The sequence below is a fragment of the uncultured Sphingomonas sp. genome (assembly GCF_964243315.1).
Classification (GTDB): Bacteria; Pseudomonadota; Alphaproteobacteria; order Sphingomonadales; family Sphingomonadaceae; genus Sphingomonas.
In genome coordinates this window covers 1-52,316 of sequence record NZ_CAXTEM010000017.1, presented here as the reverse complement: position 1 = coordinate 52,316, position 52,316 = coordinate 1, and the positions used below count along the sequence as shown (strand labels likewise).

Below are 52,316 nucleotides of genomic sequence, written 5' to 3'. Positions count from 1 at the left end.
ATCCGCCAGAAAGGATGACCGGGACGATCTTGGTATTGCGCATGCTTCCTCCGCTTGGCCTTGCCTCTAGCGGCTCGAGCGGGTCGGCGAAACGCCCGAGTTCGCCCCGTAATGAAGCGTTCAATGTTTCTTCGGCTTTTGCTGCGAAATGGTCCGTCGGGTTCCTTTACAACCCGTTGATGGAGCGCACCCACGGCATGATCCGCCTGTTCAAGCATTACGTGCCGCACGCGGTGTTGCTGCTTGGCCTCGTCGACGGCATGCTGCTGATGGCCGCTGCCGAGATTGGCTGGGTATTCCGCGCCAGCCAGATCGGCATGGCGGTGCGGCCGATCTACACGCGCATCCCACAGTTGCTGTCGTTCGCGGCATCGCTCCAGATCGCGCTGGTCGCCGTCGGTGCCTATGGCGTCGGATCGTTCCTGTCGCTGCGGTTCGCCGCGGCGCGCCTTGTCGTGGCGATCTCGCTCGGCGTGGTCCTGTTGTCGCTGATCTTCTTCTTCGTGCCGTCGCTGACGTTCTGGCGATCAAACCTGTTCTATTCGATGCTCATCGCGACGGTTTTCCTTGTCGTGATCCGCGCGCTGCTCGGCCGCGTGCTCGGCGGCGAGATGTTCAAGCGCCGGGTGCTCGTGCTGGGTGCCGGCGTGCGCGCCGAACGCATCCGCGAATTGTCGCAGCAGCCCGGGATCAACTTCGTCGCTGCAGGTTTCGTCGCGATGTCGGCCGGCGTGCCCGTCGTGCCCGGCGCGGTGCCGCGCGACGCTATCTCCAATCTCGCCGCACACATCGTCGATCTCGGCGCCAGCGAAGTGGTGTTGGCGCTGGAGGAGAGGCGGAACGCGCTGCCGTTGACCGATCTGCTCCGGGTCAAGACCACCGGCGTGACCGTCAGCGAGATCTCGACGTTCCTGGAACGCCAGACCGGGCGGATTGACCTCAACAGCGTCAATCCATCCTGGCTGATCTTCTCCGACGGATTTTCATCGGGGCTGATGCTGTCGGCGATGTTCAAGCGCGCGTTCGACATCGTCGCCAGCCTGCTGCTGCTGCTGCTGACGCTGCCGTTGATCGTCGCCACCGCGATCGCCATCAAGATGGAATCGAAAGGGCCTGCCTTCTACCGCCAGCGTCGCGTCGGGCTCTATAATGAGAGCTTCGACATCTTGAAGCTGCGGTCGATGCGGCAGGATGCGGAAGTCGCCGGCAAGGCGGTGTGGGCGGAGCGTGACGATCCGCGGATCACGCGAATCGGTCGCTTCATCAGGAAGGTGCGGATCGATGAACTGCCGCAGACCTGGACCGTGCTGAAGGGTGAGATGAGCTTCGTTGGCCCGCGCCCCGAACGTCCGCAATTTGTCGACGAACTCGAACAGCATCTGCCCTATTATGCCGAGCGGCACATGGTGAAGCCCGGGATCACCGGCTGGGCGCAGATCAACTATCCCTATGGCGCGTCGATCGACGATGCTCGAAACAAGCTGGAATACGATCTCTACTACGCCAAGAACTACTCGCCTTTTCTCGACATGCTGATCCTGTTGCAGACGCTCAGGGTCGTGCTGTGGCCGGCGGGGGCCCGGTGATCGCGACGCTGACCGTCTGGGGCCACGCCCTGGCGGCGCTGCTGTTCGGGCTGCTTGCGGTCGGGCAGTTGCGCAATCCGCAACGTGGCTGGCCGCAGAAGACCTTCGTGATCGCTCTCACCGCCTCCGCCTTGTGGGCGCTGGCGGTCGCGGGGATCGATGCGCACGATGTGGCGACACGGGTGAGCGCCAGCATCCGCAACATCGCCTGGCTCGCCTTCATGCTCGCGCTGGTCCGCCGCGCCGATCGGCCTGCGCGTGCCGGGGAGGGGTCGGTGTTCGCGGTGTATGTGATGGCGATCCTGCTTGCGATCGGCGCGGCGGGCGTGGCCGTTATCGAGACCAGACCGCTCGACAACGCGACGGTGAGCGCGCTGACCGAAACCAGGCTCGGGCTAAGGATGATGGGCGCGGTGGCCGCACTGCTGCTGGTCCGTCACCTTCACGGCATCGCCGGCCCTGCCGCACGAGGCTGGATCCGGCCGACCGTCGTCGCACTCGCCGCGATGTGGACGCTCGATGCGGGGGTGTTCGCGTCGAGCTATGCGGGCGGAACGTGGCTCGCCCCGCTGATCGCCTGTCGTGGCTTCGGGATGGCGGGCGTCGCGCTGGTGTTCGCGCTCGCCGCGCATCGCGGCGGCGACTGGTCGCTCACCGTGTCGCGCACCGTCGCGCTGCGGTCACTCTCCGTCATCGGCGTGGCGCTCTACGCATTGCTGACGCTGCTGCTGATCAGCATCGCGGACCGGCTGGGCGGCTCCTATGGCCGTATTCTCCAGGCCGCCGCGGTGTTCGGCACGACCGCAATGCTCCTGACCTTGGTCTCGACGCCTTGGCTGCGGGCGTGGACCAAGGTGAAGGTCGCCAAGCATCTCTTCCGTCACCGCTATGATTACCGCGCCGAGTGGCAGCGCTTCACCGAAACACTCGGAACGCCTGGCGGGGACGCGGCGCCGCTGGCCGAGCGGATCGTGAAGGCGGTCGCCGACCTCACCGATTCGCCTGCCGGGCTGCTGCTCGTCGCTGCGGGTGGTGCGCTGGAGGCAGGCGCAGCGTGGCGATGGGAAGGACGCCCGCCGACGGATCGCGACGATCGGCTCGCCCGCCATCTCGCCGCTACCGCCCGGATCGTCGAACTCGATGCGGTCCGGATGGCCACCGATGGCCAGGAGGCCGCGATAGTGCCCGACTGGATCCGCGAGCGCGCGGACGCCTGGGCGATCGTGCCGCTGTTGCACGGCACCAGCCTGGTCGGTGCGATCCTGCTCGCCCGACCGCCGGTCGACCGGGCGCTCGACTGGGAGGATCTCGACTTGTTACGCGTCGCCGGGCGCCAGGCCGCGAGCTATCTCGCCGAGGACCGGGCGCACGCCAAGCTCGCCGATGCGGCACGGTTCGACGAGTTCAACCGCCGCTTTGCCTTCATCCTCCACGACATCAAGAACCTCGTCAGTGGCCTGACCCTCGTTGCGCGCAATGCCGAGAAGCATGCGGACAACCCCGAATTCCGTTCCGATATGGTCGCCACCTTGCAGGATTCGGCGACGCGCATGAATGCGCTGCTCGCGCGGCTGTCGCAGCATCACCAGCCGGTCGCCGAAACGGTCCAGCCCGTCGATGTCGCCGCGCTCGCAATGCGGGCGGCGGTGGGACGCCAGGTGCAACTGGCGGTCGAGATCCAAGGATCGGGTGTCGCGCTCGCCCAGCCGGGGCGGCTCGAGCAGGTGCTCGGCCATTTGATCCAGAACGCGGTGGAGGCGAGCGCGGGCGATGCGACGGTGATCGTCGAGATCGCGGCCGCGGGCGGGCAGATTTCGATCGAGATCGTCGACCGGGGCTGCGGCATGAGCCCCGCGTTCGTTCGCGACCAATTGTTTCGCCCCTTCGCGTCGTCGAAGCCCGGCGGCTTCGGGATCGGGGCGTACGAGGCGCGTCAACTGGTCGAGGCGATGGGCGCCACGATCGCGGTGGAAAGCCGCGAGGGCGAGGGCACCCGCTTCCGCCTGATGTTGCCCGCCGCCGCCGCCTTGGAGAGCGCCGCATGACTGCCAGACCCGTGTTGCTGATCGTCGAGGACGACGCCGCGCTGCAACGCCAGTTGCGCTGGGCCTATGAAGGCTATGAGATCGTCACCGCCGCAACTCGCGGGGAGGCGATCGAGGCGATCCGCGCGCACGAACCCGCGGTGGTCACCCTCGATCTAGGTTTGCCGCCCGATCCCGACGGTGTCAGTGAAGGCTTCGCGACGCTTGCCGAGATCCTCAGCCTCAAGTCCGACACCAAGGTGATCGTCGCGTCGGGCCATGGCGCGCGTGAGTCCGCACTGAAGGCGATCGCCGACGGCGCCTGGGATTTCTACGCCAAGCCGATCGACATCGACGCGCTCGGGCTGATCGTCGCGCGGGCGTTCCACGTCCATGCGCTCGAAAGCGAAAACCGGCGGCTGGCGTCCCGCGCCAGCGAGACCGGGCTCGCCGGGCTAATCTCCGCCTCCGCCGAGATGGCGAAAGTGGTGCGCACGATCGAACGCGTGGCGCCTGCCGACGTGTCGGTGATGCTGCTCGGCGCGAGCGGAACTGGCAAGGAAGTGCTCGCGCGCGGCCTGCACGACCTCTCGCGCCGATCGCGCGGTACGTTCGTCGCGATCAACTGCGCCGCGATCCCGGACACCCTGCTTGAAAGCGAGTTGTTCGGGCACGAGAAGGGCGCCTTCACCGGCGCGGTGAAGACCACGCCCGGCAAGATCGAGCAGGCGCAGGGCGGCACGCTGTTCCTAGACGAGATCGGCGATGTGCCGTTGCCCTTGCAGGTCAAGCTCCTGCGCTTCCTTCAGGAACGCGTGATCGAGCGGATCGGCGGGCGAGCGCCGATCGCGGTCGACACCCGGATCGTCTGCGCGACCCATCAGGACATCGACGCGATGGTCGCCGAGGCGCGATTCCGCGAAGACCTTTACTATCGCCTCGCAGAGATCGTGGTGCCGATCCCGTCGCTCGCCGAACGGCCCGGCGACGCCGGGCTGCTCGCGCGCCATTTCGTCACGCGTTACGCCAGGTCGATGAACGTCGCGGTGACCGGGCTCGCCCCCGATGCGCGCGCCGCGATCGATGCATGGCCGTGGCCGGGCAATGTCCGCGAGCTCGAAAATCGCATCAAGCGCGCGGTGATCATGGCGGACGGCAAGCTGATCACCGCCGCCGATCTCGACCTGGAAGGCAAGGCCGCCGAGCCGGTGCCGCTCAACCTGCGCCACGTCCGCGAACTGGCGGACCGGCGCGCGATCCGGCAGGCGCTGTCGCGCGCCGATGGCAACATATCCGGCGCGTCGCGGCTGCTCGGGATTAGCCGGCCGACGCTGTACGATCTGCTCAAGTCTTACGATCTCCATGCCTGATGACGGAGCCGCGCGCGCTCGCTAGGGCGGCGCGATGGATCCACTGGAGCGTATCGCCGCCGCGCTGGAGCGGTTGTCGCCACCCCCGCCCGCGCCGGCAGCCCCGGACGCACACCGGGGCTATCTCTGGCGCGACGACGCGCTGCGCGTCGCCGATCGATTCGCGCCGCTGCCGCTGGACCTGCTGATCGGCGTCGATCGCCAGAAGGCGACGCTGATGGACAACCTCGCCCGGTTCGCGCGCGGTGCGGCGGCGCAGGACGTGCTGCTCTGGGGTGCACGCGGCACCGGCAAGTCGGCATTGGTCAAGAGCGCGGTCGCGGCGGTACAGGCCGATACCCACGCGCTCGCGCTGATCGAGGTGGCGACGATCGAAAGCCTGCCGCGACTGTTCGCTCTGCTGGCGCCGGTGCCGCGATCGTTCGCGCTGTTCATCGACGATCTCGGCTTCGACATGCCCGCCGATGCACGCCGGTTGCGGTCGTTGCTGGAGGGCGGCGCGGAGGCGCGACCCGGCAACGTCCGGCTGCTGGTGACCGCCAATCGCCGGCATCTGGTGCCGCGCGACATCGCCGAACAGCAGAGCGCGATCAATCCGCGTGACTCAACTGACGATCATCTCGCGCTCGCGGATCGCTTCGGGATCAGCCTCGGATTCCATGCGCTCGATCAGGACGCCTATCTGGCGATCGTCGCGGGCTATGCCGCGCGGCACGGACTGAGCTTCGAGCCCGGGGCGGCGATCGAATGGGCGACGCGGCGGGGCAGCCGGTCGGGTCGGATCGCGTGGCATTACGTGGTCGATCTCGCGGGGCGCGCCGGACGGTCGCTGGAAGGGTAAACGAATACGGGTGTGCTCCTGCGAACGCAGGAGCCCAGGGCCAACAGCGTTCGCCCTTGTAACTCTGGGTTCCTGCGTTCGCAGGAACACGGTTGGTATGCAGTCCCGGCTCACACGCCCGATAGACCAGACCGATCCCGCACGTCTAAGAGGCACCGGATCAAGCCGAGGAACCACGCCATGACCGGAACCTTCATCGCGGGCGATTGGGGCACGACGCGGCTCCGCCTCGCGCTCTGCCGAGACGGCGAGGTTATCGATCGCGCCGAAGGCTTGGGCGTGGCGCAGACACAGGACCCCGCCGCCGCCTTCGCCGCCGCCACCGCCGGCTGGGGCGAACACGGCAAGGTCCCCGCCATCCTGTGCGGCATGGTCGGTTCGACGCTGGGCTGGGTCGAGACGCCGTACCTCGATTGCCCGGTCGACGTCGATCGCCTTGCCGCCGCGCTCGTCCGCTTCGACAGCGACGGCCGGCAGATCGCGATCGCGCCGGGGCTGGCATGCGAGAACATGCTGGGCGCGCCCGACGTGATGCGCGGGGAGGAGACCCAGATCCTCGGTGCGGTCGCGCTGTCGCCCGATCGCGATGTCGGGCGCCACCTGTTCTGCCTGCCGGGGACCCACAACAAATGGGCGCTTGTCGACGCGGGGCGGGTCGAGCGTTTCCACACCACGCTGACCGGGGAATTGTTCGCCTGCCTGCGCGATCACAGCGTGCTCGGCCGCGATACCGCGGGAACGACGCCCGGAGTCGACGACGCGTTCGCGCTCGGCCTCGATCGTGCCTTCGATCCGCGACGCCCGGCCTTGGGGCATCTGCTGTTCGAGGCGCGGAGCCGGCGCCTGCGCGACGGCATGGCGGCGGATCAGGCGCTGTCGTTCCTGTCGGGGCTCACGATCGGCGCCGATGTCGCCGGGATGCTCGATCTGCTGCCCGCGCCGGGGCCCGTGATCGTGGTCGGTGCGCCGGTGCTCTGCAAAGGCTATGCCGCAGCACTGGCGCATGCCGGCGTCGACGCCATATCGGTCGACGGCGATGCCGCCGCGCTCGCGGGGATCGGCGCGCTCGCTGCCGCTGCCGGCCTGTTGGGAGAATGACGTGACCGATCTCGAAACGCTGCTTGCCGATCTGCCGCTGGTCGCGATCCTGCGCGGGGTGAAGCCCGACGAGGTGGTCGCGATCGCCGATGCGCTGATCGATGCCGGGATTCGGCTGATCGAAGTGCCGCTCAATTCGCCCGACCCCTTCGACAGCATCGCACGCCTCGCCAAGGCCTGCGACGGGCGGGCGCTGATCGGCGCCGGCACGGTGCTGTCGCCCGCGGCGGTCGATCAGGTCGCCGAGGCGGGCGGCACGTTGATCGTGACGCCGAACACCGATCCTGCGGTGATCGCGCACGCTGTGGCGCGCGGCATGGTGGTGCTGCCGGGTTTCGCGACCGCGAGCGAGGCGTTCCAGGCGGTTGCGGCGGGTGCGCGCCATCTGAAACTCTTCCCCGCCGCCACCTATGGCCCCGATCACCTAAAGGCGCTGTCGGCGGTGCTGCCCGCGGGCACTAAGCTGCTCGCGGTCGGCGGGGTCGGCGCGTCCGATCTCGCGCTCTGGCGGGCGGCGGGAGCGGCCGGCTTCGGTATCGGCGGCGAGCTCTACAAGCCCGGTTTCTCCGCCGACGACGTCGCCACCCGGGCCCGCGAGATCGTCGCGGCCTATCGGGCGGCGTCATAGGCGTCGACCCGAGTCCCGTTGCGCGATCGGTCGGGCCGGTGCGGCACGTGCAAGCCAGACGGCTTCCGTGTGCGAGCAATGCCGCGACGTTCCCTTTTGTCGCGGCGAGGGTTATCGCGGCTGAAACCGGCACCTCAAGGCCGGACGATAATGTGCATGGAGAACAGGATGTCGCCCGATTTGGATTTCGCGCTCGGCGAAACCGCCGACATGATCCGCGAAACGACACATCGCTTCTCCCGCGATCGCATCGCGCCGCTCGCCACCCGGATCGACGCCGACGACTGGTTTCCGCGTGAGCTGTGGCCCGAAATGGGCGCGCTCGGCCTGCACGGCGTCACCGTGCCCGAGGAATATGGCGGCCTCGGCCTCGGCTATCTCGATCATGTCGTCGCAATCGAGGAGGTCAGCCGCGCGTCGGCGTCGGTCGGCCTCAGCTACGGCGCGCATTCCAATCTGTGCGTCAACCAGATCGCGCGCTGGGCCAGCCCGGAGCAGAAGGCGAAATACCTGCCCAAGCTGATCTCGGGCGAGCATGTCGGCAGCCTCGCCATGTCCGAAGCGGGCGCGGGCTCCGACGTGGTGTCGATGAAGCTGCGCGCCGATGCATCAGGTGACGGCTATGTGCTCAACGGCACCAAGTTCTGGATCACCAACGCCGCCTATGCCGACACGCTGGTGGTCTATGCGAAGACCGGCGAGGGCAGCCGCGGTATCACCGCCTTCCTGATCGAGAAGAACATGCCGGGGTTCTCGATCGGGCAGAAGATCGACAAGATGGGCATGCGCGGCAGCCCGACAGCGGAACTGGTGTTCGACGACTGCCATGTCTCCGACGCGCAGGTGATGGGGCCGGTCAATGGCGGCGTCGGGGTGCTGATGAGCGGGCTCGATTACGAGCGCGCGGTGCTCGCGGGCATCCAGCTCGGCATCATGCAGGCCTGCCTCGACGTGGTCCTGCCCTATATCCGCGAGCGCAAGCAGTTCGAGCAGCCGATCGGCGGGTTCCAGCTGATGCAGGCGAAGGTCGCGGACATGTACGTCGCGCTCAATTCCGCCCGCGCCTATGTCTATGCGGTCGCGCGGAGCTGCGATGCGGGCAAGACCACGCGGTTCGACGCCGCGGGCGCGATCCTGCTGGCGAGCGAGAGCGCGGTGAAGGTTTCGCTGGAGGCGATCCAGGCGCTGGGCGGCGCGGGTTATACGAAGGATTGGCCGGTCGAACGCTTCATGCGCGACGCCAAGCTGCTCGACATCGGCGCGGGGACGAACGAGATCCGCCGGATGCTAATTGGCCGCGAGTTGATCGGCGCCGCGCCGACGGTGGCACAGTGAGCGCCGCGCTATTCCTCCCCGGTACGGGGAGGGGAACCGTTCGCGGAGCGGATGGTGGAGGGGGTTCTCCGCGAACGCAGCGTGTGGGGAGAGCCCCCTCCGTCACGGCTTTGCCGTGCCACCTCCCCGTGTCGGGGAGGAATGGATGACCGTCCTCACCACCGCGCTCGCGATCGACGGCGACACGTTCCGTGCCAACGCCGCGCACAATCGCGCGCTCGCCGAGCGGCTCCGCGCCGACGTCGCGCGCTTCGCGCTCGGCGGTAACGAGAAGTCGCGCACGCGGCACACCGACCGTGGCAAGCTGCTGCCCCGCGACCGGGTGGAGCGGCTGCTCGATCCGGGGAGCGGATTCCTTGAGATCGGGCAACTCGCAGCCAACGGGCTGTACGACGACGAGGTGCCAGGCGCGGGCATGATCGCCGGGGTCGGCCGGGTATCCGGGCGCCAGGTGATGATCGTCTGCAACGATGCGACGGTGAAGGGCGGCACCTATTACCCGCTCACCGTCAAGAAGCACCTGCGCGCGCAGGAGATCGCGATGGAGAACCGGCTCCCGTGCATCTACCTGGTGGACAGCGGCGGCGCCAACCTGCCGCACCAGGCGGAGGTGTTCCCCGACCGCGATCATTTCGGCCGGATCTTCTTCAACCAGGCGCAGATGAGCAGCCTCGGCATCCCCCAGATCGCGTGCGTGATGGGCAGCTGCACCGCGGGCGGCGCCTATGTTCCCGCGATGTCCGACGAGACGATCATCGTCCGCGGTCAGGGCACGATCTTCCTCGCCGGCCCGCCGCTGGTGAAGGCGGCGACGGGGGAGGTGATATCGGCCGAGGAATTGGGCGGGGCGGACACGCATGGCCGGCGTTCGGGAGTGGTCGATCATGTCGCCGAGAATGACGATCACGCCCTGACGATCGTCCGCGACATCGTCGCGACGCTGCAGCCGCAGCACGCGCCCGACGTCAATCTCCAGCCGGTACGGGCGCCGAAATACGCGGCGGCGGAGCTGTACGGCATCGTCCCCGACGACGTGCGCGCACCGTACGACGTGCACGAGGTGATCGCGCGAATTGTCGACGGATCCGATCTCCACGAGTTCAAGGCGCTCTACGGCACCTCGCTGGTGTGCGGCTTCGCGCACATCCACGGCATGCCGGTCGCGATCCTCGCCAACAACGGCGTGCTATTCAGCGAAAGCGCGCAGAAGGGCGCGCATTTCATCGAACTCGCCTGCCAGCGGCGGATTCCGTTGCTGTTCCTTCAGAACATCTCGGGCTTCATGGTCGGTGGTCGTTACGAGGCGGAGGGGATCGCCAAGCACGGCGCCAAGCTCGTCACCGCGGTCGCGACCGCGAGCGTGCCGAAGCTGACGGTACTGATCGGCGGCAGCTTCGGCGCGGGCAATTACGGGATGTGCGGCCGCGCCTATTCGCCGCGCTTCCTGTTCAGCTGGCCCAACAGCCGGATCAGCGTGATGGGCGGCGAACAGGCCGCCAGCGTGCTCGCGACCGTACACCGCGATGCGGAATCGTGGAGCGCCGAGGAAGCCGAAGCCTTCAAGGCGCCGATCCGCGCCAAGTACGAGGACGAGGGCAATCCCTGGCATGCCACCGCGCGGCTGTGGGACGACGGCATCATCGACCCCGCGCAAACCCGCGACGTGCTCGGCCTCGCCCTTGCTGCTGCGCTGAATGCGCCTATTCCGGAGCGACCGAGCTTCGGCGTGTTCCGGATGTAAGCGTCAGAATCGGAAGGCCGACTCCACGCCGATATAGTTGGTGTTGCCGAAGCCCGCCCTTGTCAGGACCGGTCCCGCGCGCAGATGCTCCGCCCAGATCGCACCGGTCAGGTGCTTGCCGATCTCCCATCGCAGGTCGGCTCGCAGCAAGGTGCCGACGTCCTTGCCGCGGACCCGCTGGGTGCCGGCATAGGGGCTGCCAGCATTGTTATAGACCGCGTCGAATTCGTTGCTGCGCCGAAGCCATTCGACTTCGGTGGTCAACGACAACCCCTTGGCGGGCGTGATCCGGAAGTTCGGCGCGAAGGTCTTCAGATTGGTCGGGCCGAAGAACACGCCCCAGCTGAAATAGGGCGCCGGCGCGTAGAAATAGTTGAAGTTGCGCAGCGGTCCGGTGCCGTACGCACCGCCCCCGGAGGTGACGTCGACATGCAGCCCGACGCGCGGGTGCAGCGCGCCCTTGTCGAGCAGATAGCCGAGATTGGCGAACACCGCCTTCGCGTCGATATCGCGCCCGGCGAAGCTGCCGCCCTGGCCCAGCGCGGTGATGTCGATCGAGCCGTCGCCGATCGTGCCCCAGACCCGCGCGCCGTAGAAGGCACGCCGCTCGCGTCCCACGGTCGGGCCCCAGCGCTGGGCGGTCTTGTGATAGCGGAACACGAACGGATCGAAGAACAGCCTGGCCGCGCCGATCGGCGGGATGACGAAGCTGGTGGTGGCGCCGTCGATCCCTTCGTCGCGGTTGGTAGGATCGTCGAGCGCGCGCAGGCCGAGCGTCACGGTGTCGAAGCTGAACAATGTCGCACGCGCGGTGGCGCCGTTGATCGACAGGCGGACGCCGTCGAGCACGCTGTAGATGTTGGGGGCGGGGCGGAGGTTGATCAGGATCGGCGGCCCATCCATGAACTCCTGCCGGCCGACCCGCGCGCCGAGCAGCGTTTCGCCCACTGTCCCGTTCGCTTCCGCGAACAGCTGTTGCACGAACACGTCGTTGCGCTGGTTGGGGGTGATCGCGAGCGGGTTGGCGCCGAACACCTGGGCGCTGTTGACCTCGCCGAACACGCGCAGGTGGCGGCCGAGATGCACGTCGGCGCCGATTACGGTGCGGACCAGGAACTGGTCCTGATCGCGGCCACGGCGCAGGCCGGGGCCGGTGACATAGTTCAGTCGCACCCGGTTCTCGCCGCTGAGCGTCGCGTAGATCGCGCCATCGTCCGCGATCGGGATGTACTTCACCGGATCAAACAGGTCGCGCGGCGCTGCGTCGGGGCGATCGCGCAGCCCCGACCAGTCCTCGGCCCAACGCGACTGGAAATAGCGGCCGACGCGCGGGCCGAGCCCTGCCGCCGGCGCGGGATAGCGCGTCGCGATCGCGGGGACTGGTGGCACCGCGGGCGCGGCCGTCGGCGCGACGACGCGGTTCTGCGTCAGCATCGCCTGAGCATCGCCATCGCTAGGCAATGGCGCCGATACGGGCGCAGCGGGCGCAGGCGCGGTCTGGGCGGTTGCGGATTGGCCGCACGAAATCGACGCGGCCACCAGTGCTGCCGCTACGAGGTAGATCTGCATAGGTGCTGTCCGTAACTTGGGCGTCGCGTTTCAGCTAGCCGGCGTGCTCAGCTTGACCAAACCCGCGAACGGCATCTGCACGCCGTTGACGCCGAGCGTGACCCCGCTCGCGGCGCTGACCACCTCCGTCACCAATCCGCTGCTGGTGATCGACACCGGCACCTTCGCGCCGCTGAGATCGGTCGCGGCCAGCGCAAGCTGGTAGGCACCGCTGGGCGCCTGCTCGCCCGACGCCAGTTTGCCGTTCCAGGTTACGCTGCCGGTGCGGTCGAGCTTGTCGATCGGCAGTGTCGCGACGACCTTGCCCTTCCCGTCGGTGATCGTTCCGACCAGCGAGGTCACCGCGCGGTCCGCGGTGTAGCCCCAATTGGCGGGCACCTTGTCCGACAGGCCGGCGACGTCGCTCGCGAAATGCGCGGTGTTGCCGATCAGCCCGGTCGCCTGCGACAGGCCCTGGGTGGAAAGCTGGGCGAGGATGTTGTTGAGCGTCGTGGTCTGCTGGATCGTCTGTTCGACCTGCGAGAACTGCGCCAGTTGCGACGCATATTCGGTCGATTCGATCGGCTTCAGCGGATCCTGGTTCTGCATCTGCGTCGTCAGCAGCTTCAGGAACATGTTATAATCCTGGCTGCTCTTGGCCATCGCGGTGCTGCTGGCGGTGGGGGTTGGCGTCGGTGCGGTGACGGTGTTGGTGTCCATCGAAAATTCCTCAAGCCATCATGTCGATGCGGCCGCTGGCGGCGCGGGGGCGGTGATCGGGTTCGTCGGGTAGGTCGGCCGGGCTGGCATCGGGAAAGCCAGCGCGCGCCTCTCCGCGGCGCTGCCCGGATTGGCCGGAAGTGGCCTGTTCGTCACCGCCCGACCGCGTATCGAAGCGGAGGCTCTGCGGATCGGCTCGGACCCCGGCATCGACCAGCGCACGGTTGAGATCGGCGCTGTCGCGGCGCAGCAGGTCGAGTGCCGCAGGATTGTCCGCCGCCACGACCGCCCGCAACCGGCCGTCGTCGTCGAATGACAGTGTGACGTCGATTCGGCCCATGTCCTGGGGATCGAGGCGGACGGTGATCGTCTCGCCCCCGCCGGTCGCGGCATGACGCGCGATGATCACGCCCATTTCGCGCCCGATCCTGCCGGGTTCGGCAGCGACTGTGCCTGCCTCGCGAGGAGCGGGCGCCACCGCTGCTGCGAACTGTGGGGCGGGGGTGAGAAGGGCCGGTCCTGGAACCGGGGGAGGCGCTGGCACGCCGGGGGCCGGAGCTGGTGCCACCTCAGCCGCGGCGGTACGCGGCTCTGCGGTGGCCGGGAGGCGTGTAGCGACTTCGCCGGGTGCCGACTTGTCGGTGACGGGGGCGGGTTCGGGAGCGAGCGGCGGACCGGCAGCGGCAGTGATGGCCTGAGCGCGGGCTTTCGCGGCGGTCTCATGCTCGGCAGCGGGCGATTGCGTCACTGGCTCGAGCGGCAGCGGTGTCGGTTGTGACACCGTGGGGGCGATCGGGAGGTTCGGCGTCGGTTCGATGGCAACGGCCATAGCCTCCGGCTCGTCGATCTTCCGCCTGCTTTCGGCGGTCTCGTCCATCTGCGTCGTGGGCGCCGGCGTAGTGATCGGCAGCACTGGAGCGACTTGCGCTAACGCACCGCCGTGCTCCTGCGCAGGCAGGAGCCCAGGGTCATCAGCCTTGCCGTTCGTGGCTCTGGGTTCCTGCGTTCGCAGGAACACGGGATGGGGTTGGCGGGTCGAAGTCTTTTCCGGCTGCACCTGCACCTGCACCTGTACGTCGGTTGTCGCGGTCACCGGGTCCGGGGCAATCGGACCATCCGCGGGCGCTTCGTCCGCGGGGAGCTTGGCGGGCGCGGTAACGGTGAATGTCGCTGCGGAGACGACGATAGCGGCGGCGGCAGGTGCTGGCATGATCGGCGGCGCGGCATCCGGCACCGGGGCTTCCGGCTCGGGCGGCTCGGCGCGCGGGAGCTTTCGAGGCGTCTCCACCTCGTCCGCGATCCTTGCCGTGGGTGCCTGTGGTGTGGGCGCTTGCATCGTGTCGATCGCAGCAGCGGTCGTGGCGGGAACAGCGACGGTCGGCGCTCCTGTCGCGGCTGCGATAGGCGCGGTCGGCCTTTGCCGCGCCGGGGCTGCCTCACCTTCTGCCGCATTGGCCGGTGGAGCCGCCGCGAGCGGGGCCGCTATGAGGATAGCCGGTAGCGTCTTCACGAATTTTGGGCTCGCCGGGGTTGGGAGAACCTCGGTCGCGGTCGCGATGTTCTGCGTGGGGATGTTGGGCGTGCCGACCACGAGGATCGCCGACTGCGGATCAGGCGACAGCTCGGTCGCGATCGTCGGCTTGGACGGAGCAGGTGCGATCATCGGGGGCGGTGAGGCTTCGACCTGCGGCAGGGCCGGAGCTACCGGTGCGGGATGGGTCGGCGGCGTGGGCGCCGCAACACTTGGCATTGCGATGTCGTTCAACACCGTCAGGGTCGCCGGGGTCGCGAAGCCGGCCAGTGGCACTGTCGCGGCCGGCGGCGCAGCGTCGACCGCGACCGTTGGCACCGCATTGGCCAACGCCACTCCGAAAGCCGCGGCGGCAGTCGGCGTCGTGCGCGGCGCGACGCCCGGCAGGGCAGCGCCGGTCGGTGGCAGGAAGAAGCTGGTCGCGACCGAGGGCATCGATGTCCTTTCCGGCCGGGTGCGACCAATGCTGCATTATAGGACGATTGCGCATCGCCCCGGTCAGGCGTGGCCGATCGTCCCCAGCGAGCGGATTCGCGCGCGGGCGTGGACCTCGTTCTGCGACAGCACCACGGTCGCCGGGCGCACCCGTTCGATGATCGAGCGCACGAAGGGGCGGATCGCGGGGTTGGTGAGCAGGCACGGGATCTCGCCCTCGCCCGCGAGCCGATCGAGCGTCTCGCGCACCGCCGCCAGGAACGCGTGGAGCCGCGACGGCGCCATCGCCAGCTGGCGGTCGTCGCCGTGGCCGACGATGCTTTCGGCAAAGGCCTCGTCCCATTCGGCCGAGAGCGTGACGATCGGGATCGCGCCGTCGCGCGATTGCTGCGCCGAGATCTGCCGCGCCAGCCGGCCGCGGACATGTTCGGTCATCTGCGTCAGGTTCGACGTGATCGGTGCCGCCTCGGCGATGCCTTCCAGGATGGTCGGCACGTCGCGGATCGAGATCCCTTCGGCGAGCAGGTTCTGGAGGATGCGCTGAACGCCGGAGATCGAAATCTTGGCGGGGACGATGTCCGCGACCAGCTTATCCGCTTCCTTGTGGACCTCGTTCAGCAGCTTCTGGGTCTCGGTATAGCTCAGCAGGTCGGCGATATTGTCCTTCACCAATTCGGTCAGGTGGGTGGTGATGATCGTGCCGCAATCGACCACGGTCAGCCCGCGCAGGCCCGCCTCGTCGCGCAGCTCGCGGTCGATCCACACTGCGGGCAGATCGAACACCGGCTCGCGGGTCGGTTCGCCGGGCAGCGACAGCGCCCCGCCGCCGGGGTTGATCACCAGCAGCCGATCGAGCCGGATCTCGCCGCGCGCGGCCTCCGTCTCCTTGATGTGGACGACATATTCGTTGGGCTTCAGCGCCATGTTGTCGATGATCCGCACCGCGGGCAGCACGAAGCCGTAATCGACCGCCATCTGCCGCCGCAGCGCGCGGACCTGATCGTCGAGCCGCGGTTCGCGCTGCGCCTCGTTGATGATCGGCAGCAGCGCATAACCGATCTCGATCCGCACCGCGTCGATCGCGAGGGTGCGCGAGATCGGTTCTTCGGACGCGGTGGCGGCGGTCGCCGCGATGTTGCGGTCGGCGCGCGCCTGCGCCTCGCGCCGATTGGCGGTGCGGCCGAGATGCCAGGCTGCCCATCCGCTCAGCCCCGCAAAGATCGCGAACGGCAGGAACGGCAGGCCCGGCAGGATCGCGAGCAGCCCCATCATCACCGCGACCATCCCGAACGCCTTCGGGAAACGGCCGAGCTGGTCGCCGAGCGCGGCGCCGGTCTTGCCGACGACTCCGCCCTTCGACACCAGCAGGCCCGCCGCGATCGACACGATCAGCGCGGGGATCTGGCTGACCAGCCCGTCGCCGACCGTCAGCAGCGTATAGGTGTGGAACGCCTCGCCGAACGGCACGCCGTGCACCGCGACGCCCATGATCAGCCCGACGATGACGTTGATGGCGGTGATCAGCAGCGCGGCGACCGCGTCGCCCTTCACGAACTTCGACGCACCGTCCATCGCGCCGTAGAAGCCGCTCTCGGCCTCGACCTCCGCGCGGCGGTCGCGTGCCTGCGCCTCGTCGATCGTGCCCGCGTTCAGGTCCGCGTCGATCGCCATCTGCTTGCCGGGCATCGAATCGAGGCTGAAACGCGCCGCGACCTCGGCGATCCTCCCCGCGCCCTTGGTAATGACGACGAAGTTGATGACGACCAGGATCATGAAGATCGTCAGACCGATCACGGTCTGGCCGCCGATCAGGAACTCGCCGAACGCCGCAATCACGCCGCCCGCCGCATGCGCGCCCTCGTGGCCATGCGCCAGGATCAACCGGGTCGAGGCGAGGTTCAGCCCCAGCCGCAGCATCGTCGAGATCAGCAGGATGGTGGGGAAGGCGGACAGCTGGAGCGGCTTTTCGATGAACAGCGCGGTCATCAGGATCATCACCGAAATGGTGATCGACAACGCCAGGCCGAGATCGAGCATCCAGCCCGGCAACGGCAGGATCAGCATGCCGATGATCGCGATCACGCCGACCGCGAGCGCCATGTCGCGGTTGGCGCCGATCCGCTGGAGGAAACCCGCCACTGGCGACATCCCGGCGGCGGTCACAGCGCGGGCGCGACGGGGATACCCGCCTCGACGAAGGTCTTGAGCTTGTTGCGCATCGTCGGACCGAAATACCGAGGATCCCGGACGCCGAGGTGCGGTTGCCGTGGCAGCGCTCCAGCGTGCGCAGGATCAGCGCGCGCTCGACATCGTCGACCGTGCGCCCGACCAGCGCGGCGATCTGGCCGTCGGCATCGACCGGCAGCGCCGCGGTGGTCGCGAGCGCGGCCGCGATCAGCTCGCGGTCGGGGGGCAGCGGCAGATAGTCGCGCGCGCCCGCCCGGATCGCGGCGACCGCGCGTTCGGCGGGCGCGTCGATGCCGCACGCCAGCACCGGGGTCGTGATTCGTTCGTGGTGCATGTGCCGCATGAAGCTCGCGACATCGGCCAGGACGTCGATCATGATCAGCCCGGCATCGACCGTGCGCAGCCGCTCGATCGCGTCGTCGGGGGTGTCGACCATCGCCACCTCCGCGCCCGCATCGCGCGCCATCTCGGCCGCGCGCGCCAGTTCGGTCGCGGGCGCGCCGATCACCAACAGGCGCACCGCCACTCTCTCCATCATGCTCATCAGCGTTCCGACTGCACGATCTCGGTGAGGGTGATGCCGAGCGCGTCGTCGATCAGCACGACCTCGCCACGCGCGATCAGCCGGTCGTTGACGAAGATGTCGACGGGTTCGCCGACCCGGCGGTCGAGCTCGATGACCATCCCCGCGCTCAGCCGCAACAGCTCGCCGATCGGCATCCGCGCGCGGCCGAGCACCGCCTGCACCTTCACCGGCACGTCGAGCACCGCGTGGAGATCGACCAGGTCGCTCACCGGCTTGGGCGGTGCGGCGGCATCCTCGGCGAACTCCTCGAAATACGCCACCGGCTCCTGCGCCGCGATCGCGAAGGGGTCGCCGTCCGTCATCGGTTCCATCATGTCGGTTTCCATCATGCGTTCATCCATTGGCGGATCACGGAGGCGGCCTCGGGCGGGGACGCGACGATCGCGTCGCCGACCCGCTGGATCGCGCTCAGCTTGACGTTGCCGTCGACCTGCGCGAGCGCGATCTCGTCGTCGAGTTCGGTGCCCGACCGGCCGGGCAGCATCGCGGCGGGCGGCGTGGCGCCGACCGCGGCGACGGGGCCGGGCAGGGCGCCCGGCGCATCGCGCTGCGCCTTCAGCAGCGCGGCGGGTCCGAAGCCGTCGGGCTCGCCGGGGCGCGATCTGAGCATGCGTAGCGCGACCAGCCCGACCGCGGCGATCAGCAGCAGCTTGGCGAAATCGACGATGCGGTCGAGCGGCAGCCGCGACAGGATGCCGGGCTTGTCCTCGTCGAGCGAGGGATCGGTCGCGAAGCGCATGCTTTCGATCACGACGCTGTCGCCGCGCGCGGTGTCGATGCCGACCGCGTTCTCGACGAGGCGTTGCAGCCGCTGGATCTGCGCGCCGGGCAGCCCCTTGGTGCCGCCGTCGATCATCACCGCGACGGTCAGCCGCTTGATCTTGCCGGGTGCGCGCAGCACCACGCTGTGGGTCTTGCTGTTGTCGTAGGTGGTGTCTTCGGACGTCTCGTCGTGCGTCTCGTTGCGGGCGGCGCCGGGGGTCGTCGGCACGGCCTGCGCCTCGGGCAGCTGCTGCCCGACGCTCGCGGCCTGAGCGCCCGCCTGGGTGTCGGTGTTGAGATCCTTGGTGCCGACCGTCACCTGATGCGCGATCACCTGCTTGTCGGGATCGAACATGTCCGATTCCTCGCGGGTCTGGTCGCGATCGATGTCCGCGGAGACTTCGGCGCGCACCTTGCCCTCGCCGACGATCGGCTGGACCAGCGCCTCGATCTCTTCGCGCATCTTGGCTTCGACCGCGGCCTGGCGCTCGTCGGCCGCGCCGGAGCCCGCGGTGCCCGCTTCACCGGCACGGGCGAGCAGCGCCCCGGTCTGGTCGACCACCGACACCGATTCAGGTGCCAATTCGGGTACGGAGGAGGAGACGAGATAGCGGACCGACTGGACCGCCTCGGCGGACAGCCGGCCCTTGGTCTTCACCGTTACCGCGGCGCTCGCCTTGGCGGTGTCGGTCGCGAACATCGCGCGTTCGGGCATGACGATGTGGACGCGCGCGCGCGACACGCTTTGCAGCGTCTCGATCGATCGGGCGAGTTCGCCCTCGATCGCGCGGGTCTCGTTCATCTTGGCGCGCGTGGCGCTGACCCCGAACGGCTCTTCCTGGTCGAGCACGTCGTAGCCGATCTTGCCGCCCAGCTTCTCGCCGGCCATCGTCATCCGCAGCTCGGCGAGCTTCGCCTCGGGCGCCATGATCGCGGTGCCGTCGGGCGACAGCTGGAACGGGATGTTCTGCGCGGAGAGCTTGTCCGACATCGCCTCGGCGGCGGCGGGATCGAGATCGGTGTAGAGGAAGCCCAGCTTGCCGTCGTCGCCGCGCAGCGCGACCATGGCAAGTACCGCGAGCAAAGCCGCCGCGACCCCGCCCATCAGGATCAACCGTTGGCGGCCGATCTGTGCCACCACTGTTCTCACCTGCTCCAAGCGACACCCCGTTCGTCACGTTCTTCGACGGGTTCATTATAGGCGGGCGGCAAGGCGGCAGGTTCTGCCGGGCGGTAAAACTTGCCGGGATGAGTGCATCCAGATCGCACGAATTAGTGCCACAACGATCCTCCCCTGCAAGGGGAGGTGGCTGGCGTAAGCCAGACGGAGGGGTGATGCGCTCTCCGGATAAGGTGTCACCCCTCCGTCAGTCCTGCGTACTGCCACCTCCCCTTCCAGGGGAGGAGTCTAGGACGCCCTACGCCACCTTCACAGTAGCGCGAATACCGGCGCGAGCGCGGCTTCGACCGCGGTGGCGCGGGCGGCGGCGTCGAGCACCATGCCGCCCTGGTCCCAGTGGATATGGGCGTCGCCGAACGCGCAGGCGGCATCGCCGCGGACGGTGATCCCCAGCCGGCGGCGATCGCCCGACTGGCGCACCGCGACCAGTCGTTCGAGCTCCCCCGCCAGCGTCGGATTGACAACGACTTGGATCTCCTGCCCGCGCGCGACCTGGCGCAGAGCGCGGCCGATCGCCTCGTCGATCGCGGTCGCCGGTGCCTGGTCGATCAGCCGCGCCGCGATCATCCCCGCCGCGAGGCGAGCGACCTCGGCGGCGTTGAGCGCCGCGTCATCCTCGATCCGATCGAGCTGCGTGTAGACTTCCTCCACCGCGGCGTGGAGCGCGTCGGTGGCGGCGAGCAGTGCGGACTGCCGCTCGGCATTCGCCTGCGCCAGCCCCGCCTCGAACCCTGCGGCGCGTGCGGCGACGATCGCGCCGTCGCGGTCGTCGCCCGTGAGTTCGGTTTCGAGTTCGGCCACGCGCCGGCGCAGCGTCGCCAGATCGGCGTCGGCGAACGGCATGCTGCCGGCGTCAAACACCTGGTCGAAATCGAATGGGCAAATGCGGAAAGGTGCGTTCATTATCTGGTCCTCACACGATCATCGTGTCGTCGCTCTTGGGATCGACGAGCAGGATCTCGCCATTGTCGGCAAGCGTCTTGGCGAGGCGGACGAGCGCGTTCTGCGCTTCTTCGCAGTCGCGGGCGCGGACCGGGCCCATCGCCGACATGTCCTCGCGCATCAGCTTGGCCGAGCGTTCGGTCATGGTGCTCATGAACAGCTGGCGCATCGATTCCGGGGCGCCCTTCAGTGCCAGCGCCATCTGCCGCTTGTCGGCCTGGCGGACGATGGTCGCGACCGCGCTCGGCACCAGGCTGCCGAGGTCCTCGAAGGTGAACATCAGCGCGCGGATGCGTTCGGCGGATTCCGGAATGCTCTCGTCGAGCGCGCCGAGCATCGCCTCCTCGGTCTGGCGATCCATCGCGTTGAATACCTCGGCCATCGCCTCGTGCGGATCGCGGCGCTGCGATCGCGAAAGGTTGCTCATGAATTCGCTGCGCAGCGTCTGTTCGACCTGGGTGAGCACTTCCTTCTGCACCGTCTCCATCCGCAGCATGCGCTGGACGACGTCGACCGAAACTTCCTGGGGAAGTTGGCCGAGCACCCGCGCGGCGTGATCGGGCTTGAGCTTCGACAGCACCACCGCGACGGTCTGCGGATATTCGTTCTTGAGATAACCCGCGAGCAACGTCTCGTTGACGTTAGACAGCTTGTCCCACATCGTCCGGCCCGCAGGACCACGGATATCCTCCATGATCTCGCGGACGCGGTCGCCCGGCAGGATGCCGTCGAGCAGCCGTTCGGTCGATTCGAACGAGCCGTGGAGCGCGTTCATGCTCGCCATCTCGCCCGAAAAGCTCACCAGTAGATGTTCGGCGACCGCGGACGGCACCCGGCCGAGGTGCGACATCGCGGAGGAAAGGTCCTTCACCTCCTCGGTGGAAAGATGGTCCCACACCGCAGCGCCATGTTCGCGGCCCAGCACCAGCATCAGCGCGGCGGCGCGTTGTGCGCCCGAATAGCGCTTCAGCTCGGGCGGTTCGCCCATTGCGGACACCATGTTCATCGAAATCCATCGCTCCCGCAGGTTCCGGAAACGGGTGTCGCGCCCATCCCGACCGTCTCGATGCTATTATAGGAGTGAAGAAGGCATGCGGGCGTGCCGAGGAGCAACGATGGCCAATCTTTCCAACGCATCGATCGGGCTCAGCATCCTGAGCCGCAACAATTTCCTATCGCAGCAGGCCGGCTCCTCCCTGACCCTCGAATCGCAGGCGGTGCGCAAGGCGCGCGCTGCGTTCAAGACCGAACCCGTGACGCCGCCGTGGCGCGCAAAACTTAGCACCGCACCGTCCTCGACCGAACTGGCGACCGTGAAGGCGATGAGATCGATCATCGATCGCTCGACCGGCGGCATCGATCCCGACATCCAGACCACCTTCACCACCTACAAGGCGCTCGACCGGCTCCGCGTGCTGGCGGAGAGCGCGGCGAAGAGCACTACCGGCAGCGACGAGCGCGTATCGCTGCAAAAGGCGTTCGGCAGGGGCATGGCAGATCTCCAGGCCTTCCTCGCCGAGGCGCCGTCGTCGCTGATCGACCTGTCGTTCGCGCGTGCCGCCAGCCGCGCGCAGACGGTGGCGGTCGCATCGCCGTCCAGCCTCAACACCACCACGATCACCGGCGACGGCATCCTCGCCACGCGCTTCGAGCCGCTGCCCGGCGTCACCGGCACCGAGCGGTTCCGGATCGACCTGGCCGACGGCGCGGCCAAGGACAGCGTGGTCATCGATCTCGCCGCGGGGCCACAGCCGCCGACGCTCGACAGCCTGTCGACGCAGATCAACGACGCGATCAAGACGCTGGTGCGGCTCGACCAGGACGGCGTGCCGGTGGTCGACGGTGAGGGCAGGCAGGTGCCGCGCTATGCCGTCACCGCGGCCCCGGCCAAAAACGGCGACAAATGGGGCCTCAATATCGAACGGGGCGGCTACGAGACGATCGCGATCGACCAGATCGACGCTGGCGACGCGATCATGATCGCGAGCGGAACGACCGCGAGCGATGCGACGGGGACCAGCCTGCCGACCACCGCGCTGGTATCGCGCTTCGACGATCCCACCGGCGCGATGACCCGGCGGACGCTGTCGACCTTCGCCGCCACCGACGAGGGAGCGACCGAACGGCTGAAGATGGTCGCGGACGCCGATACCACCAAGAAGATCAAGGCGGTCGATGTCGGCGCCGCCACCTCGGTCAGCGCGGTCGCGACCGATGCGCTCGGCTTCAGCTATGTGGTCGGCACTACGTCGGGCGATCTCGGCGGCAACCTGTCGGACGGCGGTGACGACCTCTACCTCACCAAGCTCGACAGCGAGGGCCAGACGGTGTGGCGCCGTACCCTCGGCGTCGGCGGCACCGCGACCGGCGCCGCGGTCACGATCGCGCCCGATGGCGGCATCGTTGTCGCGGGCAGCGTCACCGGCGGCTTCGCGGGCGACATCGCCGACGGCGACATGCTGGTCGCGCGCTACGACAGCCAGGGAGAAGAGAGCTTCTCCACGCTGGTCCGCGCGATCGGCGTCGACACCGCCGGCGCGGTCGCGGTCGGCGCGGACGGCACGATCTATGTCGGCGGCCAGACCGACAGGAACGGCGGCGACGCGGTGCTCACCCGGTTCGGCGCGGACGGCAAGCTGGCCGAGCGCCGGGTGCTGGTCGCCGCCGGCAGCGGCAGCGTGAAGGCGCTGGCGGTCGGCAAGGATGGCGCGCTGCTCGCGGTCACCAGCGATGCCGGCAAGGCGGTCCTGCGCAAGATCGACGGCGCCGATCTCACCGCCGATCTGGCCACGCTCGATCTCGGCGCCGCCGATGCGCGTGCGATCGCGGTCGCGGCGGACGGCGGTATCGTCGTCGCCGGCGCGACCGACGCGACGCTGGAGGGCGCTCAGGTGAACGCGCGCAGCGGCGGTCGCGACGCCTTCGTCGCGCGCGTCGACGCCGCGCTGGCGGGCGCGGAGGTAACCTATCTCGGCAGCGGCGAGGACGACCAGGCCGACAGCGTCTCGATCCTCGGCGGCGACATCTATGTCGGCGGGCGCACCGCGGGTGCGCTGGCCGGCGCCAAGAACGGCACCGTCGACGCCTTCGTCGCGCGGATCGACGCGGCGACCGGCGCGGTCGGCCGCGTCAGCCAGTTCGGCAGCACCGGAGCCCTCACCGAACCCGTGCAGGTCGTGGCGATGAAGGGCGGCAACAGCGTGCTCGGCGCGATCGGATTGCACCGCGGCACGCTGACCCCGACCGATTCGGTCACGCTGCCCGCACAGACCAGCCTGCGCGCGGGCGACGAATTCGCGATTCGCGTCAACAATGGTGCGGTTCGCAAGATCACGATCGTGGCCGGCGAGACGCTGACGACGCTCGCCAATCGCGTCCGCACGTTGATCGGCACGCGTGCGGCGACGGTGACGACCCCCGCAACCGGCGACGGGCGCGCGCTGCGGATCGACATGAAGGCCGGCCAGGAGATCGAATTGATCGCGGGGGGAACCGGAAAGGATGCGCTGCGAAAGCTGGGGCTCGATGCACGGCGGATCGCGGGGATGCCGATCGTCGAGGCAGGCGCGCCGAAGGTGCGGCCGGGCGGCAGCTTCGGGCTCGATCTCAGCGATGCGATGCAGATCGGCACCAAGGCGGACGCCGCCGCATCGCTCGGGCGGATCACGCAGGCGATCTCGACCAGCCAGTCGGCCTATCGATCGCTCTACTGGGACGACGTGAAGGCGCTGCTGGTCGACACGCCCGCGGGGTCGAAGCGCAAGGCGGGGTCCACCGCGGTCGAGACCGCGCAGCTCGCCAACTACCGATCCGCGCTGGCCCGGCTGACCGGCAGCACCGGCAGTTCGTACGGGTTCTGATCGCCATGCCCACGATCATCGCCGACATCGCCCGCGAGATGAAGCATCTCGCCGCCCGCCAGCGCGTCGTGGCGCAGAACATCGCGAACAGCGAGACGCCGGGCTTCAAGGCACGCGAGGTGGTCGCGCCCGATTTCTCCGCGCTGCTCGCGCGACAGGGCGGCGGCGGCGGTCGCGCCGCAGTCGCCCGGCCGCAGGTCGCGATCACCGGCGCGATGGCCGCACTCGGCGCCCGCCGTCCGCGCGGCGCCGGCACGATGCTCGACCACGACGTCTTAGAGACCAAGCCCGACGGCAACAACGTCACGCTGGAGGATCAACTGCTCAAGATGGGCCAGATCCAGGCTGATTTCGCGGCGATGACCAACCTCTATCGCAAGCAGCAAGCGCTGCTGAAGACCGCGATCGGGAGGGGTGGGGGCTAGACCATCTGTGCCGCGACAATCGCCGCAACGTCGGCGGTGTCGAGCGTGTCGAGCGGCAATTCGTGCTCGGGAGTGGTGGAGTAGCCAAGCATGCGGCCGTCGCGGCCGACCGCCACCGCCAGGATGCGGTAGGCGTCGCCTTCGCGGACCAGCGCGAGGCCGCCTGCCTGAGGGAAGCGATCGGGGTCGACGATCACCGTCGCTTGGCCGGGCAGGCCGCCGCCCAGCGTCGGACGGCCGACCCGCATGCCGAAGGCGCGCGCGCCGGCGATCGCGGGCGCGTCGATGCGGAGGCCGGTCGGGGTCATCGCGATCAAACCGTCGGTCATCGGCGCGCCGAATACCGGCACGGTCCGCCGCGCGCCGTGGCGGGAGGCTTCGACCTCAGGAAGGGTCTGCTGGTCGTCGCCCGCCTGGCGCAGCTCAATCGCGAGCGCGGCGACGCGCTGGCGGGTGCGCGCGCGGCGTTGGTCGGCGCCGGTGATCGAGGCGAGGAAGCGGTTGAGCGTTCCGTCGCGATAGAGCCCGAGGATGTGCTCGCGCAGTGCGACCTCGTCGGCCACGTCGAACAGGCGGCAGAGGTTGGCGACGGTCTGGTCGTTCCATCGCGACAGTCCCTTCTGCGCATTCTCGACCCGCGACAGGATCACCGGGGGGATGCCGAAATCACGGTCCATCGTCGCCGCGGTCAGCCGGGAATCGGCGTCGCGCCGCGCCCGCACCGCAGCGGCGAGCAGCATCGCGAACTCGGCTTCCTCAGGGCTATCCGATGCTGTGCCGTCCGCGAACGGGATGAACCAGGTGGCGATGTCGAACGAGGGGGAGTCGACGTCGAGCAACAGCTCGGTCGGTGCGATCTCCAGCGCGCGGGCGATGCGGACCAGCTCGTCGGCGCGCGCGAAGACCTCGCCCCGCTCGATCTTCGACAGGCGGATATAGGGAATCTGCGGGATCGACGCGGCGAAGGCGAACAGCCGCGGGTGGCCGCGCCTGATCCGTTGCTCGCGGACGCGGTTCGGGAAAACGACCGATCGATACGGATCCACGATGATGCCGTTATCGGCCGCCGTGTCGTTCGACGCGGTGACTAGGGTCATGCCGCGACGGCCACGGTTACGCCGCCGGGGTGGGATGTCGGTCGGATCGGATGAGGATGGTTGCACGGACCTGTCCTGACGCTACGTCGCACACGTGTAAATACCTAGTGGACCGATACTGGATATTACAGGGAAGGAAAGAGCCCGACAGTACGCATAATTACGATTAATGGATCGAAGCGCCTTCCGCTTCGCAGCGCAGCAGCGCCCAAATGCCGTCGTCGGCCATCGGCAACATGGTGGCGGCGCGTCCGTGATGGCCAGCCAGGGCGAGTAGCCAGCCCGCGTCCGCCGTCTCCGCGACAGGCATATCCGCGATCAGTGCGACTCCGGTGCCGTCGGTGACGATGCTGATCCCGGTCGCCTCCGCGGGGCAGATCCGCGCTGCCTGCAACAGCATGAACAGCTCGTCGGCGGCGACGCAGAGCGCGTCGAGCGCGGGGCCGACGCTGACCGAGGCGCAGAGATCGCGGCTGCCCTGTTCGTGCGGGGCGAGCCATCGGTCCCACAGCAGGATCGGAAGATCCTGGCGCCAGCCGTCGCTCGGCACCGCCAGCGCCAGCATCGGTGCGTCGCTGACCGCCAGCAGTCCCCACGACAGCGTCGCGATATCCTGTACCACGCGGCGGAACCGCGGATCGAGACGGGTTCCCCGCCCCAAGGATCGTTCGCCGATATGTTGCGGTGCCACGCCGATACCTTTCCAGATCCTTACCTCATTGTAGGACGGGATCGGGAGCGGCGGTGGCGATGCCGCCATTCTTGCGTCGTTTCGGCGGGAGTGTCGCTCCCGCCCGGTCGTCAGGCAGAGACGGTGTTCCTCGTGGCGGTAGCGGCAACGGGGCGCTGCCAGCGCGGGGTGGCGAGGTGGGGCGTGCGCTGGGCGATCTCGGCGATCGCACCGGCGGCGCGCTTGGCGATCTGACGCGACCGCTCGCGGACCGCATCGTCGGCGGGGGTGGAGGCGGCGACGGCAGGCGCCTCGACCTCGTCGGACAGGCGGCGTTCGATCGCCTCGCGGTGCAACGCGATCTTTTCCTCGAGCGCGGCGAGTTCGGTCGGGTCCACCGGGTACATCGTGGCGCGCAGCCGCGGCTGGGTGAGGTCGGTCGGGCGATCGGCCTTGTCGCGGGCGCGGCGCTTTAGCTGGTCCATGCCGACGGCGCGAAGGTGGTCGACATATTGCTCGATCAGCATCGTGCGAGTGCGGCCCGCGAGATAGGCGGCGGCGCCGGCTTCGGTCCGCTCCAGCGCATCGTGATCGACGATCATCGATTCCAGCGAGTCGTCCTCGCCGATCCCGGCGCTCAGCGACACGGTGGTCGCGGCGACCTTCTTCGCGGACGGGCGCTGATCGGTCATCAGGCGGAAGCGCAGGCCCTGCAGCTCGCCGCGCAGCTGCCAGTTCACGAAGGTGGTGAACTGCGCCTTCGACGGGTCATAGGCCTGGATCGCGCGATGGACACCGATCGCGCAGCACTGCTCCGCATCGTCCCAATGCGCGATCAGCCCGTATTGGCGGATGAAGTGGCGGATCCGCGGCGCGACCAGCTTGAGGATTGCGGCAAATGCACGGTCGCCTTCGACGCGCTGGCGATTGGTCTGGCGCACATCGCCCACCGGGGTGTTCAGGATGACGGTGGCGACGGCGGCTTCCAGTGCCGCAGTGATCTTGGACATGGCAGTTTCCCCAAACTCGATCGCGAGAAGATCGCGTCCGAACGAGGACCCTTTTCGTCGCCAATGGTTAACATCCGGTATAATATCCGTGATGCATCCAAACTATCCTATGCCACCTGCATTGGCGCTGCGTAGCGGTCGGCGCGGACCTTGCGGTCGAGATAGCCGAGCAGCCAGCTGCGATGCGAGGCGGTGGCATCGCCGACCGCGGCGATACGCTGCTGGCTGACGGGCTGACCGACCTGCGCGTCGAGCAGGACCCGCGCCCGCGCCTGGCTGAGCCCGCCCTGCCGTAGGAAGCGGATCGCGTCGCCGAGGCCGAGATGATGCCCGAGATAGGCGAGTCGCGCGGTGGCGCCGATCTCGCCCGCGCTGTCGACCCCGGCGCGGCGCAGCCCGTCGAGGTTGCGGCGGGCGTAATCGGCGATGCCGTTGATCGACGCGACCGCATCGTAGCGCAGCGCCAGCAGCGCGGGCCGCGCGCTCGCCAGCAACTGGCCGTTGTCGCCGATCCACCCTTGGCCGCGGGCATGCGCGTTGAGCCAGGTGCCGCCGGTCTCGGCGAGCCCTTCCCAGGTGCGGCTGAGAAACTGGCCAAGGCCCGCGGCGCTCGATCGGGGATTGCGTGAATAGACCTGCCAGCTGCCGTCGCGCGCCTTGCCGGCTTCGGCATCGACGATCGCGGCCAGTGCGGGGGCGGGGATGCCGGTACGCGCGGCGGCGTCTTCCAGCGTCCGTTGATGGCGTTCGTTGACGCCGAGTCCAGTCAGCCCGCCGCGGCCGGCGCCGTCGGGGTCGACGGCGCTCTGGAACGGCTCAGGTCGCGGCATCAGCCGCAGCACCGCGGGGCGCGCGACCGGCGCCTGCGACGGCGCATCGGGCTGGCGCTGCAATTGTTCCAGCAACGCGTCGAGCGGGTTGCGGCGCTCGATCCGGTCGGCGCGCGTCTCGCGATCGGCGCCGCTGCCGAGCGCCGCCTGCCACAGGTCGCGCGACACGGCCGATTGCGCCTCGCTGTAGATCAGCGCGGCGCGGCGGGCGGGGGTCAGGGCGTGCAGCGCGGCGCGATCGATCATGGCGGCGAACCCATCGCCGCGGCGGCGGCGGCGCGCCAGGCGCGGCGACGGTCCTGACCGTCGCGGGCGAAGCGGGCGGCGGTCACCTCGTCGATCGCGCGCTGTTCGACTGCGGCAGCGGCCTGATCGGCCGCCGCACGGTAGCGCCCGAACGCGCCCTCCACCGCGCTGAGCGAGCCGTAGCATTCGACCGCGCGTCGCCGCAGCACCTCCAGCCGCGCATGGGTCTCCTCGCGCTCGATCATCAGCCGCTCGCGGTGATCGCGGGCGCGCAGGAAATAATGCTGCGTCGTCAGCGTCGGTTCGCTGATCGCGAGCAGGCTTTCCTGTTCGAGCGTCTGTTCCGCCGCGATATGTTGCGCGTCGATCCGCTGGAGTTCGAGCACCGCCTCGCCGATCGCGCGGCGGACCCGTTCGACCTTGCGCTCCGCCAGGCGCAGCGCGGTGTAGTATGGCGTGGTCATGCGGCGGCTTCTTCGGTCTGCCTCGTGAGCAGGCCGGCGAGCGCGGCGAAGGTTTCGGCGGGATAGGTCCGCTGGGTCTTGCCCTGCTTCAGCAGCGCCTCGATCTGCGGGGCGAGCCGGATCGCCTCGTCCACCTCGTCGTTCGATCCGGCCTTGTACGCGCCGAGGCGGACCATCTCCTCCATGTCGCCATAGGTCGACAGGATCCGCCGGGCGGCGAGGCGCACCTCGTTCTCGGCGTCGCCGTGGCACCCGGGCAAGGTCCGCGAAATCGATTTGAGCACGTCGATCGCTGGATAGCGGCCGCGCTCCGCGATCCGCCGGGTGATGACGACATGGCCGTCGAGGATCCCGCGCACCGCGTCCGCGACCGGCTCGTTGTGATCGTCGCCGTCGACGAGCACCGTGAACAATCCGGTGATCGATCCCTGGCCGGGCAGGCCGGGGCCGGCGCGCTCGAGCAGCCGGGGCAGTTCGGCGAAGACGGTCGGCGGATAGCCCTTGGTCGCGGGCGGCTCGCCCGAGGCGAGACCGATCTCGCGCTGCGCCATCGCGAAGCGGGTGACCGAGTCCATCAGGCAAAGGACTTTCAGTCCCTGGTCGCGGAAATGCTCGGCGATCGCGAGCGTGGTCCACGCCGCCTGGCGCCGCATTAGCGCGGGTTCGTCGGAGGTCGCGACGACCACCACGGACCGCGCCAGGCCCGCCTTGCCGAGATCGTCCTCGACGAATTCTTGAACCTCGCGCCCGCGCTCGCCGATCATCCCGATCACCGCGACGTCGCAATCCGCCCAGCGCGCGAGCATCGACAGCAGCACCGACTTGCCGACGCCCGATCCCGCGAACAGGCCGAGGCGCTGGCCGTCGCAAAGCGGCGCGAACACGTCGAGCGCGGCCACGCCGGTATCGATCTTGGCGCCGACCCGCGCGCGGCTCGCTGCCGGGGGCGGGGTGGCGCGGATCGGGCGCGCGACCATCCCGAACGGCAGCGCACCCCCGCCGTCGATCGGACGGCCGAGCCCGTCGACCATCCGGCCCAGCCAGGCATCGCTCGGCCGGATCGTCAGCTGACCGGCTGCAAGCACCGCGCGCGCGCCGCAGGACAGGCCCTGCGGCTCGGTGAACGGCAGGCAGTGCGCGACACCGTTGTCGAGGCCGGTCACCTCCGCATCGATCGTGGTGCGGGCGGCGGCGATCCGGATCCGCGACCCGATCTGAGCCGCGCCGGAAAGCCCGGCGACCTCGATCAGCGAGCCGCGTACCGAGATCACGGTGCCGTAGCGTTCCTCGACCGGCATCGCGCGCAGGGTGGCGGCAGCGGCGGCGAAGGCGTGCATCTTGTTCATTGGGCGGTCTCCTTCTCGCCGCAGGCCAGCGCGGCGGCTTCGTAATCGATGAGGGCGCGGCAATTGCCGAGCGCGCGGTAATAGTCGCCGACCGCGATGTGCTGCGCGAAGTCGAGGCAGACGGTGCGTGCCCGCGGCGATTCGAGTGCGCCGAGCAGGTCGCCGAGCAGCGCCACGACGGTATCGTGGTGGATCGTGCGGCCGGGCTCGTCGATGTAGCTGAGCATGCAGGCGAGATAGAGCCGGCGCGCGGGCGTGGTCGCGTCGCCGCCGTGCATGATCTCGCGCCCGCGCAGGATCGCGACGCAGTTCTCGACCTCCATCTCGACCCGCCCGCTGGCGCGGAGGACCGCCCCGTTGACGATCATCTGTTCGCCGTCCCTTAGCGATATGCGCAATGTCACGGGCATCTCCCATCCGATAAACAGGCTTATAGGATGTGAACGCCAAGCGCGGGCGAGGGCCGGCAATTTTTGCCGGGTTTGGCTAATTCCTCCCCGGCACGGGGAGGTGGCGCGGCGAAGCCGTGACGGAGGGGGCTCTCCACAAGCGCTACGCTCGTGGCTCGCCCCCTCCACCATTCGCTGCGCGAACGGTCCCCCTCCCCGTATCGGGGAGGAATGCGCGGCATCGATTTTCGACCCCTCGCGACCACGGGGAGGGCGCCCCTTCTATAAGGACCCAGACGGCGCGTGAGTGCCTTACGCCGGGGAGAGCCCAATGAGCCTTTATTCCGCCTTGTCCGCCGGCGTCGCCGGCCTGTCCGCGCAATCGAACGCGATGGCTACGGTCGCCGACAACATCACCAACATCAACACGGTCGGCTACAAGAACGTCGAGACCCAGTTCAGCACGCTGGTCGGCGATACCACCTCCGGCAGCAAGTATAGCGCGGGTGCAGTGGTCGCGAGCGCGAAGGCGTTGATTTCCAAGCAGGGCCTGCTGGCGGCGTCGGGCAGCTCGACCGATCTGGGTATCGCGGGCCAGGGCTTCTTCGTCACCACGGGCAGCCCGCGAGGCGGCGAGACGATGCAGCTCACCCGCGCGGGTTCGTTCACCCCGGACAATGAAGGCTATCTGCGCAACACCGCCGGCCTGTACCTGCAAGGCTGGCCGCTCGACGCCAAGGGCGAGTATGTCAACACCGGCAACACCGACGCGCTGACCGCGATCCGGGTCAGGGACCTGGGCGGCACCGCGACCCCGTCGACCAAGATCCAGGCGCGGATCAACCTGATGAACACGACCCCCGCCAGCGATCCGGCGAAGGTCGCGGCTTACCAGCCGGGCGACATCGCCAACGGAACGCTGCCGTCGCAGTTCGGCTTCCCGATCGACGTGTACGACCAGCAGGGCGGGGCGCATCAGCTCCAGCTCAGCTTCGCAAAGGCGGGCGACAATAGCTGGATTGGCGAGATCCACGCGGTGCCGGCGAGCGACGTAACCGCCGCCGACGGCGTGCTCGCATCGGGCGAGATCAAGTTCAACGCCGACGGTAGCCTCGATCTGACGGGCAGCGACCCCAGCTACTTCGGCGCGTTCACACCGACCTGGACCAACGATGCCGGTTCACTTCCGATCACGATCGAACTCGGCACCGACAAGGGCACCACCGGATTGACCCAGTTCGGCAGCCCGTCGACGCCCTATTCCAAGTTCGCCGACGGTGGTGTGCTCGGCAGCGTCGCCTCGATCGACGTGTCGCCGACCGGCGTCGTCAGCGCGGTGTTCGCGGACGGCACCAAGCGCGCTGCGTTCCAGCTGCCGATCGCGACCGTGGCCAACCCGGACGGCGTCCAGCGGATTTCGGGCAACGCGTTCCTGCCGACCGTCGAATCAGGCACCTTCTCGATCAACGCGCCGGGGTCGCTCGGTTCGGGCACGATCCAGTCGAAGAAGCTGGAGACGTCGACCGCCGATCTCGCGGAGGAGTTCACCAACATGATCCGCTTCCAGCGTGCCTACAGCGCATCGTCGAAGATCATCACCACGGTCGACGACATGTTGCAGGAAGTCAGCAACCTGAAGCGCTGACCGCCTGAACCTCTGAACGAAGGATCCCGACTTGTCCGTCAGCGACATTCTCACGACCGCGCTGACCGGGCTGACCGCCGCCCAGGCGGGCCAGCGGACGGTCGCGAACAACATCGCGAACGTCAACACGCCGGGCTATTCGCGCCAGCGCGTATCGTTGCAGCCCGGCGTCGGCGGCCGCGGGCAGGTCTCGGGGGTGTCTGTCGGCGAGACCGAACGGGTGGTCGATCGCTTCCTGGAAGGCGCGGTGATCGGCCGGGCGGGTGACGCCGGCCGCGCCGAGGTGACCGCGAGCTATCTCGATCGGCTGCAATCCTATTTCGGCGCGAACGGCGCGGAGTCGGGAATGTCGGCGCGGATCGACGCGATCGCCACATCGGCACAGGCGCTGACTGCGGTATCGGGCGGCACCCAGACCAATATCGCCTTCATCGGCACCGTAGCCGACGCGATCGGATCGCTCCAGCAGCTCGCCGGCGATGCCGACGGCCTGCGCGCGGATGTCGAGAGCGAGGTCGGCGCCAGCATCGCGCGAATCAATTCTCTGCTGACGAGCATGAGCGATCTCAACGACACCGTCGCCAGCCTGAGCGGGCTCAGCCGCAGCGCCGCCGCGACCGAAGACCAGCGCGGCGCGGTGCTCCAGGAACTCAGCGGGCTGATCGGCATCACCACCCGATCACAGCCCGACGGCCGGATCGAGATCGGCACCAGCAATGGCATTCCGCTGCTCGACCAACGGCTGCGCCAGCTCGATTATCCGGGCAGCATGGTCGGCGTGTCGCAGCCGATCTATGCCGCGATCGAGGTGCGCTTCGCCGACCGGCAGGGAAAGATGGGCGCGGTGACCGGCCAGGCGCTCGACAGCCCCGCGGTCGGCGGCAAACTCGGCGGGCTGCTCGACCTGCGCGACCGCCAGTTGCCCGCCTTCACCCAGCGGCTCGGCACGCTGTACGGCGGCCTCGCGCAGACGCTGAACGCGGCGTCGAACGCCAACACCGCGGTTCCCGCGCCTGCCACGCTCGACGGCCGCGCCACCGCGCTCGCGGCGACCGACCGGCTCGGCTTCTCGGGCGCGGCGACCTTCGCGGTGACCCGCAAGGACGGCACACTGGTCGCCTCCACCCGCATCGACTTCGCCGCGCTCGGCGCGTCGGCGACGGTCGCCGACGCGGTCGCCGCGATCAACGCCGGACTGGGCAGCGCGGGCAGCGCAAGCTTCGTCGCGGGCAAGCTGACGATCGCTGCCGCCGGAATCGGCAGCGGCGTCGTCGTCGCGCACGACGATGCCAGCCCCAGCGCCCGCGCCGGGGTCGGCTTCTCGCAGTTCTTCGGGCTCAACGATCTCGTGCGCAGCGATCAGAGCACGCTGGTGCCGTCGGGCTTCGTCGCGGCGGACGCGCACGGCTTCGCGGCCGGGCAGGGCGTCGAGATCGCGCTGCGCGATCCGCTCGGCAACCTCGTCACCCGCTACACCCTGACCGGGTCCGCGGGGTCGACCTATGGCGACCTGGTCGCCGAGCTGAATGCCAGCCCCTTGTCGCGCGGCGGCAGCTTCGCGCTGGACGCAGAAGGCCGGCTCGATTTCACGCCCAGCGGCGGCAACACCGGCGCCAGCCTGTCGGTGCTGTCCGACACCACCAACCGCGCCGGCACCGGACGCCGCTTCGCCTCGATCGTCGGGCTGACCGGCAGCGCGAGCGACCTGGCGACCGCAGGCGTGCGACCGGATCTCGCGGCTGATCCGAGCAAGCTGCCGCTCGCCCGGCTACAGACCGTCGCGGTCGGGCAGAAGGCGCTCGGCTCGGGCGACCGGCGCGGATCGGCGGGCTTCGTCGACGCGCTCGCCGGCACCGCCGACTTCGGCAGCGAAGGGGCGAGCACGATCGCGCGCTTCACCGCGACCGTGCTGGGTGAGAGCGGCGCGGCGGCGGCGCGCGCCAACGACAAGATGATCGAATTCACCACCCGCCGCGATGACGCGATCGCGCGCCGCGACAGCGTGTCGGGCGTGAACATCGAAGAAGAGCTGGCGCAGATGGTCGTGCTCCAGAACAGCTATGCCGCCGCCGCGCGCGTCGTGACCACCGCGACCGACATGTACGACACCCTGCTCGCGATGATCAGATAAGGAACCAGACGATGCGCGTGGCCACCATTCCCTTCCAGCAGACGATGCGCAGCGCGTTGCAGAAGTCGCAACAGGCGCTCGTCACCACGCAGCAGCGGCTCGCGACCGGCAAACAGGTCGCCGATCTCGCCGGGCTAGGCACCGATGCGGTGCGGACGCTGTCGACGCGCAGCCTGCTGGCGGCGCAGGAGGGGCAGGCCAAGACCGCGCGGCAGATCGGCAACACGCTCGCGCTCTACGATGCCAATATCGGCCAGGTCGATACGGCGGCGAGCGACCTGCGCACCAGCCTGATCACCGCGATCGGCAACGGCAAGGCGGCCGGATTGCAACAGAATGCCGAAGCCGCCTTCGCGCAAGTTCGCTCCGCCCTGAACAGCAATTCCGAGGGCAAGGCGCTGTTCGGCGGCTCGCAGGTCGACAGCCCGCCCTTCCTGCCCGCCACGCTTGCCGCCACCGCCGGGATGACCCCGGCAAGCGCGTTCGCCAACGACGACGTGCGCGGCTCCGCGCGGGTCGGCGACGACATCGACGTAACGTACGGGGTCACCGCGAGCGAACTCGGCGGCGGGATGCTCGCGGTATTCCGCACCCTCGCGGAAGCCGGCCCGATCGGCGAGATCCCGACCCCGGCGCAGCTCGCCGCGATGCAGGCCGCGGTCGACCAGCTCGACATCGCGGTGCCGCAGATCCGCACCGTCAACAGCATCAACGGCGCCCGCCAGGCGCAGGTCGAGACGCTGGCCGGACGCGCCGACGACCGCAAGATGCTGCTGGAAGGCATCATCGCCAAGAACGAAGGGGTCGATTACGGGCAATTGTCGATCGACCTGGAGACCCAGAAGCAGCTGCTCGACGTGAGTTCGTCGGTATTCGTGCAAATCACGCGGATGAGCCTCGCCAACTACCTCAACTGAGGTTTCGCAGGAACACCCGGCCCGCCCCGCCCGTTGACCGCGCTCGTTCCAGTAACCAGCGAAAGAGAGTCACGATGGCTGCCAAGGGCAATCCGAAATCCAGTTCCGCCAAACGCGGCGCCAGCGCCGGTTCGTCGGCTAAGCCGCGCAACTTCGGCGTGGCGACGATCACCGCTGGGATCGCGGCACTCGGCATCGGCGCGGCGTTCCTCGGCCTGTTCGTGCGGCGGTCGCGCACGAATCCGGCGGAACACGCCGCGCCCGATCTGGCGCTCGACAAGCCGCATCCTGGCCCGCACGACCGGGCGCCGGACGCGTTCCGTCCCGATCCCACTGCGCCGGTCCCCGAAGGCATGCGCGACTCGCTCCGCCCCGCTACCGGTCCGGCCCCGGGATTCGCCGCCGATCGCGGTTCGACCATTGGCGTGTAGGTAGCAGGTGCTGGTAACCTGCTTGGTTTACCGAGTATTTTCCGTCACCCCGGACTTGATCCGGGGTCCCGCTTCGCGGCGTAGCGGACGGATTTGCCCCGTGCAGATTAGCGGGACCCCGGGTCAAGCCCGGGGTGACGACGTGTGGGTCGGACAGGCTTAACGCCAGGGTGCCGACTGAGGTCACGCCGCCACGGCTACCTCGTCGGCGTCGGCCTCCGATTTGCTATTTCGCCCCCTGGCGCCCATATGAGTGGTGCTACAGTCGCATATCGACGGTCTTCGGCGCTTTGCGGCTCCCTCTTCCTTCCTTCCCTGCTGCCGAGGCACCGGGCCGCCCGACTCGCGGGAGGCCCCCTGAGAGAAGGAAGCTATTATGGTCACCGGCACCGTCAAATTCTTCAATGCCGACAAGGGCTATGGCTTCATCGCGCCGGACGGCGGCGGCAACGACGCGTTCGTCCATGTGACGGCCGTTGAGCGCGCCGGCATGGTCACGCTGCGTGAAAAGCAGCGTGTGTCGTACGACCTCGAGCCCGACAAGCGCGGCAAGCAGTCGGCGGTCAACCTGCAGCCGCAGGACGACTGATCGAAATGACTGGCCCGGCGGCACTCTGTCGCCGGGCCGTTTCGTTCAAACCTTCTTTTGCAGGAGATCGTCGATGCGAGAGAGCGACACCTACACCGCCCGCGCCACTGCAGCCGCGGCGGACGCCGATGCCGCCACGCTGGACAATGTCCGCGAGCGCTGCCTGCGCGCCGAACAGGCCTGGTCGAAGATGGCCGAGCGCAGCCTGCGCGTCGAGACCGCCCGGGCGACCCGCGAGGGTGCGACCCAGGCTTCCGTCGCTGCCGCGGCGATGAGCAACAATTGACCTGAAGCGACTTTCCCTCCTGTCGGCGCATCGGTCGTCGGCAAGGATGGAAAGTTGCATGCCTTCATTATGCGCGCTGCCCTCGGCCGCGCTTGCCGCCGGCACGCTCCGTGGCGGCGATTGGACGGTGGGCCCGTCTATCTACAGCAAACAATTCCCCGCGGCGGAGCTCACGGGATGGTCCGGGTGATCGGCCGATCCAGCGGCGTGCCCGACTCCTTCCACTTGTCCAGCACCGCCGAGGCAGGCGGCAGACGGTCGACCGCGACGGGCGTGGCGGGCGCGATCTCCTTGCTCGGACGCGGCAACGTTACTGACGGAAGTTGCGCGTCGGGTTGCGAAGTTGGTGCGACCGGCGCGATGATCGGTTCGGCGCCGCGATAGTGTTGTGTGACCGCTGCGGCAGTGCCCCAATAGCCCTTCCACCGATGGAAGAAATGCGCGCCTACGGCGGCGGTCATCACCAGGCTGCGGTTCCACGCCGGCGTGACCGCATAGGTGTGATAATGCGTCGCCAACCCGACGGGGGTGAACACCCTTCCGCCAAGCGCCAGGGCCGCAGCCCGCGCCGCGCGCGCCCAGCCGGCAGCGGTCGGCACGTGCGTCGATGCGCCGTCGCAGGCAAAGCTGAATTGGCAACCGCGATGCGCGGCGCCCTGATAGACCACGCCACAGACGCTCGCCGGAAAGGCGGGATGACGCACCCGGTTCAGCACCACCTGCGCCACCGCCGCCTGGCCCGCATCACCCTCGGTCGCAGCCTCGTAATAGATCGCGGCGGTGAGGCATTGCAGCGCGCGGGCGCGGTCGACGCTGGCGATCCCGCGCAAGGTGAACGGCGCTGCACCGGCGGTCGGGTCCGTGACGATCGCGGGCGCGGTGGGTGCGGCGGGTAGGTCGGTGGTGCCGGTCACCCCGCGCGCGGGCGCAGCGTCGGCATCGGAGATGCGCGGCGTGGCGGGGGTGATTTCCTGTACGACGAGAGTCGAGCCGGCAGGTCGAAGCAGGACAGCACGCCACCCGGACTGCGCTGACCAAGCCGCTACGAGCACCGCCGTGGCGCACAGCACTGCGATCGCCAGCGCGTGCGCCGTGTGGATGCTGGAAGAACGAAGCGACACGGGAACCTCCGCGCCGGGAATGACGCGGAGCTACCCTTAGCCCCGCATGCGTTGACGCAGCGTCACCGTGACCTGTGCGATCTTCTCACCTCGCCCTTCTACCACCCCGGCGAAGGCCGGGGCCCAGTCGCGAAGGTCGAGGCAACGGAGCGATGCGCGTTGCCACGATCGTCTCGTACCTGGGCCCCGGCCTTCGCCGGGGTAGTAGAAGGCGAGAAGGCTGCGGTGATCTCGCTCATCGCCCCCCTATCTCAGCGTCACCGTATCCAGCTTCACCCCCGCGTCCGGAATCACCTCCACCGCAGGATAGCTCTTCCTCAACGGGTCGATGAACTGTTTGGCATCCCCCACCACCGCGATGCTCGCTGCCGCCGGATCGAGCAGTGTCTTCGCCGCCGCTTGGACCGCCGCCGGGTCGACCGCCTGTACCGAAGCGACGTAGCGGCCGAGTTCCGCCAGCGGCACCGACTGGACGACATAGTCGCCGACGACGTCCGCGACGCCCTCCGTGGTGCCGAGCGCGTTGCCGAAATTGCCGATCAGCACCGCCTTGCGCGTGTCGAGCTCGTCCGCGGGCACCAGTGCCGCGCCCATTCGCGACATCTCGCCGACGATCAGCGTCACGACGTCGGGAGCGGTCCCGTTCTTGGTCTGGGTGCGTGCCGCCAGAATGCCGGGCAGCCGCCGCGCCTGGACGCTGCTGCCGGCGCCATAGGCGAGCCCCCGCTTGATCCGGATCTCCTGATTGAGCCGCGACGAAAAGCCGCCGCCGAGCACGGTGTTGGCGAGGCTCAGCGGATAATAGCGCTGATCCGCCCGGGTGATCGCCGGCCGTGCGACCACCACGCCGGCCTGCCCGGCGCCGGGCATGTCGACGACCACGACTCGCGGCGCCGGCACCGCGGGTGCGCGTGTCGCCGCTGCCGCGGTCGATGCCGCGCGCCAGCCGCCGAACTGCTGCTCCGCGAGCGCGGCCGCCGCCGCCGGGGTGACGTCGCCGACCATGATCAGCGCGGCCTGCGACGGCCCCCAGGTGCCGCGATACGATGCCGCGACATCTTCTTTCGTGATCGCCTTCAGCGATGCGGGTGTTCCCTCCAGCGGCGCGGCATAGGGGCCGTCGCCGAATACCAGGCGGGTCGCGAGAAGCCCGGCGAGCTGCGCGGGGTTCTTCATCGCGACCTGAACGCCGTCGATCGCCTGCGCCCGCGCGCGCTCGATCTCCTCGGGCGCGAAGGCGGGGCGGATCGCGACGTCGGCGACGATCGGCAACGCCTTGCCCAACTGGTCGGATTTCACCGTCACCGTCACGGAGGCGCCGTCGCGATCGGCGCTGCTGCCGATCGAGCCGCCAAGCGATTCGATCTGGCGCGCGATATCGGTCGCGGACCGGGTCGCGGTGCCCTTGGTCATGACCTCGGCGGCGAGGGTCGCGACCCCCGAACGAGCGCGCGGATCGGTCGCGCCGCCCCCGGTCGCGACCAGCGCGGCAGTGACGAGCGGCAGATCGTGACGCTCGACCGTGATGACGCGCAGCCCGTTGGCGAGCCGCGTTTCCACCGGTTGCGGCACCGCGGCGACGACCGGGGCGCCGGGCGGTGGCGGCAGCAGGCGGACCCCTTCGGGCGCGGGCGTGACGATTTCGATCTTGGCGGGCGGGGTCAACGGCTCGGTGGCAACGGTGCCGGCGACCGCGATCGCGTCACCCGTCGTACCCGCGGGCTTCGCCGTGTCGGGCAGGTAACGAACCGTCGCGGATTGCTGCGCGCCGAGATACTTGCGCGCGACGCGCTGGACATCGGCGATCGACACCGATGCGATCGCGGCAAGCTGGCGATCGGTCGCGCGCGGATCGCCGTCGATGAGCACCGACGACGCCAGCACGCGCGCCTTGCCCTCGGGGGTTTCGCGGCTCTTGATCGCGGCGGTGAGGATCTCGTTCTTGGCCTCGGCGAGCTCGGTGGCGGTCACCGGCGCGTCGCGCAACCGGGCGATCTCGCGCGAGAGGGCGGCCTCGCCCTGGTCGACGGTCTTGCCGCCAGCGAGGATCGCATAGGCGATGAGGTTGCCGACGCCCTGCTTGCTGTCGAGGAACGCCGCGGCGTCCTGCGCCAGCTGATCGCGGTAGACGAGACTCTGGTAGAGCCGCGAGCTCTCGCCGGTCGCGAGGATCGTCTGCAGCACCGTTAGTGCGGGAATGTCGGGATCGCGGTCGGCGGGTACGTGCCACGTCATCATGATCGCGGGCAGCGGGGTGTTGGCTTCGTAGACCGTGTAGCGGACCGGTGCGGTGCGCGGCGGTTCGGTGACCGTGACCCGCGGGATCCTGCCCGCCGGCTTGGCGATCCCCGCGAAATACCGGTCGACCCAGGCGTTCAGCTGCGCGGGGTCGAAATTGCCCGACACGACGAGGACCGCATTGTCGGGCCGATAATAGGTCGCATGGAACGCGCGGACATCGTCGATCGAGGCGGCCTCAAGCTCGTCGATGCTGCCGATCGTCGATCGCGCATAGGGATGCCGGGTGTAGGACGCCGCCGACAGATAGGTCGAGAACAGCTTGCCATAGGGGCGGGCAAGGGTCGACTGGCGTAGCTCCTCCTTCACCACGTCGCGTTCGGACCCGAAGGTCTTGGGCTCCACCACCAGGCTCGCCATGCGATCGGCCTCGGCGAACAACAGCCGCTGGAGGTGGTTGGCCGGGACCACCTCGTAATAATTGGTGTAGTCGTCGCCGGTCGACGCGTTGTTGTTGCCGCCGACATCCTCGGTCAGGCGATCCATCTGTTCCGCGACGAGGTTGCGGCTCGCCTTGAACATCAGGTGTTCGAACATGTGTGCAAAGCCCGACCGGCCCTTGGGATCGTCCTTCGACCCGACATCGTACCAGACCTGCACCGCGACGTTCGACGTCTTGGTATCGCGCAGCGCATAGATCCGCAGGCCGTTGGCGAGCGTGCGCTCGGTGAAGGCGATCGGCTTGACCGTGGCGGCAGGCGCGGCGGTCTGCGCGACGGTGACCGCAGGGGAGAGCGCTGCGCCGAGCAGCAGGGCAACACGGAACAGGCGCATCGAGAGTCTCCGGAAGGAGGGGGAGTTCGTTTTGATTTTTCGTCGCCCCGGATCAAGTCCGGGGTGACGGGGGCCGCCTCAGTCCTTCTTGCCCGAATTCGCGAACAGCACCGCGGCGGCGACGGCGGCGGAGCCGATGCCGACGCCGATGATCCGCATCGGCCAGCGGCTCTTGGTCGCGGGATCGGCGGTGGTGGCGGCGGCGTCCTTGCGCGCCTTGGCGGCGGCGACCGCCTCCAGGATCTCGTTGGGTTCGTCGGCCATCTCTACTCTCCTCGTACCGGGCGATAGCGCGCGCGGAAATCGTCGGCGAACGCGCCAAGCGTCCCTGCGGCAATGGCGTGCCGCAGGTCCGCCATCAAGCTCTCGTAGAACCAGACATTATGTTCGGTCATCAACATGGCGCCGAGAATTTCACCCGCACGCACGAGATGATGGACATAGGCGCGGCTCCACGTCGTGCAGACCGGACAGGCGCAGGCCGGATCGAGCGCCCCCTGGTCCTCGCCGAACCGCGCATTGCGCAGGTTGATCGGCCCGGTGCGGGTGAACGCCTGCCCGGTGCGGCCGGAGCGGGTCGGCATCACGCAGTCGAACATGTCGATCCCGCGTTCGACCGCGCCGACGATGTCGTCGGGCTTGCCGACCCCCATCAGATAGCGTGGCTTGTCCGCCGGCAGCTGGCCGGGCGCGAAGTCGAGGCACGCGAACATCGCCTCTTGGCCCTCGCCGACCGCGAGCCCGCCGACCGCATAGCCGTCGAACCCGATGTCGATCAGCGCATCGGCCGAACTCTTGCGCAGGCGCTCGTCGAGCGCGCCTTGCTGGATGCCGAAGATCGCGGCGCGTTCAGCATGCTCGCCGCCGCCGTCGAACGCGTCGCGGCTGCGCTTGGCCCAGCGCATCGATCGTTCCATCGCGGCGGCCTGGACCTCCGCGGTCGAGGTGGTCGGCACCAGCTCGTCGAATGACATGACGATGTCGGACCCGAGCAGCCGCTGGATCTCGATCGATCGTTCGGGGCTGATCAGGTGCCGCGATCCGTCGAGGTGCGAACGGAACGACACGCCCTCCTCGGATCGCTTGGTGAGATCGGCGAGGCTCATCACCTGATAGCCGCCCGAATCGGTCAGGATCGGCTTCGACCAGCCCATGAACTTGTGCAGCCCGCCCAGTCGCGCGACGCGTTCGCCACCGGGACGGAGCATCAGGTGATAGGTGTTGCCGAGGATGATGTCGGCGCCCGCCGCCTCGACATCCGCGGGCTTCATCGCCTTCACCGTCGCGGCGGTGCCGACCGGCATGAAGGCGGGCGTGCGGATCGTCCCGCGCTGCATAGCGATCGCACCGGTGCGCGCCGCGCCGTCGGTGGCGTCGATGGTGAACGCGAACCGCGACATTAGCGGCCCTTGCGCTTCGGCTTTTCCGGCGGGCGTTCGCGCGGGACGGTGGCGCGGATCGTCAGCAGTTCGGCGCGCGAGACCGCACCGTCCTTGTTGCGATCGAGCCGCGCGACGACGCGCGCGAACTGCGCCTGAAGCTCTGCGAGGGTAATTCGGTTGTCGCCATCGGTGTCGATCTCGAACGGGCTCGGCAGCGCATTGCGATCGCCGAGCCAGCGCTCCGCCCAGTCGGCAAAGCCGATATAGCCGATGCTGCCCGCGCGCGCGGTATCGATGGCTTCGAAAGACCGGCGCACGCCGGCCGCGAGTTCGGCCGCGCTGGTGATGCCGTTGATGTCGGCGTCGAACCCCGCGATCGCCATCCCGACCGGCTCGACCACCATCGTCGCCGGCGGCTGCGCGGGAAGCGAAGGGATCGCCGGCACCGCAGGCACCGGTGCTGCCTGAAGCAGGATCGCGAAGGGGATCATCGACGGCACCTCAGGGCAGGAGCAGCGACGCATCGCCATAGCTGTAGAAGCGATAGCCGCTTTCGATCGCGTGGCGATAGGCGTCCTGCATGCGCTCCCGCCCCATCATCGCCGATACCAGCATGAACAGGGTCGATCGCGGCAGATGGAAGTTGGTCATCAGCCCGTCGACGCCGCGGAAGCGATAGCCCGGCGTGATGAAGATCGCGGTGTCGCCCTCGAACGCGCGCACGACCCCGTCATCGCCGGCCGCGCTCTCGATCAGCCGCAGCGAGGTGGTGCCGACCGCAATCACCCGGTTGCCGCGCGCGCGCACCGCATTGAGCCGGTCCGCGGTGGCGGCGTCGATCCGGCCCCATTCGGCGTGCATGCGGTGCGCATCGGTGTCGTCCGCCTTCACCGGCAGGAAGGTCCCCGCGCCGACATGGAGCGTCAACGTCGCATGCTCGATCCCGGCGACGCCCAGCGCCTTGATCAACGCGGGGGTGAAGTGCAGCGCCGCGGTCGGCGCTGCCACTGCGCCGGGTTCGGCCGCGAACATCGTCTGGTAATCGTCGGCATCGTGCGCATCGGTCGGACGGCGTGCGGCGATATAGGGCGGCAGCGGCATCCGGCCCGCGCGTTCCAGCAACGTCTCGACCGGCTCGTCGCCCGCGAAATCGAGCGCGAAGCTGCCGTCCTCGCCGCGGTCGCCCGCGATCGCGGTCACGCCCTCGCCGAAGTCGATCGAATCGCCGTCACGCACCCGGCGCGCGTTGCGAACGAAGGCGCGCCACCGCCGCGGGCCCTCGCGCTTGTGAAGCGTCGCGCCGATCCGCGCCTTGCCGATCCGCCCGTCGAGCTGCGCGGGGATCACCCGGGTGTCATTGAACACCAGCAGGTCGCCGGCCCGCAGCAGGGCCGGCAGGTCGCTCACCACGCGGTCGCTCTTCGTCGCGCCGTCCAGCAGCAGCAGCCGCGCCGAGTCGCGCGGTGCGGCGGGACGGAGCGCGATGCTGTCTGGCGGCAGCGCGAAGTCGAACAGATCGACTTTCACTGGTCGGTCGAAGCGGCCTTTTCGGGTGCGGCGACCGCCGCGGGCCTGGGCGCCGCTACGCTCGACGGCTTCGGGCGCGCCGCGGCCTTGGCGGGAGCTGCGGCGGCGGCGGGCGCCGTGCCCGGCAGCGTCACCGGTGCGCCCAGCGACGGCGGTGGGGGAGGCGCTGCGGCGAAATAGGTGGGCGGATTATCCGCGGCGATATAGGCGCGCAGGATCCGGGTCGGGTTCGCCGGCGGCTCGCCCCGCTCGATCGCGTCGACATAGGCCATGCCGTCGAGCACGCGGCCGAACACCGTGTATTTCTTGTCGAGCGCGAGCCGCGGCTGCAGGACGATGAAGAACTGGCTGTTGGCGCTGTTCTCGTCATCCGCACGCGCCGCCGACACCACGCCCCGGACGTGCGGGAAGTAGTTGAACTCCGCAGGCAGGTTCGGCAGCGACGAGCCACCGGTGCCGTCGCCCTTGGGATCGCCGCCCTGCGCCATGAAGCCTTCGATCACGCGGTGGAACAACAAGCCGTCATAAAAACGCTGGCGGGTCAGGAGCTTGATCCGCTCGACCATCTTGGGCGCGAGATCGGGACGCAGCCAGATCGTGACGCGGCCGCCGTCCGACAGATCGAGCAGCCAGAGGTTTTCCTTGTCGGTGGTCTGCGGCGCGGTCGCACGCGCGGTCGTATCGGGGGTGGTCGGCGCAGCTTGCTGGGCGCCCGCCGGCACCGCGGCGAGACAGGCGACAAACGCGAACAGACGGGCAAAGAAGCGCATGGGTCCCCACCGAGATCGGAAAGAGCGGCGCTTAGAGCAAATCCCGGCTTGCGCCAATCTGAACGTGACGGCGTGCTGAGACGGTAGAGCGTGATGGCAAGCTCGACCTCCTGCCGCTCCGTTCGTTTCGAGCGAAGTCGAGAAACCGTGGCCGGACACAACGTGGCGGTTTCTCGACTTCGCTCGAAACGAACGGTGGAGTGGAGGTTCTGGGTAACCCAGGGCGATTATAGCATCACGTGGAGGCAACGGTAGCAAGCCGCCGCCGGATGGAACCGGCGGCGGCAGATGGGAGGTACGAAGTGGGATCAGGCGATCGCGGCCTTGCGCTCGCGCTTGGTACGCAGTGCCATGCCCATGCCGAAGAAGCCGAGGACCATCATGCCCCAGGTCGCGGGCTCGGGCACCGCGGCGACGTTGAGCGTCAGGCCGCCGGTATTGTCGCCGAACGACCAGGGTGCATCCTCGATCGCGAAGGTCACCCCGGTGCGGGTCGCGAAGTCGAGCTTCAGCGGGCCCGGCGCGGAGGCGGCGGCGAACGCTGCGTCCGCGGACCCGTAGCGCGTCCGATCGATATAGGTGCTCTTCTGCACGTTACCGATCGTGTACTTGTAGTAAGCGACCCACTCCGGACCACCGACGTTAAAGGCTGGTGCCCACGCGGTATGGAGTCCCTTGGTAAGAGACACGGTGTAGCTGCCGGGATCGAAGAAGTAGGTGCTCGCGGATGCGTTGAAATCGGTCGCGCTCAGATCGATCGTCGCCGCGGCGGCCGGCAATGGTGCTGCCAACATCGCGGCAGCCAGCAGCATCTTGATCTTCGACATGGTAGTTAACCCTTTCCAGTGATGAGTGCCGCAGAGTGATCTTCACCTGCTCGCTGCGATCCTATATCTTCCTATACACTGGATGATCAACGCCGCTGTTGGTCACACCTGTCTCTTTATTGGAATGTTAAGGTTAATGCTTGGGCGGGGTGCTTCAGCACCGCCGCATTACTTGTGACATCGATCCGATATGCGGAGGTTTACCGAAAGTTTGCCATCGCTGTCGTAGCGGTGGTTCATGGGTTTGACGGTTCAGTTGCGCATCATCGTCGCCCTGTTCGTGGCAATGGTGGGCGCCTTCATGCCGATGCCGGCCACTGCCGCGGCGCGGGTGCCGCTGTCGGTGTGCCTTGCCCGTGCGACGCCGGGCATGAGCGCGCGCACAGCGTTCGCCGCACCCGATCTGTTCGATTGTGCCCGCCCGCAGCGGGATTGGGGCGCAGGGGATTTCTGGGCGCTGTCCGCGCCGCTGCCATCGCTTGGCGAGCGCCGCGGGCTCAACATCCGCTTCGCGAGCCTGTGGCAGCAGCGGATCGGGGTGTACGTCCTCTATGCCGATGGCGCGATCATACGATCCGGCTTCACCAGCAAGACCGCGGGCGGGCATCTGCAACTCGGCGCCATCCTGTCGCTGCCGATCCCCTACCGCGCCGCCGCGCCGCCGGTGCGGATCCTGTGGCATGTCGAGGGTGCCGCCAATCTGCGCGGGGTCGTGCTTGGCGCGGAGATCGCCACCGACGCGCAGAATGCCGCGAGGGAAACCATGCTCGCCGCGCTATACGGCGCATTCGGGGGCATGGCGCTGGCACTGATCGTCTATAATCTCGCGCTCTGGGGGGCGCTGCGCCAGCGATTCCAGCTGGTCTATTGCTGCCTGGTCCTCGCGCTGCTCGGCTATGCGGCGAGTTCTTCGGGCGCGCTTGCCCGGTTGCTGCCGATGCTCGACAACAATGATCGGCTGCGGCTGAACTCCTATCTGCTCGCGACCTCGTCTGTCCTCGCGATCGGGTTCGCGCGCAGTTTCTTCGGGAAGCGGGTGTTCACGCCGCAGCTGGCGCGTGCGAGCGACATCGCGATGGCCGCGGTCGGGATCGCCACCGTTGCGTGCGGGTTGTTGCCGTCGCACTATATCCTGTGGACCGATCACGCGCTGACGCTCGGCTATGTTGCGCTGATCGCGCTCGTGCCCGCGATCCTGTGGCAGGCCTATCGTACGCGGAGCGATTACCTGTGGCTGTTCGCGCTCGCCTGGGGCGCGCCGATCATCTTTGCGGGCATGCGAATCGCGAGCAACGTCGGCCTGCTGCCGTGGAGCTTCTGGCTCGACAATTCGACGATCGTGTCGATGATGCTCGAAGCGCTGCTGTCGAGTCTCGCGATCGCATACCGCATCCGCGTGCTCAGCCGCGAGCGCGACATGGCGCGCGAGCAGGAGATCGAGGCGCGGCTGCTCGCCGCCACCGATCCGCTGACCGGGCTGCTCAATCGGCGTGCGTTCCTCGAACGCTCGATCGGGCGGGCGGGAGAGCAGCGGTTGCTGCTGGTCGACATCGATCATTTCAAGCAGGTCAACGAGACGATCGGGCATGACGGCGGCGACGAGGTCCTCCGCGTCGTTGCCCGCGCACTCCGCGGTGCGGTCCCCACGGAGGCACTGGTCGCGCGGCTCGGTGGGGAGGAGTTCGCGATCATGGTCGCCGCCGATTCGCCGCTGTCGGCGGCGGCGGTGCTCGACTGCCTCCGTGCGGAGCGGATGCCGTTCGACCTGTCGGTGACCGCGAGTATCGGCATCTGCACCGGGCCGCTCGCGCGCGAGGGGGACTGGAAGGCGATGTATCGCAGTGCGGATCGTGCCTTGTTCGAGGCCAAGGCCGCTGGCCGCGACCGGGCGCGCAGCGCGCCGACCTTTTCCGTCGCGGCCTGACCCGCCGATCATCCTTTATATTCCGCGATCAAAGCGTTTGAGTTGATCCTGTCCGATGCGCTGCTTACAACGATGTAAATGAGCGATCCCGACTGGCTGAACCATTATCGTCATCCCACCGCGTGGACGACGACCTATCCGCCGGAATCCCTCGTCGATCTTTTCGAAGACAGTGCGTTACGCCGCGGCGACGCTCCCCTGATCGACTTTCTCGGCCGGCGTTATTCCTATGCGCAGACGCGGGCGGCGGCGGATCGGGTCGCGTGCGGGCTGGCCGCGCTCGGCTATGGCTCCGGCGACCGCATCGGGCTCTTCCTGCCCAACGTGCCGCATTATCTCGCCGCCTATTACGGGATATTGAAGCTCGGCGCTACGGTGGTGAACTTCTCCCCGCTCTACACCGCGGGCGAACTCGCGCATCAGGTCGAGGATTCGGGCACGCGGCTGCTGTTCACCCTCAACGCCAAGGCGCTGCTGCCGACCGCGCTGAAGGTGCTCGACACCAGCGCCATCGAGCGGCTGGTGGTGGGATCCGTCGCAGGCGGATTGCCCGCCGCGAAGTCGCTGCTCTACCGACTGCTGAAACGGGCGGAGACGGTGGAACGTCCTGCCGATCCGCGGGTGACCGCCTTCTCCACACTGATTGCCAACCGTGGCACCTGTACCCCGGCCGCGATCGATGCGGCGAAGGACCTCGCGGTCATCCAGTACACCGGGGGCACCACCGGCACGCCCAAGGGCGCGATGCTCACCCACGCCAACATGGCCGCCAATGCACGGCAGGTCGCCGCGATCGATCCCGGCACCGACGAACCCGACCGCATCGTCGGCGTGCTGCCGCTGTTCCACGTCTTCGCCAACACCTGCGTGCTCAACCGCACCGTCGCCGCCGGCGGGATGATCGTGATGTTGCCGCGGTTCGACGCCGGGCAGACGCTCGCCGCGATCACTCGCACGAAGGCGACGTCGCTACCGGGCGTACCGACGATGTACCGCGCGCTGCTCGATCACCCCAAGATCGGCGAGACCGACTTCACGTCGTTGCGGGTGTGCATCTCGGGTGGCGCGCCGCTGCCCGCAGAGGTCAAGACCGCGTTCAAGACCCGCACCGGGGCGCGGCTGATCGAAGGCTATGGCCTGTCCGAAAGCTCGGGCGTGGTCGCGTGCAATCCTTATGAGGGTGAGGGTGAGCCCGGCACCATCGGACAGCCGCTGCCCGGCACGCTGATCCGGCTGGTCGACAAGGAGGATCCTCACCGCGAAGCGCCCGCGGGCGAGCCCGGCGAGATCCTCGTGAAGGGCCCGCAGATCATGGCCGGATACTGGCAGCGCCCCGATGCGGATGCCGAGGTGTTCGTCGACGGCTGGCTGCGTACGGGCGACGTCGGCACGATCGACGAAAACGGATTCATCAGCATCGTCGACCGGCTGAAGGACATGATCGCGGTGTCGGGCTTCAAGGTCTTTCCGAGCCAGATCGAGGCGGTGCTCTACCATCATCCCGCGGTGAAGGAGGCACTGGTGATCGGCGTGCCCGATACGTATCGCGGCGAACGCCCGCGCGCCTATGTGACCGTGCAGGAAGAGGCGGAGGTCGACGGCGAGGCGCTGCGGGTGTGGCTCAATGCGCAGATCGGGCGGCACGAGCAGGTCGACCGCGTCGTCGTCCGCGACGCGCTGCCCAAAACGATGATCGGCAAATTGAGCCGCAAGGAATTGGTGGCTGAGGTGCGCGCGGGCGAGTGACCCAACCTTGCCTCCTCCGCGACCATATCGCATAGCGCGGGCATGGATAACCCGATCGAGAGCCTGTCCTTCGAAGACGCGCTGAAGGAATTGGAGCGGATCGTTTCGCGGCTGGAGAGCGGCGACGCCTCGCTCGACGAATCGATTCAGCTGTACGAACGCGGCGACAAGCTGCGCCAGCGTTGTGCGGAGCGGCTCGATGCGGCGCAGGCGCGGATCGAGGCGATCCGGCTCGATGCCGAGGGCAAGCCGGTCGGCACCCGTCCGTTCGCCGCCGGCTGATCCGTGCCCACGATCACGCTCGACGCTGCCCTTGCCGAAGTATCGGCCGAGATCGACGACCGCTTTGACCGGCTGCTGCGCATACCCGATGATTCACGCGCCGATCTCTACCGGGCGATGCGCCACGCCGCGATCGGCGGCGGCAAGCGGTTGCGGCCGCTGCTGGTGTTCGCGACCGCCGATCTGTTTGCGGTGGATCGCGACTGCGCCGCGCGGGCGGCAACCGCGATCGAGGCGATCCACGTCTATTCGTTGATCCACGACGATCTGCCGGCGATGGACGACGACGACATGCGCCGCGGCAAGCCGACGGTGCACAAGGCCTATGGCGAGGCGATCGCGGTGCTCGCGGGGGACTGCCTCCATGCGCTGGCGTTCGAGATCCTCGCCGATCCCGCGACCCATGCCGATCCTTTCGTCCGCGCCGAACTGGTGATGGATCTCGCACGCGCGGCAGGCCCGGCAGGGATGGCCGGCGGTCAGATGATGGACCTGGAGGCGGAGAAGACCCGCTTCGATCTCGCCACCGTCACCCGGCTCCAGCAGATGAAGACCGGCGCGCTGATCTCCGCGTCGGTGGAGGCGGGCGCGATCCTCGGGCGCTTGCCGGTCGAGGGGCGCACGGGATTGCACGGCTATGCGCGCGATCTCGGGCTCGCCTTCCAGATCGCCGACGATCTGCTCGATGCCGAGGGCGACGAGGCGGTCGCGGGCAAGAAGCTGCGCAAGGACGAGGTCGCGGGCAAGGAGACGTTCCTGTCGCTGCTCGGCATCGATCGCGCGCGCGAACAATGCCGGATGCTCGTCGACCAGGCGGTCGCGCACCTCCACGCATTCGGCGCGGAAGCCGATCTGCTACGCCAGGTGGCGCGCTACGTCGTCGAGCGCGATCGATAGGGGGACACGGCCATGACGACGCGCATCGGGGTCTATCCCGGCACCTTCGACCCTCTGACGCTGGGGCACATGGACATCATCCGTCGCGGCGCCAAGCTGGTCGACAAGCTGGTGATCGGGGTCACGACGAACCCGTCCAAGTCGCCGATGTTCACGATCGAGGAACGCATGGCGACGGTTCGTCGCGAGGTCGCGGAGATCGGTGGCGACATCGAGATCGTCGCGTTCGATTCGCTGCTGATGGACTTCGCCGAGCGGCAGGGCGCCCGCATCATCGTTCGCGGCCTGCGCGCGGTCGCCGATTTCGAGTATGAGTACCAGATGGCGGGGATGAACCAGCAGATCAATCCGCGGGTCGAGACCGTGTTCCTGATGGCCGACGTCGCACTCCAACCGATCGCGAGCCGGCTGGTGAAGGAAATCGCGCTGTATGGCGGCGAGATCGCGAAGTTCGTGTCGCCGAGCGTTCGCGCAGAGATGATCGCGCGGGTGGAAAAGGTGGGGCGCAAGGGGAGCTAGGCTTCCCTTCGAACGCCAAGCTTGTGCTCCCGCGAAGGCGGGAGCCCAGTACTGGGTCCCCGCGTTCGCGGGGACACACGGTGTTCGGGTGAGCGAAATCGTCGAGGGTCTGCGCCCGGATCGACCCGATCGAGCACCACCCCGGCGGAGGCCGGGGCCCAGTCGGGAGACGATCGTGACTGAGCGTTGCGCCTAGTTACCTCTACCTTCGCGACTGGCCCCCGGCCTTCGCCGGGGTGGTAGTGGGGGACGAGGGACGCTAGCCCCATCCGACCCCCACCCCATCACGCCACGTCGGTAACCACCTTGCGTCCGCCCTTCTTGGGCTTCTTCGGTGCAGCCGGCTCGATCGCGAAGGACAGTGCGCCGTCCTTCATCTTCACCGTTACCTCGCCGCCATGGACCAGCTTGCCGAACAGCAGTTCCTCCGCGAGCGGCTGCTTGATCTTCTCCTGGATCAGGCGGCCCATCGGGCGTGCGCCGTACAGCTTGTCGTAGCCCTTTTCGGTCAGCCAGCTCTTCGATGCGTCGTCGAGCTGGATGTGGACGCTGCGGTCCGCCAGCTGCAGTTCGAGCTGGAGGATGAACTTGTCCACCACCCGCGCGACCACTTCGGTCGGCAGGTAGCCGAACGGCACGATCGCATCGAGCCGGTTGCGGAATTCCGGCGTGAACATCTTCTGCACCGCCTGCTCGTCCTCGCCCTCGCGGGTGAGATTGCCGAAGCCGACCGTCTCGCGCGCCATGTCCGACGCGCCGGCATTGGTGGTCATGATCAGGATGACGTTGCGGAAATCGACCGACTTGCCGTGCTGATCGGTCAGACGGCCGTTATCCATCACCTGCAACAGGATGTTGAACAGGTCGGGATGCGCCTTCTCGATCTCGTCGAGCAGCAGCACGCAATGCGGCTGCTGGTCGACCGCGTCGGTCAACAGGCCGCCCTGGTCGAATCCGACATAGCCCGGGGGCGCACCGATCAGCCGGCTGACCGAATGCCGTTCCATATATTCGGACATGTCGAAGCGCTGGAGCGGAATGCCCATGATCTGCGCGAGCTGCTTGGCGACCTCGGTCTTGCCGACGCCGGTCGGGCCGGTGAACAAATAGTTGCCGATCGGCTTTTCGGGATCGCGAAGCCCCGCCCGCGACAGCTTGATCGCCGACGACAGCAGCTCGATCGCCTTGTCCTGCCCGAACACCACCCGCTTCAGATCCGTCTCGAGCGACGCCAGCGACTTCTTGTCGTCCGAGGACACCGACTTCGGCGGGATCCGCGCCATCGTCGCGATGACCTGTTCGATCTCCTTGGTGGTGATCGTCTTCTTGCGCTTGTTCGGCGGCACCAGCATCTGCATCGCGCCGACCTCGTCGATCACGTCGATCGCCTTGTCGGGCA

Annotated in this window: 47 protein-coding genes; 23 read left to right on the top strand and 24 right to left on the bottom strand. The window is 68.4% G+C overall.

Translation table 11 applies throughout. The annotated features are described in order from the left end of the window. Window positions 1–197 precede the first annotated feature (197 nt). The 8 genes from ACFE77_RS07615 to ACFE77_RS07580 all read left to right on the top strand — a co-directional run bounded on the left by ACFE77_RS07615 (window position 198) and on the right by ACFE77_RS07580 (window position 10,623). A complete protein-coding gene (locus tag ACFE77_RS07615; RefSeq protein ID WP_375421030.1) occupies window positions 198–1,586 on the top strand; it encodes a TIGR03013 family XrtA/PEP-CTERM system glycosyltransferase in 1,389 nt (462 codons plus the stop codon). Then, the gene (prsK, locus tag ACFE77_RS07610; RefSeq protein WP_375421029.1) at window positions 1,565–3,631 is read left to right on the top strand and encodes an XrtA/PEP-CTERM system histidine kinase PrsK; all 2,067 of its coding nucleotides are present in this window, start codon (window positions 1,565–1,567) and stop codon (window positions 3,629–3,631) included. Before ACFE77_RS07615 ends, prsK begins: the two co-directional genes overlap by 22 nt. Further along, complete coding sequence (gene prsR, locus ACFE77_RS07605; RefSeq protein WP_375421028.1) at window positions 3,628–4,980, top strand: PEP-CTERM-box response regulator transcription factor; 1,353 nt, start codon at window positions 3,628–3,630, stop codon at window positions 4,978–4,980. The genes prsK and prsR overlap by 4 nt, the downstream gene beginning before the upstream one ends. A 34-nt stretch (window positions 4,981–5,014) precedes the next feature. Next, window positions 5,015–5,821, top strand: a complete 807-nt coding sequence (locus tag ACFE77_RS07600) for an ATP-binding protein (protein WP_375421027.1) — start codon at window positions 5,015–5,017, stop codon at window positions 5,819–5,821. Window positions 5,822–6,001: 180 nt separating this feature from the next. Then, entirely contained in the window at window positions 6,002–6,919 is a 918-nt protein-coding gene (locus ACFE77_RS07595; protein ID WP_375421026.1) for a 2-dehydro-3-deoxygalactonokinase, read from the top strand. Between the two features lies 1 nt (window position 6,920). After that, on the top strand, window positions 6,921–7,547 hold the full coding sequence (locus ACFE77_RS07590) for a 2-dehydro-3-deoxy-6-phosphogalactonate aldolase (protein WP_375421025.1): 627 nt from the start codon (window positions 6,921–6,923) through the stop codon (window positions 7,545–7,547). Between the two features lie 168 nt (window positions 7,548–7,715). Continuing rightward, entirely contained in the window at window positions 7,716–8,882 is a 1,167-nt protein-coding gene (locus tag ACFE77_RS07585) for an isovaleryl-CoA dehydrogenase (RefSeq protein ID WP_375421024.1), read from the top strand. A 145-nt stretch (window positions 8,883–9,027) separates the two neighbouring features. Then, window positions 9,028–10,623: a carboxyl transferase domain-containing protein gene (locus tag ACFE77_RS07580; RefSeq protein ID WP_375421023.1), complete on the top strand. Its 1,596-nt coding sequence runs from the start codon at window positions 9,028–9,030 to the stop codon at window positions 10,621–10,623. Window positions 10,624–10,626: 3 nt separating this feature from the next. Here the strand turns inward: ACFE77_RS07580 and ACFE77_RS07575 are convergent, their stop codons facing one another. From ACFE77_RS07575 to flhA, 4 genes are all read right to left on the bottom strand, one after another. Continuing rightward, window positions 10,627–12,192 (bottom strand): alginate export family protein, encoded by a 1,566-nt coding sequence (locus ACFE77_RS07575; RefSeq protein ID WP_375421022.1) that lies wholly within the window; start codon window positions 12,190–12,192, stop codon window positions 10,627–10,629. 30 nt (window positions 12,193–12,222) lie between these two features. Continuing rightward, a complete protein-coding gene (locus ACFE77_RS07570; protein WP_375421021.1) occupies window positions 12,223–12,891 on the bottom strand; it encodes a flagellar hook assembly protein FlgD in 669 nt (222 codons plus the stop codon). Window positions 12,892–12,901: 10 nt separating this feature from the next. Continuing rightward, window positions 12,902–14,857: a flagellar hook-length control protein FliK gene (locus tag ACFE77_RS07565; protein ID WP_375421020.1), complete on the bottom strand. Its 1,956-nt coding sequence runs from the start codon at window positions 14,855–14,857 to the stop codon at window positions 12,902–12,904. Window positions 14,858–14,920: 63 nt separating this feature from the next. Then, window positions 14,921–16,957: a flagellar biosynthesis protein FlhA gene (flhA, locus tag ACFE77_RS07560; RefSeq protein WP_375421035.1), complete on the bottom strand. Its 2,037-nt coding sequence runs from the start codon at window positions 16,955–16,957 to the stop codon at window positions 14,921–14,923. 182 nt (window positions 16,958–17,139) lie between these two features. Between flhA and ACFE77_RS07555 the strand changes: the two genes are divergently transcribed. Both ACFE77_RS07555 and ACFE77_RS07550 read left to right on the top strand, forming a co-directional pair. After that, window positions 17,140–17,283 (top strand): hypothetical protein, encoded by a 144-nt coding sequence (locus tag ACFE77_RS07555; RefSeq protein ID WP_375421019.1) that lies wholly within the window; start codon window positions 17,140–17,142, stop codon window positions 17,281–17,283. 51 nt (window positions 17,284–17,334) lie between these two features. After that, complete coding sequence (locus tag ACFE77_RS07550; protein ID WP_375421018.1) at window positions 17,335–17,616, top strand: hypothetical protein; 282 nt, start codon at window positions 17,335–17,337, stop codon at window positions 17,614–17,616. On the opposite strand, the gene fliN is transcribed toward ACFE77_RS07550, so the two are convergent. The 4 genes from fliN to ACFE77_RS07530 all read right to left on the bottom strand — a co-directional run bounded on the left by fliN (window position 17,588) and on the right by ACFE77_RS07530 (window position 21,514). Next, window positions 17,588–17,956 (bottom strand): flagellar motor switch protein FliN, encoded by a 369-nt coding sequence (fliN, locus tag ACFE77_RS07545; protein WP_375421034.1) that lies wholly within the window; start codon window positions 17,954–17,956, stop codon window positions 17,588–17,590. The genes ACFE77_RS07550 and fliN overlap by 29 nt on opposite strands. Next, the gene (gene fliF / locus ACFE77_RS07540) at window positions 17,956–19,497 is read right to left on the bottom strand and encodes a flagellar basal-body MS-ring/collar protein FliF (RefSeq protein WP_375421033.1); all 1,542 of its coding nucleotides are present in this window, start codon (window positions 19,495–19,497) and stop codon (window positions 17,956–17,958) included. Before fliF ends, fliN begins: the two co-directional genes overlap by 1 nt. Window positions 19,498–19,821: 324 nt before the next feature. After that, complete coding sequence (locus tag ACFE77_RS07535) at window positions 19,822–20,475, bottom strand: flagellar assembly protein H (RefSeq protein WP_375421017.1); 654 nt, start codon at window positions 20,473–20,475, stop codon at window positions 19,822–19,824. Between the two features lie 10 nt (window positions 20,476–20,485). Continuing rightward, entirely contained in the window at window positions 20,486–21,514 is a 1,029-nt protein-coding gene (locus ACFE77_RS07530; RefSeq protein ID WP_375421032.1) for a flagellar motor switch protein FliG, read from the bottom strand. 115 nt (window positions 21,515–21,629) lie between these two features. Here ACFE77_RS07530 and ACFE77_RS07525 point away from each other — a divergent pair, with 115 nt between their 5' ends. Then, on the top strand, window positions 21,630–24,374 hold the full coding sequence (locus tag ACFE77_RS07525; RefSeq protein ID WP_375421016.1) for a hypothetical protein: 2,745 nt from the start codon (window positions 21,630–21,632) through the stop codon (window positions 24,372–24,374). A gap of 5 nt (window positions 24,375–24,379) precedes the next feature. Beyond that, window positions 24,380–24,799 (top strand): flagellar basal body protein, encoded by a 420-nt coding sequence (locus ACFE77_RS07520; protein ID WP_375421015.1) that lies wholly within the window; start codon window positions 24,380–24,382, stop codon window positions 24,797–24,799. Here the strand turns inward: ACFE77_RS07520 and ACFE77_RS07515 are convergent. The 7 genes from ACFE77_RS07515 to ACFE77_RS07485 all read right to left on the bottom strand — a co-directional run bounded on the left by ACFE77_RS07515 (window position 24,796) and on the right by ACFE77_RS07485 (window position 30,866). Next, on the bottom strand, window positions 24,796–25,896 hold the full coding sequence (locus ACFE77_RS07515) for a helix-turn-helix domain-containing protein (protein WP_375421014.1): 1,101 nt from the start codon (window positions 25,894–25,896) through the stop codon (window positions 24,796–24,798). The two genes, ACFE77_RS07520 and ACFE77_RS07515, sit on opposite strands and share 4 nt — an antisense overlap. Window positions 25,897–26,062: 166 nt before the next feature. Further along, window positions 26,063–26,587 carry a hypothetical protein gene (locus tag ACFE77_RS07510; RefSeq protein ID WP_375421013.1) on the bottom strand — a complete coding sequence of 175 codons (525 nt, stop codon included), beginning with the start codon at window positions 26,585–26,587 and terminating at the stop codon, window positions 26,063–26,065. A gap of 110 nt (window positions 26,588–26,697) precedes the next feature. Then, the gene (locus ACFE77_RS07505) at window positions 26,698–27,576 is read right to left on the bottom strand and encodes a sigma-70 family RNA polymerase sigma factor (RefSeq protein ID WP_375421012.1); all 879 of its coding nucleotides are present in this window, start codon (window positions 27,574–27,576) and stop codon (window positions 26,698–26,700) included. 107 nt (window positions 27,577–27,683) lie between these two features. Continuing rightward, entirely contained in the window at window positions 27,684–28,652 is a 969-nt protein-coding gene (locus ACFE77_RS07500) for a peptidoglycan-binding protein (RefSeq protein ID WP_375421011.1), read from the bottom strand. Further along, a complete protein-coding gene (locus ACFE77_RS07495) occupies window positions 28,649–29,116 on the bottom strand; it encodes a hypothetical protein (RefSeq protein WP_375421010.1) in 468 nt (155 codons plus the stop codon). The genes ACFE77_RS07500 and ACFE77_RS07495 overlap by 4 nt, the downstream gene beginning before the upstream one ends. Then, window positions 29,113–30,453, bottom strand: coding sequence for a flagellar protein export ATPase FliI (fliI, locus tag ACFE77_RS07490; RefSeq protein ID WP_375421031.1), 1,341 nt, complete (start codon window positions 30,451–30,453; stop codon window positions 29,113–29,115). Before fliI ends, ACFE77_RS07495 begins: the two co-directional genes overlap by 4 nt. A 5-nt stretch (window positions 30,454–30,458) precedes the next feature. Then, a complete protein-coding gene (locus ACFE77_RS07485; protein ID WP_375421009.1) occupies window positions 30,459–30,866 on the bottom strand; it encodes a flagellar biosynthesis repressor FlbT in 408 nt (135 codons plus the stop codon). Between the two features lie 316 nt (window positions 30,867–31,182). Here ACFE77_RS07485 and ACFE77_RS07480 point away from each other — a divergent pair, with 316 nt between their 5' ends. The 6 genes from ACFE77_RS07480 to ACFE77_RS07455 all read left to right on the top strand — a co-directional run bounded on the left by ACFE77_RS07480 (window position 31,183) and on the right by ACFE77_RS07455 (window position 36,850). Further along, on the top strand, window positions 31,183–32,496 hold the full coding sequence (locus tag ACFE77_RS07480; RefSeq protein ID WP_375421008.1) for a flagellar hook protein FlgE: 1,314 nt from the start codon (window positions 31,183–31,185) through the stop codon (window positions 32,494–32,496). 31 nt (window positions 32,497–32,527) lie between these two features. Next, window positions 32,528–34,627 (top strand): flagellar basal body rod C-terminal domain-containing protein, encoded by a 2,100-nt coding sequence (locus ACFE77_RS07475; RefSeq protein ID WP_375421007.1) that lies wholly within the window; start codon window positions 32,528–32,530, stop codon window positions 34,625–34,627. 11 nt (window positions 34,628–34,638) lie between these two features. Further along, complete coding sequence (locus ACFE77_RS07470) at window positions 34,639–35,544, top strand: flagellin (protein WP_375421006.1); 906 nt, start codon at window positions 34,639–34,641, stop codon at window positions 35,542–35,544. Between the two features lie 74 nt (window positions 35,545–35,618). Then, window positions 35,619–35,975 carry a hypothetical protein gene (locus ACFE77_RS07465; protein WP_375421005.1) on the top strand — a complete coding sequence of 119 codons (357 nt, stop codon included), beginning with the start codon at window positions 35,619–35,621 and terminating at the stop codon, window positions 35,973–35,975. 376 nt (window positions 35,976–36,351) lie between these two features. Then, window positions 36,352–36,564, top strand: coding sequence for a cold-shock protein (locus ACFE77_RS07460; RefSeq protein ID WP_375421004.1), 213 nt, complete (start codon window positions 36,352–36,354; stop codon window positions 36,562–36,564). Between the two features lie 73 nt (window positions 36,565–36,637). After that, the gene (locus ACFE77_RS07455; protein WP_375421003.1) at window positions 36,638–36,850 is read left to right on the top strand and encodes a hypothetical protein; all 213 of its coding nucleotides are present in this window, start codon (window positions 36,638–36,640) and stop codon (window positions 36,848–36,850) included. Window positions 36,851–37,020: 170 nt separating this feature from the next. Here the strand turns inward: ACFE77_RS07455 and ACFE77_RS07450 are convergent, their stop codons facing one another. The 8 genes from ACFE77_RS07450 to ACFE77_RS07415 all read right to left on the bottom strand — a co-directional run bounded on the left by ACFE77_RS07450 (window position 37,021) and on the right by ACFE77_RS07415 (window position 45,549). Continuing rightward, window positions 37,021–37,971, bottom strand: coding sequence for a cell wall hydrolase (locus ACFE77_RS07450; RefSeq protein WP_375421002.1), 951 nt, complete (start codon window positions 37,969–37,971; stop codon window positions 37,021–37,023). A gap of 246 nt (window positions 37,972–38,217) precedes the next feature. Further along, window positions 38,218–41,043, bottom strand: coding sequence for a M16 family metallopeptidase (locus ACFE77_RS07445; RefSeq protein ID WP_375421001.1), 2,826 nt, complete (start codon window positions 41,041–41,043; stop codon window positions 38,218–38,220). Between the two features lie 78 nt (window positions 41,044–41,121). Beyond that, window positions 41,122–41,307: a hypothetical protein gene (locus ACFE77_RS07440; protein WP_375421000.1), complete on the bottom strand. Its 186-nt coding sequence runs from the start codon at window positions 41,305–41,307 to the stop codon at window positions 41,122–41,124. A 2-nt stretch (window positions 41,308–41,309) separates the two neighbouring features. Next, window positions 41,310–42,443 carry a tRNA guanosine(34) transglycosylase Tgt gene (gene tgt / locus ACFE77_RS07435; RefSeq protein WP_375420999.1) on the bottom strand — a complete coding sequence of 378 codons (1,134 nt, stop codon included), beginning with the start codon at window positions 42,441–42,443 and terminating at the stop codon, window positions 41,310–41,312. Beyond that, window positions 42,443–42,916: an EF-hand domain-containing protein gene (locus ACFE77_RS07430; protein WP_375420998.1), complete on the bottom strand. Its 474-nt coding sequence runs from the start codon at window positions 42,914–42,916 to the stop codon at window positions 42,443–42,445. The genes tgt and ACFE77_RS07430 overlap by 1 nt, the downstream gene beginning before the upstream one ends. 10 nt (window positions 42,917–42,926) lie before the next feature. Beyond that, window positions 42,927–43,952: a tRNA preQ1(34) S-adenosylmethionine ribosyltransferase-isomerase QueA gene (gene queA, locus ACFE77_RS07425; RefSeq protein ID WP_375420997.1), complete on the bottom strand. Its 1,026-nt coding sequence runs from the start codon at window positions 43,950–43,952 to the stop codon at window positions 42,927–42,929. After that, on the bottom strand, window positions 43,949–44,722 hold the full coding sequence (locus ACFE77_RS07420) for a peptidylprolyl isomerase (protein ID WP_375420996.1): 774 nt from the start codon (window positions 44,720–44,722) through the stop codon (window positions 43,949–43,951). The genes queA and ACFE77_RS07420 overlap by 4 nt, the downstream gene beginning before the upstream one ends. 308 nt (window positions 44,723–45,030) lie before the next feature. Beyond that, on the bottom strand, window positions 45,031–45,549 hold the full coding sequence (locus ACFE77_RS07415; RefSeq protein ID WP_375420995.1) for a PEP-CTERM sorting domain-containing protein: 519 nt from the start codon (window positions 45,547–45,549) through the stop codon (window positions 45,031–45,033). A 238-nt stretch (window positions 45,550–45,787) separates the two neighbouring features. On the opposite strand from ACFE77_RS07415, the gene ACFE77_RS07410 reads away from it, so the two are divergent. From ACFE77_RS07410 to coaD, 5 genes are all read left to right on the top strand, one after another. Next, complete coding sequence (locus ACFE77_RS07410; protein ID WP_375420994.1) at window positions 45,788–47,473, top strand: diguanylate cyclase; 1,686 nt, start codon at window positions 45,788–45,790, stop codon at window positions 47,471–47,473. Between the two features lie 78 nt (window positions 47,474–47,551). Next, window positions 47,552–49,219: a long-chain fatty acid--CoA ligase gene (locus ACFE77_RS07405; protein ID WP_375420993.1), complete on the top strand. Its 1,668-nt coding sequence runs from the start codon at window positions 47,552–47,554 to the stop codon at window positions 49,217–49,219. Between the two features lie 42 nt (window positions 49,220–49,261). Continuing rightward, entirely contained in the window at window positions 49,262–49,501 is a 240-nt protein-coding gene (locus tag ACFE77_RS07400; RefSeq protein ID WP_375420992.1) for an exodeoxyribonuclease VII small subunit, read from the top strand. Between the two features lie 3 nt (window positions 49,502–49,504). Beyond that, window positions 49,505–50,398, top strand: a complete 894-nt coding sequence (locus ACFE77_RS07395) for a polyprenyl synthetase family protein (protein WP_375420991.1) — start codon at window positions 49,505–49,507, stop codon at window positions 50,396–50,398. A gap of 12 nt (window positions 50,399–50,410) precedes the next feature. Next, window positions 50,411–50,917 (top strand): pantetheine-phosphate adenylyltransferase, encoded by a 507-nt coding sequence (coaD, locus tag ACFE77_RS07390; RefSeq protein WP_375420990.1) that lies wholly within the window; start codon window positions 50,411–50,413, stop codon window positions 50,915–50,917. Window positions 50,918–51,201: 284 nt separating this feature from the next. Here coaD and ACFE77_RS07385 read toward each other — a convergent pair. Further along, the coding region (locus tag ACFE77_RS07385; RefSeq protein WP_375420989.1) for an AAA family ATPase at window positions 51,202–52,316 on the bottom strand (1,115 nt) is incomplete at its 5' end.

Excerpts from the sequence above, each read along its gene's own strand:
- ACFE77_RS07615 (WP_375421030.1), top strand. The coding sequence starts at position 198 with ATGATCCGCCTGTTCAAGCATTACGTGCCGCACGCGGTGTTGCTGCTT.
- prsR (WP_375421028.1), top strand. The coding sequence starts at position 3,628 with ATGACTGCCAGACCCGTGTTGCTGATCGTCGAGGACGACGCCGCGCTG.
- ACFE77_RS07600 (WP_375421027.1), top strand. The coding sequence starts at position 5,015 with ATGGATCCACTGGAGCGTATCGCCGCCGCGCTGGAGCGGTTGTCGCCA.
- ACFE77_RS07595 (WP_375421026.1), top strand. The coding sequence starts at position 6,002 with ATGACCGGAACCTTCATCGCGGGCGATTGGGGCACGACGCGGCTCCGC.
- ACFE77_RS07585 (WP_375421024.1), top strand. The coding sequence starts at position 7,716 with ATGTCGCCCGATTTGGATTTCGCGCTCGGCGAAACCGCCGACATGATC.
- ACFE77_RS07580 (WP_375421023.1), top strand. The coding sequence starts at position 9,028 with ATGACCGTCCTCACCACCGCGCTCGCGATCGACGGCGACACGTTCCGT.
- ACFE77_RS07575 (WP_375421022.1), bottom strand. The coding sequence starts at position 12,192 with ATGCAGATCTACCTCGTAGCGGCAGCACTGGTGGCCGCGTCGATTTCG.
- ACFE77_RS07570 (WP_375421021.1), bottom strand. The coding sequence starts at position 12,891 with ATGGACACCAACACCGTCACCGCACCGACGCCAACCCCCACCGCCAGC.
- ACFE77_RS07565 (WP_375421020.1), bottom strand. The coding sequence starts at position 14,857 with ATGCCCTCGGTCGCGACCAGCTTCTTCCTGCCACCGACCGGCGCTGCC.
- flhA (WP_375421035.1), bottom strand. The coding sequence starts at position 16,957 with ATGGCGCTCGCGGTCGGCGTGATCGCGATCATCGGCATGCTGATCCTG.
- ACFE77_RS07550 (WP_375421018.1), top strand. The coding sequence starts at position 17,335 with ATGCCGCACGCCAGCACCGGGGTCGTGATTCGTTCGTGGTGCATGTGC.
- fliN (WP_375421034.1), bottom strand. The coding sequence starts at position 17,956 with ATGGAAACCGACATGATGGAACCGATGACGGACGGCGACCCCTTCGCG.
- fliF (WP_375421033.1), bottom strand. The coding sequence starts at position 19,497 with ATGGGCGGGGTCGCGGCGGCTTTGCTCGCGGTACTTGCCATGGTCGCG.
- ACFE77_RS07535 (WP_375421017.1), bottom strand. The coding sequence starts at position 20,475 with ATGAACGCACCTTTCCGCATTTGCCCATTCGATTTCGACCAGGTGTTT.
- ACFE77_RS07530 (WP_375421032.1), bottom strand. The coding sequence starts at position 21,514 with ATGGTGTCCGCAATGGGCGAACCGCCCGAGCTGAAGCGCTATTCGGGC.
- ACFE77_RS07525 (WP_375421016.1), top strand. The coding sequence starts at position 21,630 with ATGGCCAATCTTTCCAACGCATCGATCGGGCTCAGCATCCTGAGCCGC.
- ACFE77_RS07520 (WP_375421015.1), top strand. The coding sequence starts at position 24,380 with ATGCCCACGATCATCGCCGACATCGCCCGCGAGATGAAGCATCTCGCC.
- ACFE77_RS07515 (WP_375421014.1), bottom strand. The coding sequence starts at position 25,896 with ATGACCCTAGTCACCGCGTCGAACGACACGGCGGCCGATAACGGCATC.
- ACFE77_RS07505 (WP_375421012.1), bottom strand. The coding sequence starts at position 27,576 with ATGTCCAAGATCACTGCGGCACTGGAAGCCGCCGTCGCCACCGTCATC.
- ACFE77_RS07500 (WP_375421011.1), bottom strand. The coding sequence starts at position 28,652 with ATGATCGATCGCGCCGCGCTGCACGCCCTGACCCCCGCCCGCCGCGCC.
- ACFE77_RS07495 (WP_375421010.1), bottom strand. The coding sequence starts at position 29,116 with ATGACCACGCCATACTACACCGCGCTGCGCCTGGCGGAGCGCAAGGTC.
- fliI (WP_375421031.1), bottom strand. The coding sequence starts at position 30,453 with ATGCACGCCTTCGCCGCCGCTGCCGCCACCCTGCGCGCGATGCCGGTC.
- ACFE77_RS07480 (WP_375421008.1), top strand. The coding sequence starts at position 31,183 with ATGAGCCTTTATTCCGCCTTGTCCGCCGGCGTCGCCGGCCTGTCCGCG.
- ACFE77_RS07470 (WP_375421006.1), top strand. The coding sequence starts at position 34,639 with ATGCGCGTGGCCACCATTCCCTTCCAGCAGACGATGCGCAGCGCGTTG.
- ACFE77_RS07465 (WP_375421005.1), top strand. The coding sequence starts at position 35,619 with ATGGCTGCCAAGGGCAATCCGAAATCCAGTTCCGCCAAACGCGGCGCC.
- ACFE77_RS07460 (WP_375421004.1), top strand. The coding sequence starts at position 36,352 with ATGGTCACCGGCACCGTCAAATTCTTCAATGCCGACAAGGGCTATGGC.
- ACFE77_RS07455 (WP_375421003.1), top strand. The coding sequence starts at position 36,638 with ATGCGAGAGAGCGACACCTACACCGCCCGCGCCACTGCAGCCGCGGCG.
- ACFE77_RS07445 (WP_375421001.1), bottom strand. The coding sequence starts at position 41,043 with ATGCGCCTGTTCCGTGTTGCCCTGCTGCTCGGCGCAGCGCTCTCCCCT.
- ACFE77_RS07440 (WP_375421000.1), bottom strand. The coding sequence starts at position 41,307 with ATGGCCGACGAACCCAACGAGATCCTGGAGGCGGTCGCCGCCGCCAAG.
- tgt (WP_375420999.1), bottom strand. The coding sequence starts at position 42,443 with ATGTCGCGGTTCGCGTTCACCATCGACGCCACCGACGGCGCGGCGCGC.
- ACFE77_RS07430 (WP_375420998.1), bottom strand. The coding sequence starts at position 42,916 with ATGATCCCCTTCGCGATCCTGCTTCAGGCAGCACCGGTGCCTGCGGTG.
- ACFE77_RS07420 (WP_375420996.1), bottom strand. The coding sequence starts at position 44,722 with ATGCGCTTCTTTGCCCGTCTGTTCGCGTTTGTCGCCTGTCTCGCCGCG.
- ACFE77_RS07415 (WP_375420995.1), bottom strand. The coding sequence starts at position 45,549 with ATGTCGAAGATCAAGATGCTGCTGGCTGCCGCGATGTTGGCAGCACCA.
- ACFE77_RS07410 (WP_375420994.1), top strand. The coding sequence starts at position 45,788 with ATGGGTTTGACGGTTCAGTTGCGCATCATCGTCGCCCTGTTCGTGGCA.
- ACFE77_RS07405 (WP_375420993.1), top strand. The coding sequence starts at position 47,552 with ATGAGCGATCCCGACTGGCTGAACCATTATCGTCATCCCACCGCGTGG.
- ACFE77_RS07400 (WP_375420992.1), top strand. The coding sequence starts at position 49,262 with ATGGATAACCCGATCGAGAGCCTGTCCTTCGAAGACGCGCTGAAGGAA.
- coaD (WP_375420990.1), top strand. The coding sequence starts at position 50,411 with ATGACGACGCGCATCGGGGTCTATCCCGGCACCTTCGACCCTCTGACG.